Origin of the sequence: Paenibacillus sp. FSL H7-0943 (genome assembly GCF_037963265.1) — a bacterium.
GTDB lineage: Bacteria > Bacillota > Bacilli > Paenibacillales > Paenibacillaceae > Paenibacillus_AQ > Paenibacillus_AQ odorifer.
The window spans coordinates 230,687-288,357 of the sequence record NZ_CP150148.1 but is presented as its reverse complement, the minus strand read 5'-3'; the positions used below and the strand labels follow the sequence as shown (position 1 = coordinate 288,357).

44 protein-coding genes and 1 tRNA gene (1 of these 45 cut by a window edge) are annotated in these 57,671 nt (G+C 43.3%); 25 read left to right on the top strand and 20 right to left on the bottom strand.

All coding sequences use genetic code 11. The annotated features are described in order from the left end of the window. The first annotated feature begins 56 nt into the window (after positions 1-56). The 4 genes from NSQ55_RS01320 to NSQ55_RS01305 all read left to right on the top strand — a co-directional run bounded on the left by NSQ55_RS01320 (position 57) and on the right by NSQ55_RS01305 (position 4,631). Positions 57-1,649, top strand: coding sequence for a spore germination protein (locus NSQ55_RS01320; RefSeq protein WP_339170797.1), 1,593 nt, complete (start codon positions 57-59; stop codon positions 1,647-1,649). 48 nt (positions 1,650-1,697) lie between these two features. Beyond that, the gene (locus tag NSQ55_RS01315) at positions 1,698-2,810 is read left to right on the top strand and encodes an endospore germination permease (RefSeq protein WP_339170795.1); all 1,113 of its coding nucleotides are present in this window, start codon (positions 1,698-1,700) and stop codon (positions 2,808-2,810) included. Positions 2,811-2,860: 50 nt separating this feature from the next. Next, positions 2,861-4,060, top strand: a complete 1,200-nt coding sequence (locus NSQ55_RS01310; RefSeq protein ID WP_076282650.1) for a Ger(x)C family spore germination protein — start codon at positions 2,861-2,863, stop codon at positions 4,058-4,060. A gap of 340 nt (positions 4,061-4,400) precedes the next feature. Next, positions 4,401-4,631, top strand: a complete 231-nt coding sequence (locus NSQ55_RS01305; RefSeq protein WP_254847760.1) for a hypothetical protein — start codon at positions 4,401-4,403, stop codon at positions 4,629-4,631. 394 nt (positions 4,632-5,025) lie between these two features. Here NSQ55_RS01305 and NSQ55_RS01300 read toward each other — a convergent pair whose 3' ends face one another. The 4 genes from NSQ55_RS01300 to NSQ55_RS01285 all read right to left on the bottom strand — a co-directional run bounded on the left by NSQ55_RS01300 (position 5,026) and on the right by NSQ55_RS01285 (position 9,440). Continuing rightward, positions 5,026-6,057: a LacI family DNA-binding transcriptional regulator gene (locus tag NSQ55_RS01300; protein WP_248549181.1), complete on the bottom strand. Its 1,032-nt coding sequence runs from the start codon at positions 6,055-6,057 to the stop codon at positions 5,026-5,028. 164 nt (positions 6,058-6,221) lie between these two features. After that, complete coding sequence (locus tag NSQ55_RS01295) at positions 6,222-7,055, bottom strand: carbohydrate ABC transporter permease (protein WP_036687243.1); 834 nt, start codon at positions 7,053-7,055, stop codon at positions 6,222-6,224. Continuing rightward, a complete protein-coding gene (locus NSQ55_RS01290; protein ID WP_036687240.1) occupies positions 7,055-7,897 on the bottom strand; it encodes a sugar ABC transporter permease in 843 nt (280 codons plus the stop codon). Before NSQ55_RS01290 ends, NSQ55_RS01295 begins: the two co-directional genes overlap by 1 nt. Positions 7,898-8,057: 160 nt before the next feature. Continuing rightward, complete coding sequence (locus NSQ55_RS01285) at positions 8,058-9,440, bottom strand: ABC transporter substrate-binding protein (RefSeq protein WP_076186229.1); 1,383 nt, start codon at positions 9,438-9,440, stop codon at positions 8,058-8,060. Positions 9,441-9,773: 333 nt separating this feature from the next. On the opposite strand from NSQ55_RS01285, the gene NSQ55_RS01280 reads away from it, so the two are divergent. From NSQ55_RS01280 to NSQ55_RS01270, 3 genes are read left to right on the top strand one after another with little or no spacing between them, the layout of a single operon-like run. After that, a complete protein-coding gene (locus NSQ55_RS01280; protein ID WP_339170788.1) occupies positions 9,774-10,424 on the top strand; it encodes an N-formylglutamate amidohydrolase in 651 nt (216 codons plus the stop codon). Then, on the top strand, positions 10,390-11,538 hold the full coding sequence (locus tag NSQ55_RS01275) for a hypothetical protein (protein WP_339170786.1): 1,149 nt from the start codon (positions 10,390-10,392) through the stop codon (positions 11,536-11,538). Before NSQ55_RS01280 ends, NSQ55_RS01275 begins: the two co-directional genes overlap by 35 nt. Positions 11,539-11,552: 14 nt before the next feature. Continuing rightward, positions 11,553-12,902, top strand: a complete 1,350-nt coding sequence (locus NSQ55_RS01270) for a Mur ligase family protein (protein ID WP_339170784.1) — start codon at positions 11,553-11,555, stop codon at positions 12,900-12,902. Here the strand turns inward: NSQ55_RS01270 and NSQ55_RS01265 are convergent. Continuing rightward, positions 12,897-13,694 (bottom strand): hypothetical protein, encoded by a 798-nt coding sequence (locus NSQ55_RS01265; RefSeq protein ID WP_339170782.1) that lies wholly within the window; start codon positions 13,692-13,694, stop codon positions 12,897-12,899. The two genes, NSQ55_RS01270 and NSQ55_RS01265, sit on opposite strands and share 6 nt — an antisense overlap. A gap of 361 nt (positions 13,695-14,055) precedes the next feature. Here NSQ55_RS01265 and NSQ55_RS01260 point away from each other — a divergent pair, with 361 nt between their 5' ends. From NSQ55_RS01260 to NSQ55_RS01225, 8 genes are all read left to right on the top strand, one after another. Continuing rightward, positions 14,056-14,949, top strand: coding sequence for a sugar ABC transporter permease (locus NSQ55_RS01260; RefSeq protein ID WP_036687229.1), 894 nt, complete (start codon positions 14,056-14,058; stop codon positions 14,947-14,949). Beyond that, positions 14,946-15,824 (top strand): carbohydrate ABC transporter permease, encoded by an 879-nt coding sequence (locus tag NSQ55_RS01255; RefSeq protein WP_038568194.1) that lies wholly within the window; start codon positions 14,946-14,948, stop codon positions 15,822-15,824. Before NSQ55_RS01260 ends, NSQ55_RS01255 begins: the two co-directional genes overlap by 4 nt. 52 nt (positions 15,825-15,876) lie before the next feature. Then, on the top strand, positions 15,877-17,262 hold the full coding sequence (locus tag NSQ55_RS01250) for a sugar ABC transporter substrate-binding protein (RefSeq protein ID WP_076186240.1): 1,386 nt from the start codon (positions 15,877-15,879) through the stop codon (positions 17,260-17,262). A gap of 135 nt (positions 17,263-17,397) precedes the next feature. Next, the gene (locus NSQ55_RS01245) at positions 17,398-18,387 is read left to right on the top strand and encodes a LacI family DNA-binding transcriptional regulator (RefSeq protein ID WP_036687224.1); all 990 of its coding nucleotides are present in this window, start codon (positions 17,398-17,400) and stop codon (positions 18,385-18,387) included. Positions 18,388-18,417: 30 nt separating this feature from the next. Then, positions 18,418-19,413, top strand: coding sequence for a BadF/BadG/BcrA/BcrD ATPase family protein (locus tag NSQ55_RS01240; RefSeq protein ID WP_076303198.1), 996 nt, complete (start codon positions 18,418-18,420; stop codon positions 19,411-19,413). Positions 19,414-19,419: 6 nt separating this feature from the next. Beyond that, positions 19,420-20,730: a 6-phospho-beta-glucosidase gene (locus NSQ55_RS01235; RefSeq protein ID WP_076303199.1), complete on the top strand. Its 1,311-nt coding sequence runs from the start codon at positions 19,420-19,422 to the stop codon at positions 20,728-20,730. Between the two features lie 323 nt (positions 20,731-21,053). Next, on the top strand, positions 21,054-21,371 hold the full coding sequence (locus NSQ55_RS01230; RefSeq protein ID WP_036683594.1) for a transposase: 318 nt from the start codon (positions 21,054-21,056) through the stop codon (positions 21,369-21,371). Then, positions 21,320-22,246, top strand: coding sequence for an IS3 family transposase (locus NSQ55_RS01225; protein ID WP_143766647.1), 927 nt, complete (start codon positions 21,320-21,322; stop codon positions 22,244-22,246). Before NSQ55_RS01230 ends, NSQ55_RS01225 begins: the two co-directional genes overlap by 52 nt. 324 nt (positions 22,247-22,570) lie before the next feature. On the opposite strand, the gene NSQ55_RS01220 is transcribed toward NSQ55_RS01225, so the two are convergent. Then, positions 22,571-23,911 carry a PLP-dependent aminotransferase family protein gene (locus tag NSQ55_RS01220; protein WP_339170778.1) on the bottom strand — a complete coding sequence of 447 codons (1,341 nt, stop codon included), beginning with the start codon at positions 23,909-23,911 and terminating at the stop codon, positions 22,571-22,573. 142 nt (positions 23,912-24,053) lie between these two features. Between NSQ55_RS01220 and NSQ55_RS01215 the strand changes: the two genes are divergently transcribed. Next, complete coding sequence (locus NSQ55_RS01215) at positions 24,054-24,977, top strand: DMT family transporter (RefSeq protein WP_076206086.1); 924 nt, start codon at positions 24,054-24,056, stop codon at positions 24,975-24,977. Between the two features lie 96 nt (positions 24,978-25,073). Here NSQ55_RS01215 and NSQ55_RS01210 read toward each other — a convergent pair whose 3' ends face one another. Further along, a complete protein-coding gene (locus NSQ55_RS01210) occupies positions 25,074-25,721 on the bottom strand; it encodes a hypothetical protein (protein WP_339170775.1) in 648 nt (215 codons plus the stop codon). A 160-nt stretch (positions 25,722-25,881) separates the two neighbouring features. Between NSQ55_RS01210 and NSQ55_RS01205 the strand changes: the two genes are divergently transcribed. The 3 genes from NSQ55_RS01205 to NSQ55_RS01195 all read left to right on the top strand — a co-directional run bounded on the left by NSQ55_RS01205 (position 25,882) and on the right by NSQ55_RS01195 (position 29,444). Further along, positions 25,882-26,619, top strand: coding sequence for a response regulator transcription factor (locus NSQ55_RS01205; RefSeq protein ID WP_076126944.1), 738 nt, complete (start codon positions 25,882-25,884; stop codon positions 26,617-26,619). Then, complete coding sequence (locus tag NSQ55_RS01200; protein WP_076192593.1) at positions 26,597-27,949, top strand: HAMP domain-containing sensor histidine kinase; 1,353 nt, start codon at positions 26,597-26,599, stop codon at positions 27,947-27,949. The genes NSQ55_RS01205 and NSQ55_RS01200 overlap by 23 nt, the downstream gene beginning before the upstream one ends. 739 nt (positions 27,950-28,688) lie before the next feature. After that, positions 28,689-29,444: an SDR family oxidoreductase gene (locus NSQ55_RS01195; RefSeq protein WP_076187062.1), complete on the top strand. Its 756-nt coding sequence runs from the start codon at positions 28,689-28,691 to the stop codon at positions 29,442-29,444. Between the two features lie 99 nt (positions 29,445-29,543). On the opposite strand, the gene NSQ55_RS01190 is transcribed toward NSQ55_RS01195, so the two are convergent. From NSQ55_RS01190 to NSQ55_RS01165, 6 genes are all read right to left on the bottom strand, one after another. Beyond that, complete coding sequence (locus NSQ55_RS01190; RefSeq protein ID WP_339170772.1) at positions 29,544-33,851, bottom strand: glycosyl hydrolase; 4,308 nt, start codon at positions 33,849-33,851, stop codon at positions 29,544-29,546. Positions 33,852-34,247: 396 nt separating this feature from the next. Continuing rightward, positions 34,248-34,592, bottom strand: a complete 345-nt coding sequence (locus tag NSQ55_RS01185) for a hypothetical protein (RefSeq protein ID WP_076179139.1) — start codon at positions 34,590-34,592, stop codon at positions 34,248-34,250. Between the two features lie 216 nt (positions 34,593-34,808). Then, the gene (locus tag NSQ55_RS01180) at positions 34,809-35,909 is read right to left on the bottom strand and encodes a glycerol dehydrogenase (RefSeq protein WP_076101108.1); all 1,101 of its coding nucleotides are present in this window, start codon (positions 35,907-35,909) and stop codon (positions 34,809-34,811) included. A gap of 164 nt (positions 35,910-36,073) precedes the next feature. Continuing rightward, positions 36,074-37,468: an MATE family efflux transporter gene (locus NSQ55_RS01175; protein ID WP_076218289.1), complete on the bottom strand. Its 1,395-nt coding sequence runs from the start codon at positions 37,466-37,468 to the stop codon at positions 36,074-36,076. A gap of 118 nt (positions 37,469-37,586) precedes the next feature. Further along, positions 37,587-37,670 (bottom strand) — tRNA-Leu (locus tag NSQ55_RS01170). A gap of 227 nt (positions 37,671-37,897) precedes the next feature. Beyond that, positions 37,898-42,205, bottom strand: coding sequence for a bifunctional 2',3'-cyclic-nucleotide 2'-phosphodiesterase/3'-nucleotidase (locus NSQ55_RS01165; RefSeq protein WP_076187060.1), 4,308 nt, complete (start codon positions 42,203-42,205; stop codon positions 37,898-37,900). Positions 42,206-43,021: 816 nt separating this feature from the next. Between NSQ55_RS01165 and NSQ55_RS01160 the strand changes: the two genes are divergently transcribed. Beyond that, on the top strand, positions 43,022-43,459 hold the full coding sequence (locus NSQ55_RS01160) for a hypothetical protein (RefSeq protein WP_076126935.1): 438 nt from the start codon (positions 43,022-43,024) through the stop codon (positions 43,457-43,459). A 36-nt stretch (positions 43,460-43,495) separates the two neighbouring features. Here the strand turns inward: NSQ55_RS01160 and NSQ55_RS01155 are convergent, their stop codons facing one another. The 7 genes from NSQ55_RS01155 to NSQ55_RS01125 all read right to left on the bottom strand — a co-directional run bounded on the left by NSQ55_RS01155 (position 43,496) and on the right by NSQ55_RS01125 (position 52,412). Then, positions 43,496-44,410: a polysaccharide deacetylase family protein gene (locus NSQ55_RS01155; RefSeq protein ID WP_076187058.1), complete on the bottom strand. Its 915-nt coding sequence runs from the start codon at positions 44,408-44,410 to the stop codon at positions 43,496-43,498. After that, positions 44,382-45,704, bottom strand: a complete 1,323-nt coding sequence (locus tag NSQ55_RS01150) for an MFS transporter (RefSeq protein ID WP_076187056.1) — start codon at positions 45,702-45,704, stop codon at positions 44,382-44,384. The genes NSQ55_RS01155 and NSQ55_RS01150 overlap by 29 nt, the downstream gene beginning before the upstream one ends. Positions 45,705-45,857: 153 nt before the next feature. Continuing rightward, on the bottom strand, positions 45,858-46,391 hold the full coding sequence (locus tag NSQ55_RS01145) for a DUF1854 domain-containing protein (protein WP_051491493.1): 534 nt from the start codon (positions 46,389-46,391) through the stop codon (positions 45,858-45,860). After that, on the bottom strand, positions 46,384-48,579 hold the full coding sequence (locus tag NSQ55_RS01140; protein ID WP_339170765.1) for an ABC transporter ATP-binding protein: 2,196 nt from the start codon (positions 48,577-48,579) through the stop codon (positions 46,384-46,386). The genes NSQ55_RS01145 and NSQ55_RS01140 overlap by 8 nt, the downstream gene beginning before the upstream one ends. A gap of 158 nt (positions 48,580-48,737) precedes the next feature. After that, on the bottom strand, positions 48,738-51,119 hold the full coding sequence (locus NSQ55_RS01135) for a phosphoketolase family protein (RefSeq protein ID WP_175618986.1): 2,382 nt from the start codon (positions 51,117-51,119) through the stop codon (positions 48,738-48,740). A gap of 294 nt (positions 51,120-51,413) precedes the next feature. Beyond that, positions 51,414-52,136 carry a GntR family transcriptional regulator gene (locus NSQ55_RS01130; protein WP_076126926.1) on the bottom strand — a complete coding sequence of 241 codons (723 nt, stop codon included), beginning with the start codon at positions 52,134-52,136 and terminating at the stop codon, positions 51,414-51,416. Between the two features lie 87 nt (positions 52,137-52,223). After that, positions 52,224-52,412, bottom strand: coding sequence for a hypothetical protein (locus NSQ55_RS01125; RefSeq protein WP_036687195.1), 189 nt, complete (start codon positions 52,410-52,412; stop codon positions 52,224-52,226). A gap of 311 nt (positions 52,413-52,723) precedes the next feature. Here NSQ55_RS01125 and guaD point away from each other — a divergent pair, with 311 nt between their 5' ends. From guaD to NSQ55_RS01100, 5 genes are all read left to right on the top strand, one after another. After that, complete coding sequence (guaD, locus tag NSQ55_RS01120) at positions 52,724-54,088, top strand: guanine deaminase (protein WP_339170763.1); 1,365 nt, start codon at positions 52,724-52,726, stop codon at positions 54,086-54,088. A 38-nt stretch (positions 54,089-54,126) separates the two neighbouring features. Next, on the top strand, positions 54,127-55,479 hold the full coding sequence (locus NSQ55_RS01115; protein ID WP_076126923.1) for a solute carrier family 23 protein: 1,353 nt from the start codon (positions 54,127-54,129) through the stop codon (positions 55,477-55,479). Positions 55,480-55,807: 328 nt separating this feature from the next. Further along, positions 55,808-56,128, top strand: a complete 321-nt coding sequence (locus NSQ55_RS01110) for a metalloregulator ArsR/SmtB family transcription factor (protein WP_076126921.1) — start codon at positions 55,808-55,810, stop codon at positions 56,126-56,128. 94 nt (positions 56,129-56,222) lie between these two features. Further along, positions 56,223-57,302, top strand: coding sequence for a saccharopine dehydrogenase (locus NSQ55_RS01105; RefSeq protein WP_339170759.1), 1,080 nt, complete (start codon positions 56,223-56,225; stop codon positions 57,300-57,302). A gap of 269 nt (positions 57,303-57,571) precedes the next feature. Next, positions 57,572-57,671, top strand: partial view of a glycosyltransferase gene (locus NSQ55_RS01100; RefSeq protein WP_339174362.1) — the beginning only. Its footprint extends 1,052 nt past the window's final position; 100 of the gene's 1,152 nt are visible here — the first part of the coding sequence; it begins with the start codon at positions 57,572-57,574; the stop codon falls past the right edge of the window.

The window sequence follows — 57,671 nt, the reverse complement described above, 5'->3', positions numbered from 1 at the left end:
CACCTCATTCTGGTAATAGCTATATTTACAGCACCAGCGGAAGAGGGATAACAACTATGGGATTTCTGAACAGAACAATAACAAAAGTTTTTAAGAACCCTTCATTAGGGCACCCTAACCCCACTAAAGAATTACCCAAGGAACCTATTAAAGAAAAACTTCAAGATAATATTCAATATATAAAAACAACACTCGGCAATAGTACAGATCTCGTGATTAGAGAATTCTTTATTGGTTCCAAACACCAGATCAAAGCAGCTATTTTCTATACAGATGGATTGGCGGATAGTAAAGCTATTCAGGATTTCATTCTGGAATCACTAATCTTAGAACTTCCAGATCCAAGTCTTGATACACAAACAGCCAACTATCAATTATTAAAAGATCACATGCTCACTGTAGGGGATATTAAAGATGCGACGGAGTTCAATTCTTTATTCACCTCTCTATTATCCGGAGATGTGATCCTCTTACTTAATGGATATACCAAAGGGTTCACCATAGGCATGCGTGACTGGAAAGACCGTGGCGTAACGGAAAGTGCCACTGAAACGGTGATTCGTGGACCTAAGGAAGCCTTCACAGAAAGCTTACGTACGAATACCGCATTAATCCGGCGGAAAATAAAAGACCCCAATCTTTGGTTAGAAACACAGCAAATTGGACGTGTAACACAGACAGACGTAGCCCTCATGTATATCAATGGCATTGTTAGTGATGAGATTCTGCAAGAAGTACACTCACGTTTAGATCGGATCGACATTGACGGTATCCTGGAAAGTGGCTATATCGAAGAATTAATCGAGGATGAAACCTATACCCCATTTCCAACCATCCATCATACGGAACGCCCTGACGTTATAGCAGCTGCTCTTATGGAAGGAAAAGTAGCCATATTAGTAGATGGGACTCCTATAGTAATGACGGTGCCTACCTTATTTGTTTCCTTCATGCAGACGGCGGAAGATTATTATCAACGTGCCGATGTTAGCACCTTAGTACGAATGCTTCGATACTTCAGTATTTTCATTTCACTACTTGCCCCATCTTTGTATGTAGCTATTACTACCTTTCATCAGGAGATGCTGCCCACAACCCTGCTGATCAGTCTAGCCGCACAACGGGAGGGCGTGCCGCTTCCAGCATTTATTGAAGCACTCTTAATGGAGCTTGCCTTTGAGATTATACGAGAAGCGAGTGTACGAATGCCTCAAACCATAGCCCAATCTGTATCCATTGTAGGCACCCTAGTGATTGGGACTGCGGCAGTTGATGCCGGCATTGTTTCTGCTGCCATGCTTATTGTCGTCGCTATTACTGCTATCTCCAGCTTTGTGCTGCCATCCTTCGATCTTGCCCTGACCATCAGAATGCTCCGTTTCCCAATGATGTTCCTTGCTGCATCCTTTGGATTGTTTGGGATCATTATCGGCGTTATTGCGATAGTTCTTCACATGTGCAGCTTACGTTCCTTTGGAATTCCTTATTTGAGCCCGTTTACTCCCTATAATCTCGCCGATCAAAAGGACACCTTTTTCCGAATGCCGCATTGGGCTATGTTTACCCGCCCTAGACTTATCAATAAAAAAAATATCGTTCGGGAAAAGAGTACACCACCGGAGAAACCGGGAGATCTCACGGAGGAATAGCCCCTGAAACCTTGACCTATGAAGTGATAAATTGGAGTGAAGAAAGCCATGCTCGAAAAAGGTAAAATAAGTACTCGCCAGCTTACCATACTGGTTATGTTCCTTACGATCGGGGATTCCATTCTCGTAATCCCTCCCTCCACTTCACACTACGCCAGACAAAATGCCTGGATTTCCGCATTAATTGGTATGATCGTAGGTTTACTAGCCATCTATATGTACAGCAAGTTCGTAAAGTTGTACCCCAAACTAACGCTTATTGAGGCGATTCAAAAGGCTTTTGGAAAATGGATTGGGACTATTCTATCACTCTTGACCTTAATGTATTTTCTTATCGTCACCGTTGGAAGTATGCGAGAACTCAGTGAGTTCGTTACATCCGAAATATTACCGAGAACCCCTATTCCGGCTGTTTTAATCTTATTCATGGTGATCGTGATTATGGCTACACGACTAGGTATTGAAGTCATAGGACGAGCTGGAGAGATCTTTACACCTATGATTATTATCCTATTTCTGATTCTGACGGTCGCAATTATTCCTCAGATGGAGATTGTCAGATTACTGCCCATATTGGAGGATGGCATAAAACCAGTGTTGAGAGGGTCTATTTCCATTACGGCTTACACCTTTATAGAACCGGTTGTTTTTCTAATGTTTCTCCCTTATGTAAACCAACAACAAAAGATAACCAAAGGCTTACTACAAGGCTGTTTCTTAGGCGGTATTATTATCTTCCTGACGGTTACTATTTCCATATTAGTGCTAGGTCCAGATCTGACAACCAGGGATATCTATCCCAGTTATAACATTGCAAGGCGCATATCCGTTGGTGGTTTCTTCGAGCGGGTGGAAGCCATGATAGCACTACTTTGGATGTTAACCTTGTTTATAGAAGTTACCTTATACTTCTATGCTTTCGTTCTGGGGTTGTCTCAATTATTCAAACTAAAAGAGTACCGGGTGCTAACTCTACCCACAGGATTAATTTTGGTTACACTAGCACCTCTTATTGCGCCAAATTACACCTATTACAACAAAGTATTCGATAATTATTGGGTGTACTATGTTATAACCTTCGGGTTATTTCTACCTTTGGTGTTGTTAGGTGTGGGAATGTTTCGAAGGGCACTGAGCAAAGACTTAAAATCTCGAAGCTAAAGATGGGCTGGGAGACATGAATACCGAAAGATCTAACGGAGGATTAAACCATGAAACGAAGATCGCTTCTGATTTGTGTTCTTATTCTCATGCAAATATTTGTAACAGGTTGCTGGAGCCGCCGAGAATTAAATGATCTTGCGATTGCTGTAGGAATAGGGATCGATAAAATTGGAGATCAATATCAAGTTTCTGCACAAGTGGTCTTACCCAGTCAAATCGCTGGCTCCAAGGGAGGCTCTCCTCAAGCACCCGTCAACCTTTATAAAGCGACAGGAAATACTGTATATGAAGCCCTTAGAAAAATCACAACCGTTAGCCCACGTAAAATTTATATCTCTCATTTACGGATCCTAGTCCTTGGCGAGGATTTGGCTAAAGAGGGAATCAACGATGTTCTTGATTTCATGTCAAGAGACACTGATACGCGAAATGATTATTTTATAGTGGTGGCAAAGGATGCAAAGGCAGAAGATGCGTTGAAAATATTAACCAGTCTTGAAAAGATTCCTGCCGTGCGATTGTTTTCCAGTCTGGAAAGCTCGGAGAAAAATTGGGCACCTACATCTACTGTGACATTAGGAACCCTAATTACAGAACTTGTCAGTAAGGGTAAGAATCCAGTCTTAACAGGTGTTGTCATCGAGGGGAGTGTAGATGTAGGAGAAACTCCGAATAATGTTGAAACGGTAGACTCTCCAACAGAATTGAAATACTCCGGATTGGCCGTATTCAAGGAAGACAAATTAATTGGTTGGCTAAATCCTGAGGAATCAAAAGTGTATAACTATTTAACCAATAAAGTAGAGAGTACTGTTTTCTATATCCAATGTCCCGAAGGTAAAAAGGTTTCGCTTGATGTATTTGAAGCCCGTTCCAAAATGAAAGGCAGCATCCATAATGACAAACCAGAAATCAGTATTGAGCAACATATAGAATCAGATATAGGGGAGGTTCAGTGTAGAAATCTTGAACTGACAGACACAAAAACTATCACCGAATTAGAACAAATCGCCAATAAAAAAGTCCAGAATTTATTCAAAACTACTATTAAAAAGGTACAGAATGAATACAAAAGCGATATTTTTGGATTCGGTGAAATCATCCATCGTTCTAACCCGCAGGCGTGGAAGAAACTGCGAAACAATTGGGATGAGACCTTTGTTAACCTTCCAATAAGCGTAAAGATGGATATTAAGATTCGCCTGTTAGGGAAAGTGACTAACTCTTTCCTAGAAGAGACGAAGTGATGAATTGGAGTGAACAAAACCATGTCATCGCAAGGCGCATATCTATTGGCGGAATCTTTGAGCGGGTGGAAGCCCTGATAGCTCTGCAGTGGATGTTAACTTTCTTTATAAAAGTAACTTTGTATTTCTATGCTTTTATTCTTGATTTTGGTTGCACTAGCACCTCTTATAGCCCCAAATTACACTTATTACAGCGGAATTTTTAATAATTATTGGGTGTATTATGTTATAACCTTTGGGTTATTTCTACCCTTGGTTTTGCTAAGCGCAGTAATGTTCAGAAGAGCACTGAGCAAAGACTTAATATCTCGAAACTAGATGGTTTGGGAGGTTGTGAATATTGGGTATAGTAGTGATTCTCATAGTTGTAGCCGTTATAGCAGCCATTGAAGTTCCCCTGATGTGGAGGAAAAAATTAATCAAGGAGATGTGGGTTTTCTCATTTCTTCTGTTGCTGGGAACCTTCTTCAGTCTTATTAATGCGTTACATATTTCGGTCTCTAACCCATTGGGATGGATGATATTTATCTATAAACCCGTCTCCGATATGGTAAATGCCTGGTTATCCTAAAATGGGACTGAACCATTCCCTTGAGATGGCTTAGTCCCCATGATTAAACGACGTTGCCAAATCAGCAAGCGCCCTAAAGTTTGTTGCTAGCCGTTCACGCGCCAGCCAGTAATAGACTTCCTGGCCTCTCTTTTTATGGTCAACAATGCGGGCATCCCGTAGGATTTTGAGATGATGTGAAATCGCTGGCCTGCTTATTTCGAATTCACCTGCAATTTCCCCAACATTCAGCCGACCTTTATTCCCTAATAACGTAACAATCCGAATCCGAGTAGGATCACCAAATGCGGTGAGAAACCGTGTGATGCTGTTGATATCGTTAGGTTTAATCTCTTGCGGTTCTATCTCCCCACCCCGATTCGTAAATAAACTTAAACATACTCACTTGTTGAAACTACAATAAAGACCTTGTAGATTCTCTAACTATTAATTCTGCCGGGAAAATCTGATGCGCATGCTTAACCTTCTTATTGATGAGATCAAAAAGAATCTTAATCGTCGCTTCCGCAATCTCCACTACCGGCTGTTTGATGGTAGTAATAGAAGGATTATAATAGAAGGAAATATCCAATCCGTCATAACCAGCCACAGAGTAATCTTCCGGGACTTGCTTGCCCGCTTCAAATATTGCCTTACAGGCGCCGATAGCCATACTATCTGATAAGGTAAAAATAGCGGTGAACTCTTCACCTAACTCTAGCAATTCTTTTGTAACCGCATACCCATTTTCCATACTGTAACTGTCGATATCCTCTTTCATCCGCCGCACTAGCCGTTCATTATAAGTGATTCCATGATCGGCTAAAGCCTTTTTATAACCTTCATATCTTAACTTACCGATACTTACATCTTCTTCTGGTGCAGTAATGACCGCAATTTTCTCATGCCCCTGATTACATAAATAGTCGACAATTTTATAGCTCTCATTAAAGTCATCGACAGATACAGAAGAATAGTCGCTCAAATCAAACTCTTCCGTCATCCCAATCGTACTAAGGACAAATGGAACCGTTAATTGCTGTAATTTCTCTTGAGAGTGTGAGAATAAACCTCCTAAAAAGACAATTCCCTTCAGCCTTTTTTCTTTCTCCAGCTCAATCGCCACTTCGATCTCATCTTGATTCTCATCAACTCGTTGTAGGATGAAGGAGTATTTCTTGCGTTGAATCTCTTTTTCGAACACTTTGATCATCGGGCTAAAAAATGGATTGGATATCCCTTTAATCAATACTGCAATCGTTTTCGAATCAGAACGTTTTAAATTTCTTGCACTATTGTTCGGGACATAATGATTTTCTTTGATAACCCTCATAACCATCGCTTTTGTTTCTTCATTAATATCCGGATGATTGTTAATAGCCCTTGATACAGTAGTCACGCCAACACCGCATAATTTGGCGATGTCTATAATAGTCAGTCTCTCCATTTCTATCTATCCTTTACTTGTTAGTATCTATCAAACTCCTTAATCCTTATTCAACTTCATAGTCAAAATAAGAAAGCAGGGGATTCCTGATGGTCACCCATCAAGAAAAACACCCTACTCGCTTCTTACATGAATATTAATTTATTTAACGAGGTAGATCAAGCTTAACCCTTAACCGCACCTGCAACGACACCTTCGATGATGTACTTTTGACAAGTCAGGTAGAAAATGATGATTGGCACAATAGCTAAGACCAGCATCGCCATCATAGCTCCCATGTCAATCGATCCGTATCCACCTTTTAGGTACTGGATCGCAATAGGAATCGTTTTATATTCTGTACCAATCAGCAGGTCTGGCAATAGGAAGTCGTTCCATACCCACATTACATTAAGGATAGCTACAGTTACAGCAATAGGCTTCAGGATAGGCAATACCACTTTAAAGAAGGCCTGAGGTGGATTACAGCCATCAATCATTACCGCTTCTTCAACTTCAAGCGGGATAGACTTCACAAATCCGCTAAACATAAACACAGACAGCCCTGATCCAAACCCTAAATAGATTAAGATAATCCCTATCGGATTGTCGAGATGCAGCACGTTTGCGGTCTTAGTCATTGTGAACATAACCATTTGGAAAGGCACGATCATCGAGAATACAAACGCATAATACATCATGCCTGTGAATTTGGACTTCACCCGGGTAATGTACCATGCAGTCATGGAAGTAAATAACACGATCACAGCCACCGAGCATACCGTGATAAACAAGGACATTCCGAAGGCACTGAAGAAATCAATCTTTGCTACACCACTAGTATAGTTCTTTAAACCAACAAATGTAGTCTCATTAGGGAATAAGAACGGCGTATCACTAATGTAGAACTTACCCTTGAAGGAGTTCATCAGAACAATAAAAATAGGAGATAAGAACGCAATGGCCAAGACCAACAAAATGGTGAATATAGAGTAGTCTTTTGCTCTAGTCTTTTGCATTAGTTCTCAACCTCCTTTCTTCTAGTAATGACAAGTTGTATTAAGGCGATTAAGGCTACTAAAGCAAAGAATACGACGGCTTTCGCTTGACCGACACCTTCCCATCCTGATTTTCCGTAGAATGTATTATAGATGTCCAGTGCTAACATGGAGGTCTGCTTAGACGGAGCACCAGCGGTTAACGCTAAGTTCTGGTCAAACAATTTAAATGAATTGGATAAGGTTAAGAATAAACAAATAGTAATGGACGGCATTACGAGTGGAATAGTCACATTACGCAAAATCTTAGAACGTGAAGCTCCATCAATTCTTGCGGCTTCTACTATATCTTTAGGAACATTCTGAATACCTGCAACATAGATAATCATCATGTACCCTATCAATTGCCAATTCATAAGAACGATTAGTCCCCAAAATCCATACGTTGCATCAGAGGTCAAAGTGACACCAAATTTGTACAAAATCCCATTAAAAATCAACTGCCAGATGTATCCTAATACGATACCGCCTATCAAGTTAGGCATAAAGAAGATCGTTCTAAATACGTTGGTACCTTTTAGCTTTCTAGTTAACAACATCGCCAAGATGAAGGCGAACACATTAATAGTAAGAACAGATAAAACTGTGAATTTAACGGTGAAACCTAGTGCATTTAGAAACTCTTGATTCGAAAAAGCTTTAGCGTAATTGCCAAACCCTATCCATGTTGCATCATTGACTGTAGTAAACTCTGTAAAAGACAAATATATACCCAAAAGAAAAGGGATCACAAAGGCAATTCCAAAGGCTATTATGGTCGGTAATGCAAAAAGAGCAAAATATTTTTTTATCGATTTTTCCATGGAGTCTTCTCCTATCTCAGTATGGAAAATGATGAAACAGATGTAGCAAGATCCACTCCAATTGTTGCTTAGTGCCACTGAATCTCGAGGGAGCCCAGTGGCACTAAGCTTTTATCTGTATGACAACTGAGAGTTATTCAAGCATCTTTTCATGCATTTATTATTTTGCTTTTTCAGCCTTCCAAGTGTCCTTGAAGATGGTTACAACTTCATCCCAAGTTTTGTTTCCTTGAGCGTATTGCAAGAGCGCATCACCAAAGACGTTTTTGAATTCTTCACTTGGGAATGCTGCGAATGTCCAAGCTACAGAAGTAAGATCTTTTTCCATCCAAGCAGATACTTCTTTAGCAAGTGGATCTGCTGGTTTTTCGCTGTCTTCAAAGGTGTTGAATGGAGCGATGAAACCTAGATCGTTAGTCACATAAGCTTTACCTTTTTCACTGGAGAACAACCATTCCAAGAAAGCGATAGAAGCTTGTTGGTTCTCAGCAGATACTTTGCTGTTGATTGCGAAATAGTTTTCTGTACCTACAGCCAGACCTTGTTTTTCTTCGCCTTCCATACCTGTGTAAATAGGCAAGAATTTAATTTCTTCAGCTTTAACTACGTTACCGTCAACATCGTTGATTTGTGACCAAGCCCAGTTACCATTTTGAACCATAGCTGCGTTACCAAGTGCAAATTCAGCCATGGAGTCAGCTACGGATTTACTACCCAGCAAGGATTCTTTAGTTACAGAGTTCTTGATGTACAGATCGAAGATGTTTTTAAATTTATCGTTGTATTTGAATTCAACTTCTTTAGAAGCTAGACCCGCAAGAACGGTGTTGTCAAACTCAGTATTGTCTTTGAATTCATAATACAGCGGCAAGTTTGCAAGGTGAGTCTGCCATCTCCATTGCTCACCAGCAGCGAGGGAAGTGGAGGCGAATACACCTTTAATGCCCAGTTGGTCTTTTTTAGCCGTCATATCTTCTACTACTGCTTTCAAAGTGTCGAAGTTATTGATCTCAGTTGTGGAGGAGATCGATACCGCTTTATCAGCCAAAGCGAAGTATTTTTTCATAATTGCGTCGTTGTAGATGATGCCGTATCCTTCAACTACGTAAGGGATACCATACACGCCTTCACCTTCAGTTACAGCCAAGCTTTTGTCAGACAGATAGCTGTAAAGCTTAGTATCTTTCAAATCCAAGGTGTAATCTTTCCAGGATTGAAAACCAACAGGTCCGTTAATTTGGAAAATAGTTGGCGCTTCAGACTTGGAGATTTCGGATTTCAATTTAGTTTCGTAAGTACCCGCAGCAGCCGTTACGACTTTTACCTTAACTCCTGTTTCTGCTTCGTAATCCTTAGCGATCTTTTCATATATTTCTGCAATCTCAGGTTTGAAGTTCAAGAAATAAACTGACCCTTTTTTACCAGATGTAGCGTTTCCATCATTGGTTGCAGAATTATTTTCTTTATTCCCACATCCTGCCGCTAAGACAACAACCATAGACATTACTAACATGAGCCCTAAATATTTTTTGATATTCTTCATTCTTCTTCCCCCTCGTACTTTTTATTAGATTACTTCGCATGAAGACGTTCCGATGCTGTTAGCGAAAATTATGTCAGCGTTTTCATTTGCTTAAGTAATCCCCAGCTTCTTTTTTGGTATCCTTCTCGGTATCCTTATCGGTAACGTTTTCAATTGAAATATTAGCACACCATTTTGAACTTTTCAATAGCCAATCTTTTAGAATTATTTTATGGAAAAACTGCCCACGCCAAACCTTGCAAGCGTTATAATAGATTCATCCTTATTCATGAATGGTGAATGCTTAGGACATACTAATGGTTAAAGACCCATTAAATAACTATGAATAGGTGATTGCATATTTTATCTCTGATCGAACAGTATGAGCTACAATTCTCCAATAATAATTATTTTGGCGATATCGGGGTAGATCCCCCCTACTCGATTGTAGAAGGCTCCCTTCCTGTACTTGTCTCAGCTCCACATGCCATTAACCATTTTCGAGAACATGCTGTAAAACCAGCTGACATGTATACAGGCTCCCTTGCCCTCTTGTTACAAAAGCTCACTAATTGCTACTGTATTTATTCAAATAGCTTCTCCAAAGAAGACCCAAATTACATCTTAGGTGGAGAATATAAGGCTGCGCTACGAGCGCTTGTCAAAGAACATCGCATTCAGTTTGTGATCGATCTGCACGGAGCTTCCAAACTTCGAGAGTTTGATATTGACCTAGGGACACTGTACGGAACCTCTATACGAGAGAATAATTTAAATGACGTCATAGGCATCTTTAACAATAATGGTATTACCAATGTTCGACAAAATCATACATTTTCTGCATCCCATCCTGGAACGATTACTTCATATTGCGCTAAGGAATTGTTAGTTCAAAGTATTCAAATTGAAATTAATCGAAATTATCGTAACCCGAATGCGTTTGATTTATTCCAAAAAACCATTCATTCCCTTGAACAAATCATTAAACTATTGGGCGGTGTCTGACATTATTATCGAGCAAACCTTTACTATTCTAGACAAACAAAGCCTTCAACCTCGTGAAGAAATCACAATGAACTCCGAAGAGTTAAAGGAATTAGGTTTAGTCCAGCATATCTTCGTTGATCTTACAGCAGAGAATGGTGTCAAAGCCAGCTGTTTAATTTTATCGGCAGATGAGGTGCCAAGAGGTACAATCCAATTATCCAAGCGGGCAAAGGACAAGCTCGGGGACTGCCTGACTACAGGATTAACAATAACGAAGCCAGAATACGACACAGTTCTTCGGGGAATTCCTAAAGTGGACGAGATTGCCAAACCCTATGTAAAAGCCTGTCCAGCACTCGTCCGTAAATATACGAATCAAGTAGAACTTATCAATCCCAAAAATGGCTTCCGGGTAAACCTAACTTTACGAGAAGATAGCACAGCCAAACCGAATACCCTTTACTTCAACAGATACATTATGTTATTGCTTGAAACCCATTCCGAGGGGCATGACCCATTAATCATTACTCGCGCTAGGACGCGTTCTCAACCCAAGCCAGGCATACATAAACTTATAAATCAACTGATCCAACGACCCTTAAGTGCATTAGGGAACTTTTTTATTGGCAAAAGAGAGCTCACCCTCAGAGTGGGTCATCCTTACCCTTTTGATGAGCACCAGAATTTATGCAGAATTCATCCGAATGTTAGAAAACTGCTAGGCATGGAAGAAACAGATCAGATCGTGATCTCCTATAATTCCAAACAAATCACCATCCCCATCTTAGACATCGATACGGAGCATATTGCCCAGTCAGTCAAGCTTCATGCGGATAATGAGCAGCTTAAATTTATCGACAGCCACTTATTTATCGGGATCACCGCCTTATCGCGTAACGAGTTAGAAATCCCAAGCATCGGCACATCAGTTACCGTAAAAAGAAGTATGTACTCCTTATTCCTAAAGCACTTAAACAAACTGGTCTTACCTGTTATCGCTTTGTTGTTCACCATAGTACAGCTATATAAAGATTTGAACTGGAGCATCGCTCTGACCGTCATCATTTCTCTTGTGTTACTTCCGATTATCATCTACACAACACTATCTGAGGAACGCGCCAAAATTAATTAAATGGAGGGATTTCCGTGGAATTCACTTCACAATCCCAAGTAGAAGATATGATCTACAGCTCTTACCTAAGGGCCATTAACAACATTACAGAAACTTTGGATGAAGAAGTTAGAAAACCGGAGTTAACCAGAGCATTACTGGATGCAGTTGGAAGTCCCGATCGCAATCAAAAATACATACTGGTCACAGGCAGTAAAGGTAAGGGCTCCACCTCTAGATTTATTTCCTCTCTGTTAAGTCACTTGGGATATAAAGTGGGGTTATTCACCTCCCCTCACCTGGTAGATTTCAACGAAAGAATCCGGATCAATGGGCAGGCAATAGCCACAGAAGATTTTGTACGATTAGGTAATGTAATTCGCGGGGGCTTCCACCAGATCGAAGAGCAGCTTGCTGCTGATGAATATCAAGGTCCGGTTGGGGTTGCTTTGGCTATTGCGGCTTTGTACTTTAAGGAGAAGGGTACAGATATCAATGTGATTGAATGCGGTAGAGGAGGAAGGTTTGATGACACCAATGTCCTGAGCAATGACTGGGCTGTCATTACCCCGATTATGGAAGAGCATGTAGCCCATTTGGGACCTGATCTGAACAGCATTACACTGCACAAGCTGGGGATTGTCAAAAACAACACAACAAACGTCTATGTTAGCAAACAGAAATCCGACGTTCTTGCGATCATGAAGGACAACCTCTCCTCCAACCCTGTGCAATATTATGAAGAACAGTTTTTAGCTGAATCTATCACAACCACTTCTGTCGGAACTACTTTTGATGTCCGGACGAAGCCAGCCGTTTATCTAGCCTTGACCCTTCCGCTATTGGGACAGTTTCAAGCGGTCAATGCTGCCAGCGCAGTCGCACTTTGTGAAGAGATTACAGGGGGACCCCTTGATCAGGAGATCGTACATCACTGTTTTGAACAATTACAATGGCCGGGACGTTGTGAAGTTATCTGTCATGACCCACTGACGATTATTGACGGAGCTATTCATAGAGATTCTGCAAGCTATCTGGCTGAACTTATTCAATTAGTGAATCCTGAGCGCAGCCGTACCGTCACATCCATCATCGGTGTCCCTAAGGATAAAGATTACACAGGGGTCATCGAAGTCATGAGTACAGTCTCGGATCAACTAATCGTAACCAAACCCGATATAAGCCATCTAATTTTCCCTACGGATGCTCCGCTTATCGCTAAAAGTTTTCTCGAAAAAAGTTCCGAATTCCCTTATTTAGAGGACGCTCTCACGTATGTTAAAGAACAATCACCTTCCGAGATTATTGTAATCGTGGGTACGCAAACTCTAATCGGAAATGCCAAAAGATTATTCGGGCAATCGCTGCTGAATATCGGCTTATAACTGATTCATACGCTGAAGAATAACTTCCTTGTAAAGGTCTGAGAGGCCAGGTACTTCACTTGGATTTTGCTTGCAATATTCATCTAACATTACCTTATGATTGACTTCGATCACCAACAAGCCTTGATTTGTCTCTAAGATATCTACTGAGCAGAAATCAAGGCCCAGCGCTTTAGAGGTCCGGGAGGCAAGCTCCGCCAGCGCCTCTTGTTTGACCTGATCTTTCACCTCAATCGTAACAGCTCCGTTAATCAAATTGTGCTTCCACGAACGAACTCTTTTTTTGCCAAGGAATACACGCGCCTGATGATTAAAAGTTACAATTCTATACTCAATCTCCGCTTCATAATAAGGACCTATTGCCCCATTAAGCTGTAAAGAAAATAATAAATCCAGCTTTTCATGCAGATCGGCTATCTCATTGATTTTGTACACATGATTGCCCTGCGCCCCGTTATCCTGCTTCATAACTACCTCCCCATTGCACGCTTGGAAATAACGCTCAGCCAATGGATAAGGATTCAAATTGCTAAATTTGGAGTCTGGATGCGGCAAATAAATATGTTCTACGGCTGGGATATTCGCCTTATGCAAAACATCATAAGTTAGAGATTTACTCATGGCAATGATCGTAGAAGCACTGTTGTTTAGTCCGATCTCAGCGTCTACCATCACAAATGATTTCACTCCATCTGTCGCTCTATATACGAAATTCGGTGTAATTTCCTCAAAGCTAATCCCTGAGGCTGTAACAGAATGCTGGATCATTTTTAAGTAAGGTCTAGTCGTCATTCAGTTTCCTCATTTCTAACAAAATATGACCAAACCTAATCATAGCATGAGGAATATTAATAAAAAATAATAAAATTACGTTATAATAGTTAACACAATAATCTCCCGAATCTTATTTCAGGTCCCTTTTTCACAAAAATGACAGACTGTATGTTACGTTTAATGACTGACAGCGCTTTTATAGTTAAAATAAGTGTTGATTATTTAGTGATCATCCTCTATGATAAGCTTATTAAAGCGAATCAAAAAGTTAAAGCGGTTAAACTTTAATCTCTAGGTACCTAGTATTATTGCTAATTAATAGTGTTAGTATGATTAAAAGTTAAAGCGCTTATACTTTAAAACGAGAGGTTGGTGTGTCATGATCAATCGCGAGAACAGGCGGCAGACGTTCTACATGTATCTGTTCATTTCTCCTTGGATTATCGGCTTCCTAGTATTCGCCCTTTATCCTATCTTATCATCGCTTTACTTCAGCTTTACTGATTATGACATCATACACCCACCTAAATTTATCGGGCTCGCTAACTACACAGAGATGTTTCACAATGACCTGTTCTGGAAATCGGTGGTTGTCACGCTGAGATATACCTTCATCGGTGTACCTATCCAGCTTGCGCTCGGTCTTGGCTTTGCACTATTGCTTCACCAGACCATTCCTCTGCGCGGCTTTTTCAGAACAGCAATGTATTTTCCAAGCATGGTATCCGGCGTGGCCATGTCCCTGCTGTGGTACTGGATCTTCAACCCGCAGATCGGGCTCTTCAATTACATCCTTTCCTGGTTCGGCATTCATGGACCGGCTTGGCTGATGAACCCAGACACTGCACTATATGCCTTGATCATCATGACTTTCTGGACAGCAGGCTCAGGAATGATTTTATTCCTCGCAGGTCTGCAAGGCGTACCGGCTAGCTTGATCGAAGCCGCTAACCTTGACGGTGCCGGGCGCTTCAGAATCTTCCTGAACATTACCTTACCGATGATCTCTCCCGTGCTGCTCTTCCAACTGATTATGGGACTGATTGATTCCTTCCAAGTCTTTACCCAAGCTTTTGTCATGACTCAAGGGGGGCCGAATTACTCTACCTGGTTCTATGTCTATAATCTCTACACCAGCGCTTTCAAAGAATATCGTGCCGGTTATTCCTCAGCCTTGGCATGGGTGCTCCTTATCGTAGTTATGCTCTGCACCGCACTAATTATGAAATTGTCTAACCGTTATGTTCACTATGAAGGAGGCGGACGCAAATGAGTACAGTCAGAGCGCTAAGCCCCCGGACTAAAGGAACCAAACGCCGCCGGAAAGCGGAGCCTGTTAAGATTTTCAGCTTTATTACTCTAGTAGTTACAACATTTCTGATGCTGCTTCCTTTGTTCTTCATGGTCTCCACTTCACTTAAGTCCAAACGCGAGATGCTGAAGTTCCCACCCACCTTTCTTCCGGAGAGCTGGCAGTGGAGCAATTACACAGAAATATTTGATACCCTGCAGTTCGGTACTCTTTATAAAAACAGTCTGATTATCGCCGGCTTTAGTGTTGTGGGAACCTTGATTTCTTCGGCGCTGGTTGCCTATGGATTCGCCAGATTCAGAGGTACAGGTAATCAGGTGTGGTTCATCCTGCTGCTGAGCACCATGATGTTACCCTATCCGGCCATTATGATTCCGCAATTTGTACTCTTTTCGCAAATGAACTGGATAGATACCTTTTTACCCCTGATCGTGCCTGCTTTCTTCGGCTCAGCCTATAATATTTTTCTGCTGCGCCAATTCTTCTCCACATTGCCTGAAGAGCTGTTTGATGCCGGACGCATTGATGGCTGTGGTGAAATACGGATGTGGGCTACCATAGCAATCCCACTCTCCAAACCTGCACTTGCAACCGTAGCTATCTTTGCTTTTATCTACAACTGGAATGATCTGCTTACGCCAGTGCTTTACTTAAGCTCATCAGATAAGTTCACGCTACCCGTCGGGATGGCTTCTCTTACCTCATCGAGGTTCCGCATTCCACCTTGGCATCTGCTAATGGTTGCTTCAGTTCTAGCTATGGTCCCAATCGTTACGCTGTTTGCTGTAGCCCAGAAACAGTTCGTCGAAGGGATTGTACTTACAGGGATTAAGTAATAATCCGCCATAAGGCGGCCAAATATACTTGAAATCATGGAGGGTTTAGCTAATGAACAAGAACAGGAAAAGTATTGCGCTTTTACTTGCAGCAACCATGCTCGTTGTTCTAGCCTTATCAGGCTGTAGCGGCGGCAAATCGGCGGGTAACGCCCTATCTGGAGGAAACGGTGACTCTACTAATTCTGGAGGCAAAGCAGAAACGGTAACGATTACCCATTACACAATAGATTCAGAAGACCGCACATTTGTCGAAAAATTAATCCCTGATTTCGAGAAGCAGCATCCGAATATTAAAGTGAAAGTGGAAAAAGCGCCCTATGAGCAGTTCGACAGCAAGCTGCAAACGCTAATTGCCGGCGGCAAATCGCCCGACGTGACAAGTCACTGGGGGTATGGAGGTTTCGCAGAATACTACAATAAGGGTATGTTGTTCGATATGACCGACCTTATGAAAGAGGATGGTTTCAAGGCAGAGGATTATAGTATCCCAGAGAATCTAATGGGTATCTACAAGGTTAAAGATCACACTTACGGCATCCCGGTCAATATGTATGTCACCTTAATGCTCTATAACAAAGACATGTTTGATGCTGCCAAACTGACTTATCCAACAAGCGATTATGAAGATAAGAGCTGGACGTTTGAAAAAATGGTCGACGAAGCTAAACAAATGACGCTTGTATCCGATGATATCGCCAAAACTCAATATGGCGTAGACTTCACTTGGTCCGAACGCGATATGCGGCCGTTATATTTTGGAGCGGAGCCTTACTCAGAAGATACATGGACTAATGGCGGCGTGCCTTCCGAGACTTATTTTGACTCCCCTGAAGTGATCGCTGCCTACAACAAGCTATTTGATCTTGTCTTTAAGGATAAAGTCTCTCCTTCTTCCGAATGGAGCAAAAGTGTAGCTGGACAGAACGGCGACCCCTTTGTTGCTGGTAAAATCGGCATGTCTATCGGAGGCTCATGGAACCTTGCAGGTGCAAATGACTTCCCCTTCAAAATTGGCGTAGCCGCTGTACCATGGGGAGGAAACGAAAAGGTACGCAGCACCCTTTATGTCGATCCGCTGCTGATCTTGAAGGACTCCAAACATCCGAAGGAAGCTTTTGAATGGATCAAATACCTGATCACAAGCGAAGTGCAAGAGAAATCCATTGAGCTTAGTGGCGGTAACCCACCAGTCAACACCGAAGCTGCAGAAGCTTACTATAAACATTTTGAAGGTATCGATCCACAGGATATCAAAAATGTCTACGAGGGTGCTGTTAACTACGGCTTCGAATCCTATAACCACTTAATCACCAACTACTCGCAAATTAATGACATGTTCATTAATGAATTGCAGCCAGTAGAAACTGGACATAAGACGGTTGAAGAGGTGATGGCGACGATTCAGAAGAAGGTTACAGAGATCATTCAGCGATAACTGTTTGGCAGGTATACCGCCCCCTTTAGGGACGGTATACCTGCGTGAAATCATACGTTTAGCGGACAGTCTGCCAACCCTGTATACTGAAAGTAGAAAACAGGATCGGAAAATCTGCCGTGAGGAGAATTAAAGATGAAAGTTAGTATTTTTGATGTAGCCAAAAAATCCGGATTATCCGTTGTAACCGTATCCCGGGTGTTAAATGGGGCCGAATCGGTACGCGAGAATAATCGCCAAAAGGTGCTGGAGGCAATTAAAGAGCTGGATTACCGCCCTAATGCTGCGGCACGCAGTCTGGCAAGCGGTAAGACGGGAATTATCGGCATTATTGTCACTACCCTGCAAGATTCCTTTTTTGACGCAGTGGTCAAAGAGCTGAATGAAATATTAGCGATGCATGGTTATTTTTTAGCCATATCCATCTCAACAGGCATCGAATCGGATGATAGCCATTATTTAATTCAGGAGGATCGTGTAGACGGTTTAATTCTGCTCTCTCCGATGGAAGAGGACAATTATATTGTGGAGTTAAAACGGCGGGGTATTCCTTATGTGCTGATAGATAATCAGAAGCCCGAAAATGATACCTACTCCATCACGATCGACAACTTCAAGGGGGGATACGCAGCTACGCGTCATCTGCTGGAGCTGGGACACACTTCAATCGCTCATCTCTGCGGTCAGGAAATGTTCCGGAGTACGCGGGAGCGGCGCAGTGGATTTCTACAGGCGCTTCAGGAACAAGGACTGGCCCCCTTTGAGATCGTGCCTGGTGATTTCGATATTGGGATGGGATACGATACCTGCAAACGTTGGCTGAAGGAAGGAAAGCTGCCCACCGCCGTATTTGCCGGGGATGACAATATCGCGCTTGGAGTCATCAATGCCCTGATGGAAGCGGGCATTCAGGTACCCGAAGAGGTGGCAGTGGTCGGCTATGACGATCATTATATTGCTTCACAGCTTCATCCACATCTGACAACAATACGTCAGCCTGCAGACAAAATCGGGCTGGCAGCCGCGGATATGCTGCTCAAACGCATCTCCGGAAAGATGAAACGTGGAGCCGGGATGCGGATTGATCCTGAACTTATCGTACGTGAATCTACCGGAGCTGAGTAGATTAAATTTATACACTAGGAGTGACGACCATTGACTTACTACTTGGGGATCGATGGGGGAGGCACGAAAACCTATGCTCTGCTAAGCGATGAACATGGCAATGTTCTTGGCAAAGGCAAGAGTGGTAACGGCAACCACCAGACAGGCGCCCTTGAGGCCGCCAACAGTATTCAAGAGGCCACATTCGGGGCGCTGGCTGAAGCCGGACTCCGGTTGGAAGACATCCAGCATACCTATCTCGGACTTGCCGGTGCTGATCGCGAGGCCGACTATGCTATTCTCCATCCGATGATACGCCAGATAGGATTCACCAAATACACCATTAACTGTGACACTATGATCGGTCTACGCGCCGGAACGAATCGCCCATATGGTGTCGCGCTCATCTGCGGCACCGGCACCAATTCAGCAGGCAGAAACCTGCAGGGAGAGCATTATCAATGCGGCGGCTTTGACTATATGTATGGTGATTTTGGCGGGGGTGGCGCACTCAATATTGAGGTGTTTCGTTCCGTTATCCGAGCTTGGGACGGCCGGGAACAGCCCACCTTATTAACAGGCTTACTGCTAAAAATGCTAGGTTATGAGGAAGTTGGGCATATGTTTCACGATTTCCTTGATCATTGGAAAAAAGTCCCCGTAAATGTTGCCCGCCTGCTCTTTGAAGCAGCAGCTGAAGGAGATGCCGTAGCGCTGGAGATTTTACATCGGCAAGGGGTTGAACTGGGTAAGTCTGCGGCAGCTATCATTCACAAGCTAGGCATGGAGCAGGAGGCCTTCGATGTGGTGCTGGCAGGAAGTCTGCTAACCCGAGGGGATCGCGGTTGGATTCGCCAGCCTATCGAGAAAGCTGTACACGCTGCAGCCCCTCAGGCAACCGTGGTTACCCTTGCCACAGAGCCTGTAGTCGGTGCAGTATGGTCAGCTATGGATCAAGATGGGTTGACCATTAGTAGTGAAGTATATGAGAAAATGCGGAAATTTCAGGATTATGAATCGATCAAACAAACTACAAGACAGGAGTGATTAATCTTGGCAGCTAACCAAGGATTAAAGATTGCAGTTATCGGTGGAGGTTCTTCGTATACCCCAGAATTAGTAGAGGGATTCATTCTTCACTATAAAGAACTTCCCGTGCGCGAATTATGGCTTGTAGATATTGAGCCTGGTCTTCGCAAGCTGAATATTGTAGGTAATTTGGCAAAACGTATGGTGGAGAAATCAGGCCTTCCGATTGAGGTTCATCTGACAACAGACCGCCGTAAAGCGATCGAAGGCGCCGATTTCGTCAGCACCCAGATGCGTGTCGGCATGCTTGATGCCCGTGCTCGTGATGAGTCGATTCCGCTCAAATATGGCGTTATTGGCCAAGAAACAACAGGTCCTGGGGGAATGATGAAAGCACTGCGCACCATCCCTGTTATTCTGGATGTATGCCGTGATATCGAGGAACTGGCTCCCAACGCATGGCTGCTCAATTTCACTAACCCTGCTGGGATGGTCACCGAAGCCGTTCTGAAATATTCTAAGGTAAAAAGTATTGGCCTGTGCAACGCACCTATCGGCCTGATCAAGCAAGTCTCTGCCAAATATAATGTAGCAGCAGACCGTGTATATGCCGAATTTGTGGGCCTCAACCACTTGCACTGGATTACTCGTATCGATGTTGAAGGTGAAGACAAGCTGGACGATATGCTTGCAGATACAACCAGCTACAGCGCTAAGAACGTACCAGCAAGAGAATGGAACCCGGAATTCCTGCAATCCCTTCATGCACTGCCCTCATACTATTTAAAATATTTCTATATGACCGATGCCATGCTCGAAGAGCAGATAGAATCCCATAAACAAGGCATTAACCGTGCTGAAGTCGTTAAACGTGTAGAAGAAGAGCTCTTCGAGCTTTATGGCAATCTAGAGCTAAGCGAGAAGCCGAAGCAGCTGGAACAGCGCGGCGGTGCTTTTTACTCAGAAGCAGCTGTTAATCTCATGAGATCGCTCCATAACGGATCAAACGACATTCAGACCCTAAATGTCGCAAACCATGGCATATTGGACTTCCTGCCAGATGACGCCAGCATTGAAGTGAACTGCGTGGTCACTAAAAACGGCCCGCTACCACTGCCACTGACCAAAATTCCAACCATGGCTAAAGGACTCATTCATGCTGTCAAAACCTATGAACAGCTGGCGATTGACGCCGCTGTAACCGGAGACCGCGCCCTTGCCCTTCAGGCGCTCGCACATCACCCGCTTGTTCCGTCCGTGGACGTAGCGATTCGGATGCTGGACGAAATGCTGGAAGCTAATAAAGAATTCCTGCCGAACTTTTTTGCGAATTAATTCATACCTCCTATCGAGAAATAACTAAAAGAGACCGAACCCGGTCTCTTTTTTTGCGCTTGTTGCTGATACTCGCTACCGAAGCAAAAATGAATAAAGCATCTTGGTAATTTGCACTTAGCGAATTCGCTATCGGACACAGCTGACCTTAAAAGCGGCTTTTTCACATTTTTAGAGTGCTAGCGGACCCCATAGCCGTTATTAGCATGAAAACCACCCAATATAACCCCTTTCTAATTGAATAGCGCCTCTGGTGAAGCTAGAATAAAAAGTGGACAGTAGTTAACAGACTGGCGATAATGAGTCCACGGAGGTGTGTTCACATGGGAGAACATCGACAACGGTATAACGAAGAATTTAAAAAACAGACAGTGCAGTTCATTCAAGAGCAAACAAAGACAGTGGGCGACTTGGCGGAAGAGCTCAACATCCCAAAAAGTACCCTGCATCAATGGATGAGCCAGTATCGAGAACTAAAGAATGAACCGGCAGCTAGCGTGGATCGAGTACGGGAACTCGAGGCACAGTTGAAAGAAATGAGCCGTCAACTTCAAGAAAAAGATAACAAGATTGCCGATGTGGAAGAGGAATTAGCGATCGTAAAAAAAGCAGTGCACATCTTCAGCAAACCAAGGAACTGAGATTCCAGTTTATTGAAAAACATCGCTCCGAGTTTCTCTTGGAGAAGATGTGCATGACCCTACATGTGTCACGGAGCGGGTACTACAAGTGGCGGACAGAAAAAACCAGTACGCATATGCTTCGTAAGGCTGCGATAATGAAGCGAATTCAGTATCATTTTGCAGACCATCAAAAGCGGTATGGGAGTCCGAAGATCACCCGCCTGTTACATCAAGAAGGTTATACCGTTACCGAACGCACGGTGAGTGTGTACATGCGACATATGAAGCTTCGCTCCATTGTCTCCAAAACGTATCGCGTACAGACCACCGACTCCAATCATGACCATCCGATTGCCCCGAATACGCTGAACCAGCAATTTAAAATACTCAAACCCAATTCAGTATGGGTTACCGACATTACTTACATTCCTTGCCGGGGAGGGCGCTTGTACCTGGCAAGTGTGATGGACCTTTGCACGCGCGAAATCGTGGGGTGGCGCTTGGAGAACCATATGGAAACTAGCTTGATTTCGGGCGCTTTACAAGATGCTTACGAAGCTAAACAACCGGAAAAGGGTCTATTACATCACTCCGATAGAGGTTCTCAATATACTTCTCATGAATACACGAAGCAGTTGAAAGCGTATGGCATGGAGTCCAGCATGAGCCGCAGAGGTAACTGTTATGATAACGCCTGTATCGAGTCGTGGCACAGCATTTTGAAAAAGGAGCTCATTTATTGTAATCCGCGATTCAAAACTAAGGAGCAAGCCTACCAGACACTTTTTCAATATATTGAGTTTTACTATAACCGCAAGCGAATGCATGGCGCGCTGGGGTATCTTTCTCCAGTTCGTTTTGCTGAGCAATTGACTAGAATGTCTGTTGCGTGACTGTCCACTTTCTTGACAGAGGTCCATGGTGTCCGAAAACCTGCTTCAAAGGCTAAAAACTAGCAAATAACGTTATCTGGGTCCGCATGACTCGGCCGAAGATTGCACAGAAAATGTGTTCGGATATTTATAGAAGAACCAGAGATTACTGCGAGTTGTACCGATAATGAGATCTGCTGTCCATCAGTTCACTGCTGCCAGATTTGCCAACGACCCACAACGCAAAAAAACGATCCCTGTTACTGGAGGAACGCTTTTTTGTTTCTACTCCAATGGGCTCCCAGCATTTCCACCATTATCATCCACTCATTTATTGCTGCGCTCTCAGCGTATTTCTTGCATTACCTGTTCAATGCCAAAGCGAATATCCGGCTCTTTTACACTGGATACATTGAGCTTTAGAATCTTCTCTTTATTAAAAGAGGGCAGATACCCGCTGTCCGCCATTTCGATGCGAATGAACTTTTTTTGCAGACGTTTGATCATCTGTTCTGTCTTTACGCTGTCACTAAGCTTCAGATACGTATGCACGCCAAGCTGGCCGGTTGGATGGTAGGAATAATGCTGTGCTGTCGCTGTATCTAACTCTCTCATAATCGATTCATGGAGCAGCGTGGATCTTTTTTCGTAGCAGGAACGCATCTTTTTTCGGTGGCGCTCGAACATTCCGCTTTTCAGATACAACTCCAGGGCAGCCTGAGACAGCATAGAGCTATCTATATCCATCAGTCTTTTGAATCGGTTAAAAGAGTCACACAGGACCTCTGGCAGTACAGCGACACCGACACGCAGACCCGGAAATATAATTTTGGAAAAGCTTTTCAAATAGATCACATGGGAAGCATCGTCATAAGCGTAGATCGGATCCTCTTTTGCATCCTGCTCCAAGTCCGCCATGTAGTCATCCTCAACGATGTATACATCGTATTTAGCTGCTAGCTGAGCAATCGCCTTCTTCTGGGGACGGGTATAGGAGACGCCAAGCGGATTATGAAATCGCGGGACGGTATAAAAGAACTTGAACTGGCCTGTCTTAAATAACCGTTCTAATTCATTCAAGTCCACCCCAGCATCCGAACGCTTTATTCCCTCTGTCTCAATGCCATACGTCTTCAGATATTCCATAAAAAGCGGATAACCCGGCTGCTCAATCAGCACTCGCTGCCTGCCATTCGGAAAAGGAATTCGGGTCAATACGCCAAGCGCCTGCTGCACACCTGAGGTAATAAAAATCTGATCCGGATTGGCAAATACCTGATAAGAAGCCAGATGCCGCTGCATTTCACGAATAAGAGAAGGAAGCCCCTGCGGCGTTCCATAGATGAACAAGTCATTGCGGTACATATCAATCGCTTTATTAATACAATGTTGGAAATCCAGATACGGAAAAATATCCGGGTCGGGTGCAGACACCGTAAAATCGATCCAATGTGCACCTTCGTCTTTTCGCTGTCCGCTTCGTTTCATGACATAATAACCACTTTTTGAGGCGGCATAGATTAAATGTTTGTCCTGAAGATCCTGCAACGCGCGAATAACCGTACTTTTACTACATCCATAACGTAAGGACAACTCCCGGATAGACGGTAATTTATCTCCCTCACGATACGCATCCTCGGCAATTTGCGCTTCCAGCTCGTTGATTAACTCCGAATACTTATACATCCCTTCCACCTTCCTCCAAGCTTATTCTGTACCGGTACAGATGAATAATAATTACATTGTAGCACAGCTACTCTAGCCTTAGAATAAAGAGCAGAACAGGACCGGTACCTAAATGCGCGCAACACTTTGGAGGTCTTTACTAATGAATACATCTTCTACTCAAAAAGCGATAGCAGCAGCTGTCATGAATGCTATTATCGTCGGGTTTTCCTTTATATTTGTAAAAATGGCCCTAACCGTCTCGGATCCTTTTGATACGCTAGCTCATCGCTTCACGTTATCTTTCCTTGCCGCTTCTTTATTTACTTTTCCAGGGTGGGGGCGGGTGAAGTTTGGAATATCCAAGGCCGCAGTGATAATCCCACTGGCTTTAATGTATCCAGCGTTATATTTCACCCTTCAGGCGTATGGACTTTTGTATACAACTTCCGCTGTAGCGGGTATTATTCAGGCGACAATGCCCATCTTCACCATCCTTTTGGCGGCGATGTTCTTGAAGGAAACCACGAGCAGCTTCCAAAAGATCTCTACATTAATCTCAGTTGCAGGCATTATTCTTATCTTTGCCATTCCAGGTTTGAGTATCTCTTCTTCTAGTCTTTGGGGCGTCCTGCTCATCCTAATCTCAGCTTTATCCCTTGCCGGTTATAATGTTGCGGCTCGAAAGCTGACACGTACCTGGAGTCCCAAAGAACTTACCTATATGATTACTTTGTTCGGATTTATATTTTTTAATGGACTGTCGATCATTAAGCATGGTTCGGCAGGAACCTTGGATCAGTATTTCACACCTTTTCAAGAGCCCAAATTTATATTCTCCATGCTCTATCTCGGCGTACTCTCCTCCCTCGTGACCTCCTTCCTCTCCAACTATGCTTTATCACGGATGGAAGCTTCACGCGTGAGCATTTTCGGCAGTCTTTCAACAGTTGTCTCTATTCTCGGTGGTGTACTTCTGCTGAATGAGCAACTGGAATGGTACCATTGGACCGGTACAGTGATGATCATCGCCGGGGTGATCGGTGTGAACTGGCGGAAGCAAGTAAGGGCCAAAGGCAAAGCGTGAAGATTGATATGCATACAAAAAAGACACCCCGCGAGGTGTCTTTTATCTTTACCCTTTTCAGTATCTCTATTCTGTAGCAAGCCTCGCTAATCGCCGTTATTTGGCTGTTTCAAGCTCCTTGATCTTCTCTTTATATTGATCCAACAGATTAGCTAAAGCTTCCTTGATCACAGTCGCATCTTTGGATTTAGCGGCACTATTCAGATCATCTTGGGCTTTGAAAAAAGCTTTATCCGCGTCGCTAAGATCTGGAATGGAAATAGCAATTGAAGTCGCGTCTACAGCTTTCATTGAAGTAGTGATATTGCTATCTACCTGCATATCATCGACTACAGGTACTACTTCAAGGTTACGACCAGCTTCAATATATCCTGCAGGTAGAGCTTCGGTGGATAGTATTTCTTTAGATAATTGAACTCCCTCCACCAGTTCCGCAGGCACAAGCTCGGCAAGTGCGGTTACACTAAATCCAGCAACCTTATAATACTGATCCAAGGTGTTCTTCCAATCTTCTTGGGTATTAGGTGCGTAGGTCTTAGCCAACTCTAGGGGATCTACCCAATCAATAGTGGTTACTTTAGTGGCAATTGTTCCTTTAGAGGCAGCAGTAACCACGGCTGCAGCCGTTGTTTTCGTGTTTCCGTCTTGCGCTCCACTTGCTGCGTTCGTTGCAGACGGTGCAGCAACGGCGGACACTAGCAGGGCGGACAGCGCTAACTTTTTAAATAACATCTGTTGATTCATAAATACAACACTCCTCGTCGATTCGAATGATCTTACAAGACCAAGCTTACATAATGGGTGTGGCAGAACATTGGTTAATTTGTGGAAAAACGATGGCAGCCGACCCTACCCACCTCTGGATTGATATACTTGTAGGAGAATAATCTGGAGGTAACCCGAAATGAATAATCCATATCTCATTGCCGTAGTCGACGATGATGAACATATACGCAATCTTGTTGAAGCTTATTTACAAAAAGAAAACTACCACACCATCGGCCTTGGCAGCGCTGAGGAAGCATGGACCTTGTGGCAGACTAGCCCCCCGGATATGTGGGTACTCGACGTTATGCTCCCCGGCATGGATGGTTATGAGTTCTGTAAAAGGATTCGTAACGAAGCCGAAGTACCGATCATTATGATCTCCGCAAGAGATAATGAAGTGGATAAAATATTAGGATTGGAGCTTGGCAGTGACGATTATCTAGTCAAGCCGTTCAGCCCTCGTGAATTAGTCGCCCGGATCAAACGGCAGCTTCAACGCTGGTACAAAATGAGTAATCAGGCCGAAAAATTGAATAGTCAGACCACTTCCACCCGTCTTGAAATCGACCAGCTTCTACTATTGCCGGAAGAAAGACGTGTATTCTGGTGTGGTGAAGAGGTAGACTTGACCAGCAAGGAATTCACCATGCTAAAAGTATTCGCTGATGCCCCTAACCGGGCATTTACAAGAGATGAGCTGCTGAGCTATGTGTGGGGAGACGACTATTTTGGAAGTGATCGCGCCGTGGATCATCTCATTAAACGGATGCGCAAAAAACTGGAGCATTTGCCCATTGAGGCTGTATGGGGACACGGATACCGCATGAGAACAGATGGGGGTGAGCATACGAATGAAACTAGCACATCAGATTAATTTAGCCTTTAGTATTGCATTGGTATTGCTACTATCTATTACTGCAGTCGTGATCCATTTTGTACTACTCAACCATTTTGTCGGAACACAAAAAGAGGATTTAAGAACCATTGGTGCGGCGATGTCAGTTACATTGACTGAAGAAAGTAAATACATCGGGGAGATTGGCACTCAGCTGGAAGCTCTGCCGGTGACCTTACCTTCTCTAAGCACTGCAGGCGTCGAAGCCATTCTTAGCGATGAGACAGGAAAAGTCTTGTCCACATCATCAGAGATGAGTTCAATTGCAATAAACTATGATGCCAAGAGTGTCACAGGCCAAGCCACTGAGCTCCAGAACATTTGGAATGGAACAGATACACGGTATATTACTGAGGTGAAGGCTACACCTATAGGCACGCTAACTCTACTAACCCCTATGAGCGCAGTCACTGCTATTGAACAAGCTTTGCTCAAAAGACTGCTGATCGTTTTCAGCGCAGCGGGAGCATTTATGTTCCTATTTGGCCTATTTATCACCAAGAAGCTGATTCAACCTCTAATGAGGCTGCAACAAGAACTCCGCAAAGTCAAAGAACGGCACTTCTCAGATGTTAAATTAATTAAAGCTGGTGGAGAGCTTGGATCTGTCGCTCAATCGGTATATGACATGGCAGATGAATTAAATCGTTTCAACCATGTGCAGAAACAATTTTTCCAGAATGCGTCTCATGAATTAAAAACTCCCTTAATGTCCATTTCCGGCTACGCTGAAGGGATTAAGGATGGTGTTTTTGAAGGTGAGAATGTAGTAAAAGGGCTAGACATTATCATGAGCGAAAGCAGCCGCTTGAAGAAGCTCGTGTCCGAAATGACTTTACTTGCGAAGCTGGACAGCGAGGAAGATATATTCAAGCCTACGGTTATTTGTTTAAAAGATCTACTGACAGAAACCATCGAACGAATGAACCCTCTATTAATGAAAAAAGAATTAACCCTCCATATCTCCCACGATCATCAAGATTCTCTTACGATCCGTGCGGATAGGGATAAGCTGCTACAGGCGCTTCTTAATGTAGTTTCCAATGCAGCACGTTATGCTAATCAACATATCTATATCCATGTTTCAGTCAAGGAGGGCCGGGCTCTGTTATCCGTAAGTGACGATGGCCCTGGAATTTCGGACGATCTGCTTCCTTATCTCTTCCATCGTTTTGTAAAAGGAAAAGACGGAGAATCCGGACTTGGACTGGCTATTTCCCGCGCAATCATCGAGCGTTGTGGAGGTCAGATCAGCGCAGGCAACCGAAGAAATGGCGGTGCGGTAATCTCGATGGGGTTTCCTTTATAAATATCCATAAGAGGCTGTCTCAAAAGTAGTGAATTCTACTTGGGGGCAGCTTCTTTTTTATGGAATAGAAAAGTAATGGATTTCACTGTGCTATATGACTATATACCACGCGTAGTGTTCTCTGATATTGCGTTGGGTGGTTGGACGGTGGGCGGTTGGGCGGTGAGCGGTGGGTGTAGGCAGTGGGCGGTGGGCGACTTGCTAGGTGAGTTTTTCATACGGCTTGCGGTAGGGTTTAAACTAATTAGGGAAGAACTCCCTGAAAATAGCCGATATTCACTCTAAATGCACGAAATCAGGGAATTCCTCCCTAATAATTAGGGGGATTTCTTAATTAGTTACTAAATCGGCCGAAAACCAGGTAAGTTTTCCCTAATTATAAGTCTGATGAACAGAAATCTCTGAATTTCAGGGAGAAATTCCCTAATTACTCTATAAATACTTCACTTATTGCATCACTTGCAGCATCACTTGGTGCGACACATGAATCATCAATTGCTCATCACTTGGTGCGCCGCTTAATTCAATCGCTCAACAAGTACATAAGAGCTGGAATAGGCCTCATCAGATGCTGTATTATTCATCATCACCCTCTATATTCATCTTGGTAAATGATGCCGTTTCTACTTCATGGTAAATATAGCTACTATTTTGGGTAATATATAGTCGAAGTAACAATTACACCTTACCTCTGATAAGAGTTAGATACTACATTTTTTCACAAAAAGGAGATACCAACATGAGCAGACTTACAGGAAAAGTAGCTATTATTACTGGTGGAGCAGGCGGTATTGGTAAAGGGATGGCCTTGGCTTTTGTAAAAGAAGGCGCTAAGGTAGCTATTATTGACCTCAATGAAGAAACCGGCAAAGAAACAATTAAAGAATTACAAGAATATCAACCTGAATCTATCTTTATTCAAGCGAACCTCAAGGAACACGATAAAATAGCTCACCTTGTTAAACAAGTAGCTGATAAATTCGGAAAAATAGATATTTTAGTAAACAATGCCCACGCATCCAGAATGAAATCTATCGAAGAAACTACACAGGCTGATTTCGATTTATCTTTTGATACAGGCTTCTATCCAACCTTCTATTTCATGCAAGCAGCACTACCGTATTTAAAAGAAGCACAAGGTAAAATTATTAATTTTGCATCGGGCGCTGGCCTCAACGGGGATACCAATCAAGGAACATATGCTGCCGCAAAAGAAGCCATCCGTGGAATTACCCGGGTAGCCGCTAATGAATTTGGTCCATTTGGAATCAACGTAAACATCATTGCTCCAATTGCTAATTCCCCTGGCATGATTGAATGGGCAGAAGCAAACCCTGAGTATTACCAAAACATGATTTCCAAAATCCCTTTGAGAAGATTGGGTGAACTGGAAAGTGATATCGGGCGTGTTGCGGTATTCCTAGCGAGTGAAGATTCCGATTATATTACGGGCCAGACTATCATGGTAGATGGCGGGTCTATTAAGCTTCGTTAATTTCAAGCAGATACTCGACTTAAAATGAATAAATTTGATGCTAAATAAATAAGCCGGAAGTGAACATCGTAAAATGTTCGCTTCCAGCTTTACTACTTTCTATTTAATCGTGATTTCGTCCACATATACGGTAGCACTACCTACTGGATCAGTTGCTGTGGTCATGACTTGAACGCCAATCGCTTGGGTCAAATTACGATCCGCTACCTTGCTGATATCCAGTGTTATTGTAGTAAATCCATTGGCATCTACTGGTGTAGCCGTAGAAGCAGTCCATGTTCCCCAGCTTGAGCCACTTTGGGTGAACAGCTGAGCCATTACACCGCTAACATCGCTTGCATCAATAGGTACAACCTTGATTTTAAGCGTAATTGTTGATGCATTCGCTAAGTTGGTAACCACCATACGACGCAGCTGGAATTGCCCTCCATTCAATGTTAAGTCCGCTTGCATCGAATGAGTTCCCTCAGCATACACAGCATTGCTCACCGATAGATTCTGAGCCAGCGCTGTATTATATTTATTATTTTCATCCACATTGATGCTGAAGCCTTGCAGTGTATTGTCCTCGAAGCCATAGACGACAGCTTCAGGTGCGGTACCATTCTTCAGGGTCCGAACATCATCCAGATACAGCGTAGAAGTTCCCGTACCACTGAATCCCTCGAGCTTGATACCTATGGCCTTTACACTATTAAGATCTGCAATACCTGCCAAGTTGAGCGAAATCGTAGTAAATCCGCTCGAATCTACTTTCACAGCTCCACTGTCAGCCCAAGACCAGGTTGATCCCGTCTTAATATACAAACGTGCATCCGCTGTTCCGTTCGACAGTTTAATTTGTGCGCTTAATTTATCAACCGCGCTCAGATCCAGACTGCCATTTTTGCTGAGCTCAAAAGCTCCATCTGAATCAAGTGAGAACAAGGTGCTTAACGAATGAGTTCCCTCAGCAGCCTCATCAGTCGAGATTACCGCCGCGCTTGCACTCGCATTATTTTGCTCTACTGTCCAGTCCTGAGTATCTTTTTCGAAACCATACAACAGCTTCGCCTGTTCTGGCGTGCTGCCAGGGCCTTCGCCCCCATTAGGAACGCCACCCGTTCCATCATTAAACGCTGCAATATCGTCGAAGTACAGCGTACCAGACGTACTTGCTACTATGTCCTTTTTATTTACGTAGATAGACACTGCCCGAATGTCCTTAAGGTTCTCTTTAGTGATTACTTTACCGGCATTTCCTGTATCCCATGGCGCTGGAGCGAACTGGCTGAATGGAATTTCCACCAAGCCAGGTGTCGTACCTGCCAGTGAAGGATAAGCTTCAAAAGAAATGCCGCTTGCATTGACCTGAATAACAAGCTTGTGGTCGCTGCCATCAGGTGCAATCCAGAGCTTCAATTTGTTGGCGTCCGACCAGTCGGCATTATTCATGTTTTTGGTACGACCTGTATAACCTTGGCCATCCACATTATAATCGAATCTCAGGCCATACTTGCCATCATTTTTATGGTCCGCATCAAGTGAGATCGTATTTAGATCACCCGCAGGACTTAATGCCGCACGAAGTAATTCATCATTCCCTTTGTAATTCTCAAAAGTATCTACAATGAATGGGTCCCCATTCCCCTCTACGTCACTTACAAAGATTTGGATCGTTTGTGAAAGTACAGAACCATCCTTTGCATAGGACTTAACAGTAAGCATCACGCCAGTTTCGTCGAAGGCTACACCTGGTGTCCAATCTGCCAAGTAATAGAAACCTTCTGCGTCAGCTGCCATGCTGTACTCTGTTGTGTCATCCCCAATCAGGTAGGTTACTTTATCCACGTCCTGATTCAACACACGAACACGAAGGGTCGATGCTTTTGTCGTGGGCACTGTTTGGTTTGCCGTTGGTGAGGCAATGTGTAAAAAAGGTTGCTCGGTTTCTGTAGTTACCTGTTTCGAATACGCATCCGCAATAGCCACTTCATGGCTGAAGCTTGTATACGGATCATTATAATAGTCTACAAAATCAGGGAGCAGTTCATGATCCCCTAGCCCGTTTGGAGCATTTCTATAAGGGACAAAGATAGAATCTGTATTGAAATTCGCCCAAGTCTGCATGTACGCCATCCGTTTAGCATCCGGATCAGACTGCAGTGCAGCGATTAGCTTGGTAAAGAATTTCAGGTCCTTCGTTCCAGTTGGCTTCACACCCGAATAACCGAACTCAGTAAATGCTGCGATTTTCCCCTTATCATCCGCCAGCTTCGAGATCAGCTTAGCATCCTTCACGACTGAATCAAACCAACCCTCAGTGGTTCCGTCATAATAATTATCGAAGCCAAGGATATCGACATAGTCATCTCCCGGATACGTCTCAAGGAATGTCGCATCTGTGCCGTTAAATGGACTTCCCGGTGAGAACGCATATAAGAAGTTATGCACATCTTTTTTGTCCCTTAAGTATTCAACGGTATAACGATAAATTTCAGCATACTGCTCCTTCGTACGGTAAGGCGCACCCCACCAGAACCAGCCACCATTTTGCTCGTGGAATGGACGGAAAATGACTGGAATAGCTTTACCATCATCATCTTTTAAGTTATTTGCAAAGTCCGCAATCATATCCAGGAATGCATTAAATTCCGCATGTTTGTCACCGCCGGGTAATATATGCGTAAGCACATTCCCTTTGGTGTCATAAAAGTCCTTTCCTGTGACGAAGTTCGGCATATGCGAGCTTAATGTAAGCACGCCGCCTTTTTCATAAGCAGATTTCATCACGCCGATTAATTTATCACGATTCTCCAGCTGGGTTGCGCCTAGATCGCCTGGTTTCTCAAAACCTTCAAGACTAAGCGTATCCCAGCCGAACAGCCCCGGAAGGTCGCCTACTGCATTCTCGACCTCAGACTGCGTTCCGTCCTTTTCAGTAATAGAAAGTCCTTCTGTAGTAGCATGCTGATGTCCAAACAAGATCTCACTGCCGCGGATATCCTGTAAATAGGCGAATAGCGATCTAGTCTCACTACTTGCACCAACATCCGCTAAATTCTCGATACGTCCCACAGGACCCGTCGGGTCTGTCGGTGTCGGTGTTGCTGTTGCTGTCGGTGTCGCTGTTGGTGTCGGTGTTTCCGTTGGTATTGGTGTCGCTGTAGGTGCCGCGGTTGGATTAGTCGGACCTACCGGCGTTGTTGATGAGCCTGATGCCGAGGTAGGCGCTGGGGTAGTCGTTGCTACAGGACCTTGATTGCCTTTGATAATGACAATTGTGCCAGGAGCAATGGGTTTACCGTTCAACGTTACTCCTGTTGCTTTAACGTCCGCTTTTGCAATGTCGCCCTGACCGGAAAGGGTGGTTCCAGTCGCTTTGACAGCTACGTTTAGATTAGCAATCGATGCGCCTTCACCTAGGATCAGCCCCACAGTGCTATTTAGAATTCCCGTGGTGATCATCGTCCCAGTTCCAAACTCCAGTCTTGCTAGACTATCTACCGTTAGCTGAGAAATTTGGGTTGTACCACTCGTGAGGACACGAACCTCACCCTCTTTACGATTTATATTTACTTTGCCTAATGAGCTATTCTTAATAAGAATGGAGTTTATCCCGCCACCTGCAATAAATGTGGTGCCCGTAACCTTAATACCCTCAAGGGTCACTTCGCCGTTACCGATCCCAGCAGTTAGATACAGGTTTCCGTTTATCGTTGCATTTTTTAACACAACACCATCCTGATTAACGACTACATTCCCAGAAACTATTCCTCCTTCAAAGCTTCCAGATTGCGAGTAATAACTCTTCACTATTTTATTAATTAACGTTATAACTTCGGCACGGGTGATCCTTCCAAGCGGCTTAAAGGTTCCATCCTCATACCCTGTAATCAAACCTGAGAGCGCATGAACTGCATCCTTAGCATAAGCCTGAATCTGAGCGGAATCACTAAATCCACTCATCGATGAAGCGCTTTCAGTAGCTTGAAGAGTAAATATCCGAGCCAACATCGTCACCGCATCCTGACGCGTTATATAATCAGTAGCTTGTGCTTTATTCTCTGAGTATCCTTCATAATACCCAGCATATCGTGCCAACGAAAGCTGATCTGCATACCAATCGGTCGCTTTTACATCGGAAAAAGATTGATCTGACTTCATATAGAAACCAAATACCTTATTCAAGATCGTAGCAAACTCAGCTCTTGTAATTCCTTCATTGGGATGAAAAGAACCATCCTGATACCCGTTTAATACGCCATTTTCTACCCACTTCGCAATATTTTGTTGTGCCCAGTGACCCTGTGTATCACCGAATCCCACAGTCGATGGCGCTGCTGCTGCAGAAATTACAGAGGGGAAAGGAGACATTATCATTGCACAGGCAAGTATACTCCCCAGCCACTTTTTCGCTTTTTTCATTCCTAATTCTCCTTCGAAAATGAATGGATTTGATAATAAGAATAGCCAACCAGCTGTTATGAACCCAATAACTATCTGTCCTTATAGAAGACAATTACAGACCTACTCGCTAACTATTCACCTCCACATATTCAGCTTCGTTATTAATAACAAACACTAACAAAATATTTTAATTTCGTTAGATATTTCGGTATATGCAAGATTATAGCGGTTACATTGGCATAAAACAATCTAAATATTCCCTTTTGTTATAATTATTTTATTATTTACGTTAGTATTAATGTTAGTTATTCCGAAAATAAATAACAAAATTCAATTTAATATAACAAAAACAGACACCCCGCAGGAGTGCCTCCCAATAATCATATAGATGAGATCCGATTCATTTATCATGTTTTATTGGTGGCACGGAAACACAGTTGTACCTTCCCGCACCTCTTTCGTCAGATCGTCCATAGTGACAAGATTACGTGTAGTTCCGAGAACGATAATGACATAATACGATTGCCCACTTGAATCCTCGAGCACTACCTGATAACCCGACCCTCCAAATAAGGGTTTGCAAATCGTTGCAACTCTCAGCGACGCACTTTCCGTGTACTCTTTGCGCACATAATCCATTCCAAGGCTTCCTGCTGCCTGCTTGTTCTGACGCTCCGAATTTCCGTGAATTACTGCTATTATTACCGCTCCAATAATTATGATAATAAGGACTAGATAACCTAAATGTTTTTTTCTCATCTTTCCTCCTTATTACATAGAGTGATATTGGCACAGCAACGGGGCGATTAGCAATAATCTCGTTTCCGTAGGCACCCTATCCCGTGATTAAGTATGCCGAAGCCGATACCTATAAGCATAATTTTACCCCTACTCTACTTCAACAGCTTAACCTATATAAAAACAAAAGGCACCCCCAAGGGCGCCTTCATTATCACTACATATTAGTTGTGCTAGTTATTTATAAGACTCTGCCAGCGAGTTCGCCACCACTATCGCATTGTACACATCTTCCGGAGTAACCGGGAACGGCATATTGCCCATTGTGTCTCCTTCTGCACAAGCAGCTTCAGCAACTTGGCGCCATTCGGATTCGATAAATTCCGTGCACCCCAGATCGGCGAGGGTTAGCGGAAGATCTACATCCTTGATAAGCTTAATGACAGTTTCCAGCTCCTCATTTGATGCATTTTCCAGTACTAACTGGGCTAAAAGACCAAACGTAACCTTTTCACCATGCTGAGCTTTGTGTAGTGAAGGAACGGCTGTCATCCCATTATGGATAGCATGCGCGGCAGCCAGACCACCAGATTCAGCACCCACACCACTTAGATAAATTGTCGCTTCAATGGTCTCCTCCACCGCGCGTGTATAGAGCTTCTGATCAACCGCACGTTTGGCTTTTACCGCATTCTTAAGTAGAGCTTCATAACAAAGTCTTGATATACCTAGACCCGTTGTAGAAGGTTTCATGAGTACGAGATTGTCGCCATTAGAGGCATAACAAGCACGGGCTTCAAAATAAGTAGCCAGTGCGTCGCCAATTCCAGCTGCGAAAAAACGGGAAGGCGCTGAAGCTAAAATCGCTGTATCCGCCAAGACCACATCCGGATTACTTGGGAGGAATAAGTATTGATCAAATGAACCATCTTTATTATAAATGACAGCCAGCGCTGTACATGGTGCATCAGTAGATGCAATCGTCGGAAAAATAACTACAGGCAGCTTCTCATAATACGCAGTAGCTTTGGCAGTGTCCAGTGTTTTACCTCCACCGATACCGACGATGATATTCGCCCCAGCTTTACGGGCAAGTTCCCGATTACGATTAATCTCTTCCTGAGTACATTCATAATTGAATTTTTCAAAAGTAGCCTTATTCCCCGCACCTTCGATGGAACTCCCCGCCTCTTTCTTAGCACGTTCCAAAATGAACTCATCACAGATCACATAGGCATGATCGCCAAACGCCTTAATATACTCATTCAGATCTGACAGTAAGTTATGGCCGGAGATAAATTTCTTGGGTGAAGTAACGGATCTAACGAAATGTGACATTGTGCAAGACTCCTTGTTGTGTGTTTTAGTAAGCATAAAGACGCAATTCCTACATATTATTACCCCGCTACCCAAGAAATACTCAAGCTGCATTCTCCCAAGGCACTCATCAGAGCATACAAAAAAGACACCCCTCAGGGCGTCCTTTGATTTTTTTATATCTATTATATAACACGATGCTGAACCCATTTCTTGCCCATAAATCGCCGCAGGAAAATCAAACCTCTGATCCCCCACTCACAATTCATCGCCAGCCAAACGCCGAGTATACCAAAGTTCAGAACAATACCTAAGATGTATCCGAGCACTACACGGAACAGCCACATCGTAAGCATCGAAACCATAGAGGTGAATTTGGAATCCCCTGCCGCTCTAAGCGCCGAAGGCGTAATAAAGCTTATAGACCATAACGGAATTTGCGCAATCGTATTGATGAGCACAATCAGGAAGATATCACCCACAATCTCAGCAGGAGGATGGAACATAGACACTAATGGATTGAAAAAAGGCATAATCAGCAACCCCATCACCACCAGGGAAAGAGAAGAGGCGACAAGGAATGATTTAATAAATTTTCGAGCATCCTTAACATTATTGCTTCCCATACATTGTCCCACCACTGTAATAATCGTCAAGGACAACGCATTCCCCGGGATTTGCATAATCCCTGCAAAGGAGGAGGCAATCGCATTAGTCGCAAGTGCATACGTACCCAGACTAACGATGAAAATCTGAGTCAGAATTTTACCACCATTAAAGAACATCTGCTCTGCCGCAAACGGCATCCCGATGAACATTATTTTTTTCAGCATAGACAGCTTAACCGCTACAAGATCGCGAATACGGATATGCAGATCGTTGTCCAATCGGAATAGATAATAAAGTGCGCAGAACGCCCCCAGGTATCTAGCTATATTTATAGAAATGGTCATCCCCAGAACACCCATATGCAACAGGTTAATAAAGACGAGATTCAATAAGACATAAGTTAAATTCATAATTAGCGAAAGTACAAGCGAGGCCCTCGTTCTACCAATTCCACGAAGAGCACCACATACCGCTTCCACAACAGCTATACCAAGATAAGAGATACAGCTCCCGATTAAATATATTCGGGCGTTCTCCATAACCTCCGGTGAGGCCGCTCCAAATAGTAAATTCAACAGCGGATTGTGAAAAAGAATTCCGAACATCCCAATAGCAAATGCCATCAGCGAAACAGATGACGTAGCACCTGCCGTAGCTTTTGACACCATGAGGTCATTGCCGCTCCCTTTATACTGCGCAACAACAACCGTCCCACCTGTTGAGACGGCAATAAACACACTAATGAGAAAAATATTAAGAGAATCTATCATATTGACCGCACTGATAGCTGCCACACCAGACGAGCTTATCATAGCTGTATTCACTAGATTAAGACCCACCACAAAGGCCTGATCCACTAGGATAGGGATGAATAAAGCAATCATCTGACGATAATCTATCGACTCCCCAGAGAAATACTTTTCTAGAAACCGCACACTTTGCTTCGTATTTACACCTACATTAGGCTCCATCTTTGCTTCACTTCTTTTACATAGAGTTTGTCAAATTGAATTATGCGTATAAATAGAAAAAGGCTCTTCAGGTTGAAGAGCGATTCAAAAGTATTGCCTGTTTATATGCACTTAGGTATGCGGTCGAGAGGACTCGAACCTCCACGGGGGTTAGCCCACACGGACCTGAACCGTGCGCGTCTGCCAATTCCGCCACGACCGCACAAGATATAAAAAAATACAGTGCAGAATATAAGTTAACATGATTTCACAGAAAGAGCAACAACAAATTTAACAAGTAAAAGCGCCTTCGGTGTCCTTGTAAGGGCAGTAAGCGTTTAAGGGAAGACTATAAGAGTATTGGTGTCACTTATACTTTCTTATATTTAAAAAAAGTGTATCGATGCCCTCAAGAGGATCATCGATACACTTTTAGTTAGAACAATAGAATTATGATGCTTGTCCAAGCATGCGATAGATGATAACCGCTGCTTGAGCGCGATTAGCTATACCCTTAGGTGCAAATTTCCCACCATCAACACCGTTGACGATTCCCAATTGAGTTAGCTGTGCGATAGCCTCTTGTGCATAAGGAGCAATACTGGATTTGTCTGCAAACTTACCCAATGCTGCATTTTTATCAATCGGCTGTAGTTTGTCTTTCAGTGCGTTAGCAACCATAATGGCCATCTCTTCACGAGTCACTTCACGACCCGGTTCAAATTTGCCATTTCCAGAGCCTTGTACAAGTCCAGCCTTCACCGCAAGGGCGATAGAATCCGTGTACCAAACTCCTTGTTTAACATCATTGAACGAACTGGTTGTTGCTGAACCCGTAAGATTCAGTGCGCGTACCAGCATCGTAACGAACTCTGCTCTAGTCACTGTTTTGGTTGGCGCAAAAGTATTTGCATCCAGACCTTTCAGAATGCCCTTAGCAGCCAATGCTTCAATAGCTTCTTGCGCCCAAGCTACCTTGCCCAGATCCTTGAAGTTTGCTGCTGGCGCAGTAGTTGGTGCAGGTGTTGCCGTTGGTGCTGTTGATGGTGCTGGTGTTGCTGTTGGTTTCGCGGTTGGAGTAGGCGTTGGAGTTACACCGGTAGAACCGCCTCCACTGCCACTGCCTGATCCCGAATCAGCCTTTAATTTATTAATAATACGACCTTCAATGGCTGCTTTAATCTCTTTGCCATTAAACGTTTTTACAATGTAGTCGTAGAACACGTCCAAATCAATAGGTCCAGCCAATGAATCACTAGCTTGAGTCAGAACCTTGTAGTTATCTCCACCCGCAGCCATAAAGTTATTTACTACTGCTGTATATTTCTGCGTAGGATTAATTGGTGTTCCATCAGTTAGTGTGAGGCTCGCAATACGATCGGCTACTGGCAGATACATATTCGCTGTATATTTCAGTCCGGAAATTTGCAGCGTTTTGATATCTGGTGTTCCATCAGCTTTTACATTCCATTGCTGTTGCAGCAATGTTTTGATTTGCGCTCCGGTTAGTGTCAGCTTCACAAGCGTGTTGCCGAATGGCTGAATTTTAGCCAGATCGCCGAAGGTTACAGGACCTTTCGGAAGGTCCGCACGGATACCGCCTGGATTCATAAAGGCGAAATCGGCAGCTTTTGCACCATCGCCGAAGTCAGCATTACGCATAGAGTCAGCAATCAGATTACCAAGTGCAGCCTCATTATTGTAAGCATCGGTACGAGTGATAGTTCCGTCCGTTGTACCCACTGGTTGAGTGAGCTCAGGATGCTTCTCAAGGTAAGCATTAACCAGTGCCACACTTTCCGGATCTGGTGTTACCCCATCATGGAAGGTGGAAGTTACCACAGCAGACTTGTCCTTCACATCACCTGTTTTAGGATCAATGATCAACTTGATATCCTCAAATGCTGTACCGTAAGAATAAGCTTGTACAATCAGCTTGCCGTTTACTGTTCCATTTGCAAGTGCATGGTTATCACCAGCAACGATAACATCAACAGGGGATTCCGCAGGAAGCGCATTGGCTAGATCAGCCGCTTCACCTGTAGTCACACCATCTTTGGTTGTTGCAGGATCATGTGCAAGCACGATAATCGTCTCAACACCTTTAGATTGAAGCTCCTTAGCGTATTTCTCAACAGCCGCCACTTCCTCTTCAGGCGTGAGGAAATGCACGCCAGCCGTACCGGAAGGTGCCACCTTACTTGGTGTGGATTTCGTTACAAGACCAATAAAGCCGATCTTCACACCGCCTACTTCTTTGATTACATAAGGATTAATAATTGGCTCGCCAGTTTTGGCATCCACTGCATTCGCATTAACATAATCAAAGTTTGTACCCTTGTGGGTAACGTTGCTATCCTTAGGGTCCACTCCGCCGTTCAATTGTGTCATCAGTGCATCGACACCTTGGTCAAATTCATGGTTTCCTAGGGAGCCCACATCAAATCTCATCAAGTTCATCCACTCAATCGTCGGCTCATCGCGCTCAAGTGAAGATACTGGAGCAGATGCACCTACGGAATCTCCGTTATGGAAGAGTAGAGAATTATCGTATTTAGCCTGTGCTTCTTTCAGATAAGTCGCAAGAATAGCGGCTGTTCCCACGTTCTTATTGTTTACGACAGACACCGTATCCAGTTGACCGTGGAAATCATTAATTCCAAGAAGGTGAACTTCTACGTCCTTAGCTGGTAGAGCCAATTCATAAATACTAAATCCCTTAATATCTTTTTCACCAGTGTCCTTAATGTTGGCCGGCATAACTTTCGCCGCTTCTGGTGACGAAGTAAACGTGAGATTTACGTCATCCGAAAGTGGAGCCAAAGACCAGTTGCCATCCGCAGAAGGATCTATTGTACCTACTTCTTTGATGTAGTCCATAAGGATCTGGCGATTCTCATCTTGGGAATCGACTAGAATCTCCGAACCCTTCACACCTGGGAAATTCCCTCCGCCACTTGCACGGTAGTTGTTAGTTACAACAATAAAGTCTTGGTTAGGATCCAACGTTTTTCCTTTATACGTAATTTGCTTCACACGACTCGATGAAGCATCGTTAATCACACCGGTAGGACTATATTTTGCAGGTTTGGTTACATCAATTGTGTACTTAATGCCATCAATAACATCGAAGTTATAAACAGCAAACTCCCCATTCAGCAAGCTTTGTGGAGCTGTGATGTCTTCTTTGATGGTATTAAACGCACCCGCACTCATTTCAACCCATTCCTTAACAACAGAACCTTTAACTTTAATAGCTTTCAGCGTGTTGTCATACAAATACAAGTCACTTGCACTACGAATAGTCAGTGGACCTTTCTCAATACTCGTGTACTCTGAAGGACCGTTACGCCCAGCCTTGAAAGGAGCACCTACACTGAGAATCGGAAGATTTTTATACTGTGGAAGATTGGTATCAATATACTTCTCCACATACCATTTCTGGGCATTGGTAACAATCTGCACGGTAGGGTCGTCCTGAACCATTGCAAAATAGCTGTTCATCGGAGCGGTAGTAACACCTAGCTCTTGACCTGTATAGTCAATAGTAGCTTGGTGATCTGCTGCAACAGCAGCATCAACAGCAGCATCCGGTATAGCATTGGCTATGGAGCGGGTTGAGGCAATGGATTTATCTTTATCCACTTCCCATTTTCCGCCTACTTCCACCAATTTGAGATCAATCAGGCCCAAGTAACCCCCACCATAACCCGCTTGCACGGCTGGAGTCCCGTTAATGTGGCCGTAAACATTATCAACAACAGATTGAGCGTTATTATACGCCTGCCCTGTTAATGGATCCTTGAAAGAATTGTCAAGGGATTTATTATCAACTGTTGGGAACACCTTGTGAGTGTGTGAGAAAGTAATCGCATCAATGCCGTCAACCTTACTTAAAAGATTGATAGCATTCTCTGCACCAGTACCTGCAACTGCAGTTGCATCGAAGCCGGTATGTGCCATTGCTACGATTACATCGACACCCTCACTCTTCATGATAGGAACATATTTTTCTGCTGTTTCAGCAATGTCCTTAGCAATGACTTTGCCTTCCAGATTAACCTTGTCCCATTCCATAATCTGCGGGGTCACAAGACCAAGCACACCGACTTTAATATCCCGGAGCTGGTTATCGCTGTCCACTATTTTTTTATCAAGAATGACATAAGGTTCAAAAGCATTTACGTCATTATCTGGATTACCATCTTTATCATCAATATATATATTGGCATTTACATAGGGGAAGTCCGCACCACTCAATGGGTTATTAGCACTGCCCTTAATAGTCCGATTTAAGAATTCCAGCCCATAATTGAATTCATGATTACCAAAAGTCGCAACATCATATTCCATAATATTCATAGCCGCAATCATAGGGTGTAGCTTAGTCTCTGATTCTACTAAATTACTTTCATTCGCGATGTAAGTACCCAATGGCGTACCTTGAATCAAGTCCCCATTGTCGAGCAGAAGATTATTATCAGGATATTCGCTCCTAGCATAAGTAACCAACGTAGCTGTCCGATCGAGTCCTACAGTTGTAGAAGCCGCATTCTTAAAATAGTCCCAGCCGTAGACATTGGTGTGCACGTCCGTCGTGCTCATCAGCCGGAGTTTGGCTGTGGCTGCGGATGCTGCTTCAGCTTTATCTGTACCCCAAGCTGCACCCAAACCAATACCTCCAAACACCTGCAAAGAAAGCACTGCAGTTGCTAATACAGAAGCAATCGGCTTATTCCATCGTGTCTTCCATCCCATAATAATATTAGTCCTCCCTATCATTTTCACATAATTTCTGTGATATTATATCACACAAACATAACCAATTATCATATAATTGTAAAAATAATATAAAACAATGTTAAATATAATAACATAAGAAGAAAGACCTAGACTCATGAATCCGTTTTTATAGGTCAAGAGTCAATAGATGCAAAAAGAACACATCTTCACCAGATGTGTCCTAAAAACAATCCTATATAAAGTCTAGAAAAGTCGAATCTATGTCCGGCACTACTTTTTACCCATTCATAGCAGTAATCCCAAAACAGATTGCAGTTATTAAAGATAAGGGTGTCATCACAAGTTTTTCTTTCATGCTCCTCGACAATAAGTTCATTATAGTATTAAGCATTAAATAGACGGCAAAAAAATAACATACCCTTCTATCAAAAGGTAATCCAATAGAGATCACATTCCCTGCCTGCAATAAGTACAGGATGGCAACTAGCTGTATCACTACTGAAACTCCACACGCGACTCTCATTTGTGGAGGCATAATTCTATGTCTTCCTCCCATTGCAAATTCCCCATAAGGCAATCCCAGAGACAGCAGTATATAAAGAATCACTGCTCCCAAAAAAGTAATACTCCCAATCCATGCTGATATCAAGTTTTCACCCCTCCATAATTTATTTATCGCACATTAAATTGTATGAGTGTAATGAATTATTATGGGCATCAACACAAGTGGCAGCTCTTTCACCCAAATATTTTTTTATGATGAACTAGCACAAGCAACACAAAAATATCTGAGTAATATAGAAGTAAATAGACCAATGAGGTGATCCACAAATGGCAAATACAACGAAGATTCGCAAACGTGCTGAACAGCTGAAAGGTAGACCCGTGTGCATTACGTTACATGATGGACGTACGTATATAGGATGGATAACCGGCCTCGATAAGAATGGACTGACCCTTTCCAAACCACGTAAAAACAAACACAGAAAATCAAAAAAACACTCTTCTTCCCGCTCCCGGAAAGCAAACGTATCAGGACTAATGCCCTTATTCGGCTCACTTTTCGGAATGGGTGGAGGCGCTCTAGGCTCCGCAGGAGCAGGGGCTGCCAGTTCTGGAGGCGGTGGTTTTGGCGGATTTGGCGGGTTCGGGGGAATCGGCAACTTTATTGGAATGGTACAAAAAACTATGCCGGTTATGAAGATGGGCTACAATATGATTAAATCTATTTCCCCCTTCCTTAACGGGCTAAAAGGATTAATGGGATAATCAAAAGACACCCCTCAAGGTGTCTTTTATTTTTGCTCATAATCTTATCAGGTTCTTTAACAATTTGCCTGCAGATCTTAACCGTGGACGTTTTAAATGCTCCTGTACATAACGATAATTCGTCAATTCAACCTTAGCATCACTGAGGGCATAGGTAAAATCATCATCAAAGGGCAACTTATACTCCCAAACTCGCTTACTCCAGTGCGGAATATTTGCTTGCATCCATGGATCGTCTATCCCGGGATGAATATAGGTCTCACTAACGCCATCCGGCAGCGAATACAGCTTAGCAATAATAGATCTTTTAAAACTTTCATACGTCTCGCCTTCCTCTACACCAAAAGGATGCGATAGCAAATAGTCGGGAATCGGCACCCCAAACGTATCCGCCAGCCCTGCTCCAAGGGCAACTGGTCGTTCAATATTTTTCAGCGATGCCAAAAGCGGATCCTCAGCATGGATGTATCTGAAGAATCGTGAGGGCAATCCCCAGCGCGAAATTTTCCACAACGTCTGCGGAAGCAAGCTGCGTCCTGTTTCCATTCCGTATAAACTACCCATGTGGTTGTCTACATGGCTAATCACTATTCCCGACTGTTTCACTCGCTCGTACTGCGCATCTATCTCCTTTAGTACGGCTTTTGTCTGCGCTCCCTGTTCGAACTCTTTTACCGTCCTATATTGATGTCCGCTCTCGTCGTGAAGAGAAGCCTCCCCCGTCAGGCTCGCCCAGCGCAAAGCCTCAAATTCACTAGTCATCGTCAAGTGAAGTCCCACATTCCGTTGTTGCCTGCGACTACACCATGCAGCTGCCTCCTCAAAGCCAGGGGCCACCGCCATAATCGTTGCTGAGGATACCTTTTCCTCTTCCAGCAGATGTTTTATCGCCTGATTCATGGGGGGACTTTGCCCAAAATCATCACAATTGATGATTAATTTTTTGTTCATAGTCAGCCTCACCTCTCAAAGAGTCCATAAATGTAAATTTCATTGTGAAGGATATGACAACAGCTATGGCCAAAAGACATAATGGCACCACACTTATTAAATACCTAAATGTCGCTTCAGGATTGGACCCTGGGTCATCGCCGCCTTGATAGCCAAAGATCATACCTACAATGAAAAAAGCTAACGCAGAGATTAACCCGCTTGAACGAGTGATGAATCCGCTTACAGCCGTGTAGATTCCTTCTCTTCTCAGACCTGTTTTTTCCGCATCCTCATCAATAATCTTGCCACCTACTATTGCTGGGGTCACTAGAAATCCGGCTAATCCGAAACCGACAACTACGCCAGCAGCCACGCCACTTAAGAGGTCATAACCAAACCATAACGGAATTACCGATAACGCATATAAGATCAGTGATAACCGCCACGCCTTAACCCCGTCCATCTTACGAATCATCCAGTACCACACGAATACTAATGGAATGACCGAAACAAAAACAGCTGCGAGTAAAATCGATACCTGAGCCTCGGAGATATGAAGTACATATTTTGCATAAAAAGGGATCATCGAGCTTACAAGTCCATTCACCGTTTGGGCAAAAGAGTTCGAAACATTAAACACCCAAAACTTTTTATTCCGAATGGTCTCCCGAAAAGCCGGAATCAACTTCAAGGGTTCCTGCTCTGTGAGCTCCTTCTTTTCTTGGACATTCATCATACATAAAAACATAAACACTCCAAAGAGACAGGCATACACTATAGCCATATTAGAGAAACCAATAGCTGCAAAAATAATTGGGGTTAAGGCAGTACCGATTAACAAAGCTACAACTTGATAGCCTTGCTGAATCGCAGAGGCTTTTGCCCGAATACGGTCTCCACGGAAGAGCTCCGGGAGTAACGCTCCATAATTCACCCACAACACAGTGGCGACAGCCTCATAGAAAATAAGTGTGACTAGAAACCAAGTGAACAATCCATTTTCAGATAATCCGCCGGGAGGGGAGAAAACCAGTACAAATGCCAGCATGAATAACGGAATTGAGCCAAACACCCATGGTCTGCGTCGACCCAAACGAGTATCTGTGCGATCTGACCAATAGCCGAATAACGGATTGTTTACCGCATCCCAGATCAGAAAGATGGTTCTGGCTAATGTAGCAAGTCCAATGCCCAATCCTAATTTTTCAACATAAAAGTAACTGTAAAATGAACTAAATGCCTGACTGGGAACCATCATCGCAAACATCCCTAAAGCAAAGGTGTACGGCGAATTGATCCATTTATGCTTCACTCACATACCTCCCCTATGGTAAAGATCCGGTTGTAATATATTACCATACCGAAGAGAGAACGCCATCAAATTTTTCCTTAGCAGAAACTACGGATAAAAAAAGAGGCCCCGCAGACCATCAACAAATGGCTGCGGAGCTTTTTCATAACTAGACTATAAAACATCCTTCAGCTTGCTCCGGCTCTGAACATCCAGGGCTAGATAATCACGGATTTCGCATCTTTTTCCATTGATATCCGTAAGAATGATTCGTTTATGACTTGGATACTGCATATGCTCGTGCAGGTTCCGCATAACGATCCGGGTCTGGCCCAGATTCGTTTGCAGCTCCCAAATCCACATATCCGCTTTTTGCTTAATAGAATCAATGCGGGTTACAACCGGGAGAAAATACCGCAGCCGGAGCTCTGTATCCACTTCCACCCGACTTTCTTCATCGAGCTGATCAATGTCACGAATGACCCCGATTTCCTCACTCTTGGAGTTACGGACGGAAATATACTCCGTGGTGTATTGAAAAGGAAATATTCGAAAAAGAATTAATTCCTCATATACCTGACCCTCCACCACTCCTTGAAACACGCCACCTTGACTGCGGCTAAAAGAGATTGCACCCGGTTCAAGAATGTTAATCTCATAGGGATCTTTAGGATTCAATTCCCCGTTAACAAGATTCGGATCACTCATGCATCTCAACCCCCTTAATCTGCGACATTTCCTTCTGTGCCTCAACTAGCTTGAAGTAAGCACCTTCTGCAGCAAGCAATTCCTCATGTGTACCCACTTCAATGATCTTCCCGCGTTCAAGCACTACAAGACGGTTCGCATTTCTTAGCGTGGATAATCGATGGGCAATCGCGAATGTCGTTCTGCCTTTTACCAGTCGCGAGATCGCTTCTTGAATTTGCCGCTCGGTCACTGTATCTACAGAAGCTGTTGCTTCATCTAGGATTAGAATTCGCGGATCGTGAATTATTGCTCGGGCAATAGACACTCGCTGCTTCTCTCCACCGGACAATTTATGGCCACGTTCCCCAACTCTTGTATCATAGCCATCTGGCAATTGAACGATAAAATCATGGGCGTTGGCAATTTTTGCAGCCCGCATGATTTCTAATTCCGTAGCGTCCGGTTTAGAATAGGCAATATTCTCAGCAATCGTTCCGTCGAATAGAAACGTCTCCTGCAGCACTACACCGATCTGACTACGCAGATCTGACTGGCTGATATTTCGGATGTCCACACCATCGATGGTAATGGTTCCCTCATCTGTGTCATAGAAGCGACAGATCATATTAATGAACGTCGACTTACCGGCACCTGAATGTCCGACCAGACCAATCATCTCGCCCGCACCCACTTTTAAATCCACGTTCTTGAGCACAGGATGATGTTTTTCGTATCCATAAGTAACCCGCTTAAACTCAACCTCACCGTTTACGCGGCCGATGGCTGCTGGATTCACAGTATCAGGCACATCTGACGGTGTATCCATAATTTCAAAGACCCGATCTGCTGCTGAAATCGCATGGCTGGCCCAGTTGATCATTTGGCTCACCCACTGCAAAGGTCCGAGAAGCATCCCAAGGTAGGTCACCAAAGCGATTAGCGTACCGATGGATAATTGGCCCTGTAGCACCGTTTTCCCGCCATAAAACCAAATTAATAACGTACCCACACCAGCAACCAACGCAAAAGCAGGAAACATCCCCTGCCATAAGCCTTCGATCCGAATATTATGCCGAACCAGCTCCTTATTGGCGACTGTATAACGTGACATCTCTGTTGTTTCCTGACCGAATGCTTTGACTACACGAATTCCCTGCAAAGAATCGCCAACCAAAGCGTTTAATCTAAAAATAGATCTCCACTGCTGGTACCAACGTCTGCCAATCATCGGCCATAACACGGTCGACAGCACCACCATAAGCGGCATAGGCAGCATAGCAAGCAGCGTTAGCTTCCAATCCATACTGAACATAATAGTGAAAATAGCGATTACCCGCAGCGATTCACCCGAGACCCAGATTACACCGTCAGTCATAAATTGCCGCATCGCCTCTGAATCATTATTCACCCGTCCAATAAATTGCGAAGATTGTCTTCGGTCGAAAAAAGATAAAGATAATTTCATCAAGGAATGATACACATCATGACGAAGATCACCCATGATTTTGGAACCAATCCATACCCCTATAAGTCCACGTAGCGTCTGCATTAAAGTAATTACTAAGGATGTGGCTGCTAGCCCGATCACAATCCATAGAAGCGTTGAGCCCATATCCTTTTCTGTCAACACATTATCAACGATCATCTTCGTCAAAAATGGTGGAACAAGCTCTACCAATGTAGTAAAAATCAACATAATCGCCGCGGCGATCATTTGGATCTTATAAGGCTTAGCGTAGCTCAGCATCCGAAATAGAACCTTGCCGTTACTCTTGCACACCGGACAAGCTTGCGAATCCTCCGGCAGTGGATTGCGGCATTTTGGACAATTCCTTGGAAACTCTTTTTCAGAAGCGGTTGGCCGTTCCTCGCCTTTAGCTACAGCGCCAATTAATTTAGAAGCAAAACCAAATATAGAGGTAAGTGATGCTGTATAACGTATAAGTATAATAGGCCCCTCTTGGGCATCCACAAGCAACGATCCGCCGCCTACCCCGCCTACTACCCGGGCATCAGTAATATTCGAGACTAGAAGCTTTGAGACCAGTTTCCCGTCCGTCCCCCAAACGGAAACCTCCTTCTCAGTCAATACAAGCCACTGCTCACCGAATTGCCCATCTTTCATTAAATCAGATACAGAGTGAAATAAAGGTTGTTCTGTAAGCTGTATTTCTATAGACTTGGGAAGTTTATCAATAGATGTCATACATTTCTCCCCTTTCTTTACCCACCTATTTACTCACATATATTTACAGTGGTAAAGATGAAAAAATGATTATAATTGTTTTGTATGGTTACTTGAACAAATAAAAAGACACCTCTAAAGGTGTCTTTTTGTATTACTTCCTATGGTTGGCTATACGCTTATTTCAAAGCTTTCCATACCCAGTTCTCTACTTCTGGCAAATCAATACCCTCTTCACGAATGAATTGGTGATGTTTCTTAACGATAGCATCCATTTCATCTGCGATCGCTTTATAGTCGTTAGCATTAGGTAAGCTCAGAACAGCTTCCTTCGCCAAGTCAAAGCGGTCCATTTGATTCAATACGCGCATATCGAATGGTGTTGTGATATCGCCATTCTCGCGGTATCCGTGTACGTGCAGGTTATGGTTATGGCGATCAAAGAACAAGTCTTTAATCAGACCTTCATATCCGTGGAAAGCAAAGATAACTGGTTTATCTTTTGTGAAAAATTGATCAAACTCTTCGTCAGATAAGCCACGCGGATCTAATTTTTGACTTCTCAGTTTCAACAAGTCTACCACATTGATATATCTAATCTTAAGGTTCGGCAGTTTTTCATGCAGGATAGAGATGGCAGCCAAGCTTTCGATAGTTGGTTCTGTACCTGCAGAAGCAAAGACAACATCAGGCTCTCCACCTTGATCGGTGCTTGCCCAGTCAATAATCTTCAGTCCTTTATCCACCAGCTCTTGTGCTTCATCCGCACTGAACCATTGTGGACGAGGATGTTTGGAAGAAACAATCAAGTTAATTTTTTGACGGTCATTTAAGACGGTGTCAAAGACAGCCAGCAAGGAGTTGGCATCAGCCGGCAAATACTCACGGATAAATTCTGGTTTTTTATCAGCCAAGTGACCTAGCAAACCTGGATCTTGGTGAGTGTAACCATTGTGGTCTTGTTGGAATACAGTTGAAGTTGCTACCACATTCAATGATGGAATATCCGCACGCCAGCTTTGATCTGTTGCTTTACGCAGCCATTTGAAATGTTGAGTAATCATCGAATCCACGACACGCAAGAAAGCTTCATAGCTTGCAAAGAAACCATGGCGACCTGTCAATACGTAACCTTCAAGCAAACCTTCTGCCTGATGTTCAGACAATTGGGAATCGATAACACGGCCATAAGAAGCTAGGAATTCATCATTCGGCTCAATCACTTGATCCAACCATTGACGTTTCGTCACTTCAAAGACAGGTCCCAGACGATTGGACATTGTTTCATCCGGTCCGAAAATTCTGAAATTGCGGTTCTCTTCGTTCAGAGAGATAACATCTTTCATGTATTTACCCAGAACGGCCATATCTTGTGCTATTACTTCACCTGGTTTGGAATTATCAAGTGCGAACTTACGGAAATTCGGTAAGTTTAGATCTTTAATTTGGTTGCCAGCATTAGTAACTGGGTTCATTCCCATACGTCTGTCGCCAGTTGGCAGAATCTCAGCAAGTTCAGCGTTCAGACGACCATTGTCATCAAATAATTCTTCTGGTCTATAGCTGTTCATCCACTCCAATAACGCTGGAGCATGCTTCATATTCTTTTGATCCACTGGAATCGGCACCTGATGGGCACGGAAAGAGTTCTCATTCGGAACACCATCCCATTGCTTTGGACCCGTCCAGCCCTTAGGAGAACGGAAGACCAACATTGGCCAAACCGGACGCGTAAGGTCATTGTTGTCACGTGCATTCTTTTGAATCGCTTCAATTCTTTCAACGATGGTATCAAGCACCTTAGCCATTTCCGGATGCATTAGATCAGGATTTTCGCCTTCAACGAAGAACGGTTCCCAACCCATACCTTTAAAGTATGCAGTAATTTCTTCTTTGGATTGACGAGACAGAATCGTTGGGTTACTGATTTTGAAACCATTTAAGTGCAAGATCGGCAGAACTGCACCATCAGTAACTGGATTGATGAACCGGTTGGAGAACCATGAAGCCGCTAATGGGCCAGTTTCAGCCTCTCCATCACCAATAACAACAGCGGAGATCAAATCTGGATTATCCAGAATTGCACCTACACCATGGGATAGAGAATAACCTAATTCGCCACCTTCGTGGATCGATCCAGGTGTTTCAGGGGCAGCATGGGAAGCAACTCCACCTGGGAAAGAGAATTGTTTGAACAATTTCTTCAGGCCTGGGATATCTTGTGTGATTTCCGGATAAATTTCAGTATAGCTACCATCGAGATAGGAGTTCGAAACCATGACCTGACCGCCATGACCAGGGCCCTCGATATAGAACATATTCAAATCATATTTAGTAATGACCCGATTCAAATGGGCATAAATAAAGTTCTGGCCAGGAATAGTTCCCCAGTGTCCAATGGGCTTAATCTTTACGTCTGCTTCTTTCAGCGGTTCTCTTAACAACGGATTATCTTTCAAATACAGTTGACCTACAGAGATGTAGTTAGTTGCGCGCCAGTATGCATCAAGCTTCTCTAAATAAGTTTTTGATGAGTAATCAACATCCATGGATAATACCATTTCTTCCACTCCCCAAAATTTTTTCTGTGTCTACATTGCCGTAATTTCTTCCACAAGTACATCATACCGCCGCGAAAAATTAATTCAACCTTTTCAACAAATGATACGGTCCAATTTTGTGAAAATATGAACATAGTATGAAAAACGGTGTCAATTGTCAGTAAAAATAAGTCAATATTAATATATATGTAAAAATATGGGCTGGAGTTTGCGGGGGATATTTACTACTTGTCCTTCATCTATTTTGCGCAAAATAAAAAAAATAAGACCGAGAAAAATTCCCCAGTCTTACTTTTAATGAACGGACACAAAGGTATTAAATTTTAAGTATTTATAGTGGAAGCGCATATGGGAGAATTCAAATGGCGTGCCATTATCTAAAAAGAAAATCCCTTCCATAATGCTTACTGGCTCATTTGCCTGCAAATGCAGCAGCTCTTGATCCGTAGCCTCAGAGGGTTCTGCGGATATCGATAAAAAGGATTTGGTTACCGCCAGATTTCGTGAATCCTCCAAATAATTAAAGATAGATCCTTCAATAATGGTCTGATTTAAATTCTGTACAATTTTGATTGGGATATAACCTGTTTCAATCATAAAGGGTTCATCATCAAAAAGACGTAAGCGAATGATTTTGTAAACAAAATCATGAGGGCCTAAAAACAGATCCCGCTGTAGTTCTTCCGTTGGTGGAATGACCTCAAATTTCAAAACTTTAATCTTTGGCTTCTTCCCATTCATTTGAAAATTGTCGGTGACACCTAAATTAGAGCCTTCGTAGTTAAAAATAGATTCATTTTTTATGTATAAAGGATTTATAAATGTCCCTGAGCCACGCTTTTTAAAAATAATGCCGGCATTTGCCATTTTAGTCAGAGCACTTTTAATAGAACTACGACTCACTTGATAAGTTTCACTAAGCGTTCGTTCATCCGGTAATTTCATATCGGGAAACTGCCCAGCAAAAATTTTCATTTTTAAGTCATCAATAATTTGTTTGTAGACAAACTGTGTCATGAAGTACTCCTTTTCAGGTCGATACAAGTTTTATTTCAATCTTTACTATAACATAATAACCAGACGTTTATAATCTATCCGGCCAGCTTATTTACGTCGGCGATTAGTCATGCGATTGTACATCACTAAACCCGCAATGACCATGCCCAGCGTCCCCATACTACTTGCTGATTCAGCCTGCATACCAAACAAAATACATAGGTTAGTGACCAAGCTTTTTGTAAGTACAGCAACAATAATTAACATCAACGGGCGCCAAATGTTGTATCTTCTCATCCAGGCAACACTCCTAATCCAATTTTCTCAAACTATTGATCGATTTCATCTATTATATCACAAGATAGTAACCGCATTCATTTCCTATAACCGTAAAGGAATCGAAGCACACCTGCATTTTTTACTTCCCTCTATCTTTTTCTGTATTCTAGCCTAGCGAACGTGACGTCTATGTGTCATATTCGCTTTCAATTCCTCAGCTCCTCCTATCCGTCAATTACGCCTTTATTCGACTTTTGGTCTGGACTTATCCTTTTTCACGGATTATAATAACGAATGCACACCAAAAGACGAACATTAAGGCGGAAATCATGAGAAATTATATGCAAATATTCCTAGGCACTTCATTTTCTAGCCTATCCCCAAAAGAAATTCAAATTTTAAAGGATCATCTCTTCTGTATCAATTCGGATGGGATGATAGAAATGATCGTTGCACCGGAGCACGCCGACTATCAACCCTTGCTTGATGCTTATCAAGGTCAGGACAATTTTCATGTATTAGCCGAAGGCCAGTATTTTTTGCCCGGCTTTATCGATCTGCATGTCCACGCGCCACAATGGGCTCAATCTGGAACTGCATTAGATATCCCGCTCTATGATTGGCTAAATACTTATACCTTCCCACTGGAGTCTAAATTCTCAGATCTGACTTTTGCAAAAAAAGTCTACGATGACGTGGTTGGCACTTTGCTCGCAAACGGAACAACTACAGCACTTTATTTTGCAACGGTGCATAAAGAGGCCAGTCTATTATTGGCTAAAATATGTGCGGAAAAAGGGCAACGTGGACTCGTTGGAAAAGTGGTTATGGACGATCCACAGGGAAATCCTGAGAATTATCGTGACTCCGACACCCACACCGCACTAGTGGATACGGAAGAATTTATACTAGCTGTACAAGAACTCGCTAAATCTACTAAACAAGGCGTTTATCCAGTAGTGACACCAAGGTTCATTCCAAGCTGCACTAATGAGGCTTTACAAGGCTTGGGAGAACTTGCCGCTAAATATGATACGTATGTGCAATCGCACTGCAGTGAAAGTGATTGGGCGCACGGTTATGTGCAAGAACGATTCCAAAAGAACGATGCTTTTGCCTTGCATGATTTTGGTCTGCTCAGTGATAAATCTGTCATGGCTCATTGTAATTTTTTAGATGAAGATGATGTGAATTTGTTTGCAGAGACAGGAACAGCTATTGCGCATTGTCCGATATCCAACGCGTATTTTGCCAATAGTGTCATTCCGATCGCTGACTTCCATGCCAAAGGCGTTGAGATTGGTTTAGGCTCTGATATTTCCGGAGGTTTTTCACCTAGTCTCTTCGATAACATTAGACAAGCCGTAATGTCTTCAAGAATGCTGGAGGATGGTGTGAATCCCTCACTTTCTGCACAAAACCGCGGAGTACCGGGATCACGAATTACGATCCATGAATCCTTTTATCTTGCTACCGCTGGCGGCGGAGAAAGCTTAAGCTTACCTATCGGCCGGTTACTAGAAGGTTATGCATGGGATGTTCAAATAATCGATACGAAAGTACCCTCGGCGAAATTGCCCGTCTTTGATGAGAGTGAAGATTTGCAAGATATTTTTCAAAAGATAATGTACCTGGCTAGACCTGAAAATATCCGTGAAGTCTGGGTACAGGGTGAAAAAGTTCATTCGCGTTAAAGATTAATTAAACTAGAAAACTTAAGGTGGGCATCGGAGTGAAAACACAAGTAAACGTACAAGAGCAAGCACATTTGGAATCACAGCTACTAACTGTCCTACCCGATGAAAAAGTTTCATTTAGTAAATCCGTCATTCTCGGCTTTCAACATGTATTGGCTATGGATGTCTATGTAGTGCCATTCCTTATTGCGATGTTAATCGGCTTACAGCCCAATCAGTCCAGCGCGTTAATCCAATCCACCTTTATTGCCGCAGGACTTGCAACGATTGTGCAAACCTATTTCTGTATGAAGCTGCCTATCGCTCAAGGTCCTTCTTATGTTCCGCTGGGTGCGATCGTCAGTATTTATGCAGCTAGTGGTGGCGGAGAGCTCGGTTGGAGCTCCGTGTTAGGTGCCAGCTTAATCGGGGCTATCCTGGTTATTATTTTGGGTTATGCGGGGATTTTTAATAAAATCGTTAAAAACTTTATTCCGCCTATCGTAGGTGGCACAATCATTTTCATTGTAGGTCTATCTTTATTGCCTGTTGCGATCAGAGATAATATCTACGGAGCCTCCGGCGCTTCAATTAATCAAAATGTATTATTAGCCCTTATTTCAGGTGCTACACTGCTTATTTTTGTGGTTCTCGGTACTTTGTTCCGTAATAAAGGATCTGTCTTCCGAATTCTTTCCGTAATGATGGCGTTAGTAGTCGGATGTATTTCCGCTAATATTATGGGCGTTTTAGATTTCTCAGCGATAAGTAGTGCCAAGTGGTTTAGCATGCCGCGGATCGCTTTTGTTGATTTCGGCTTTTCCTTCAACTTTTCAGCTATTATCACCATGGTTATTATTTATATCGTGCTGCTGGCTGAAACAACAGGCACATGGTTTGCGGTCAGCAATGTAATCAATAAACCTTTGACAGACAAAAATATTAACCGCGGCGTAATTGGAGAAGGAATTGGCTGTCTTATTGCTTCTGTGCTCGGTTCGACTCCTGTTACAGGTTATTCAACTAATGCAGGGATCATCTCCATTACAGGTGTTGCCAGCCGCCGGGTTTTTCTCGCTGTAGGAGGATGGTTTGTCCTCTTTGGTTGTTCCGGTAAACTCGCCGCTTTGATCTCTTCCATTCCATCCGCTGTAATCGGCGGCGTCTTCGCCATCATCTGCGGCATCATCGCAATTAATGGTGTGCAAGTAATGAAAAATGTAACCATCGGCGAAAAAGAAATGTACATTATTGCCTTACCAATGATCATCACCTTGGCTTTGGTACTCATTCCTGGTGACTACTTGAACTCTTTGCCTACATTCGTACAGTATTTATTAGGCTCACCTATCCTAGCTGCTTCATTGGCAGCAATATTATTGAATAAATTATTACCTAGTGGAAAATAGAACATAAAAAGGAGCAGCCTCTTATTGATCCTTTTTTATCCCCGCGAATAAGCCGAGCTTTGTATGCTACCTTCTGGAATTCCTTAAACAAAAGACACCCATCGAGGTGTCTTTTGTTTAAGGACATGATTACTTTTTACTTGAGTTCATCCATAAAACCGCCTTACCATATGACCTCACAATTTTAATACAAATATCCATATGTCCCTTGATTATATTTAATAAACTAGGATTCCTCCAAAATAACGGAGATTATCAACGCATTGAATTATTCCCTGAAATATATTATGATACGTTTAAACAATTAAACATTATAACGGAGGGAGTTATGAACGAATCTAATAGTAATCAGAAGGCGATTCATATTTTCGAGAATTTAAGCCCCTATTTCCAAGGCTTGGGAGATCCTATTCGTCAGCAAATCATTGCATTGCTGATCGACAAAGAGAGTATGAATGTGAGCCAAATTGCAGAGCATATCCCCATGTCCCGGCCTACAGTCTCTCATCATCTGAAAATATTACGGCAAGCAGGGCTGCTTAAGGTTCAGAAGAAGGGCACGGAAATGTTCTACAGACTTGAGTTTGACGAAGCGATAGCGCTTATGAAACAACTTGTCCATTTCGTTGAAGAGGAATGCCAGTGCTAATGCCATTAACCTGACTAGCACTTGTCATTCCTATTTTTTTAAGCGATATGTTAAATAACTTAAACATATAAACATTTAAACGGAGGTTGCAGATATGCATAGGAAAAAGGTACTTATTGTAGGAGGATACGGTGCCGTCGGCAGACAAATTGCTCAAATATTACACGATCGACATCCCGATCTCGAGATTATATTGGGAGGAAGGTCACCGCAAAAAGCAGCACCTTTTGAGTCCACACGGGTACAAACAGTCATAGTTGATAATAATGCGGATGATCCACTGCTTTATGTAGGCGATAATGTATCGCTAATCATCAACTCCGTCAACGATCTGCAGGATCGGCTACTTATGTCTGCAGTTAGAAGAAAAATCCCACTGATCGATCTTACTCGCTGGACAGAGATATTCCAACAATCAATCACAAAGTTAGAAAAAGCAGACCTCTATGCTCCTATCGTGCTTTCTTCGGGATGGATGGCGGGAACTGCTTCGCTGTTCGCCATGCTGCACTCGGCCACACTTCAAAACGTCGCCGTTGATATTCACGCGTTGTACTCTCTACGTGACAAAGCAGGACCCGACTCCGCGGCGTACATGGATCGTATGACCATTCCATTCCATATTACAGAACGGGGGGGAAAACGTCTTGTATTTCCAATGACTGACCCCATCAAAGTCCAATTTCCAGATGGATATACAGCAAAATGCTATCGGCTTGACACCCCAGATCATGTCACCTTGCCAACAGCTGAGCATATCGACTCCGCCAGCTTCCGCATCTCCTTCGACAGCAAAGCCTCCACCTCCATCCTTGTCGGACTAGTTAACAGCGGAATATGGAAGATGATCAGCGGAGACCGATTCCGTTCGCTTAGACGAAGACTGCTCTACAATCCTGGTACTGGCAGTGCACATCATATCCTTATTCATCTAAAGGGTCTGGATCATAATGGGCACTGGGTTGAACGGACAATAGCGATTTCTGACCCGCTTGGTCAGACTCATCTTACCGCTTTGGGAGCTGCTGTCCAAGCAGAAAAGCTATTGCGGATATCAAAGGAAGAACCATTGGTCCCAGGCATTTATTATCCAGAAGATCTACCTGATGAACGGATGGACATCTCTGAAATCACCAACTTTTTTAAACAATATGGGGTTCTTATATCTCACTAATAGCACTTCACATATACCGAGCATTCTGTCTACTACAATTAAGCGCACAGACAGTAAAGAACCCGCTAATATAGCGGGTTCTTTACAATAGAGATGAGACGGAGCTAGGTAAGTTCACAAAAATATAAAATCTTTGATTCGTGCTAAACCCTGTCCCCTGCCTATTTCCACCCTTAAAGGCGTTTGACTAGACCAGGCTAAAGTCCCTGAATATATTGTTATTATTTATCCTATTCAAGGGCTTTTATTAAATGGTGGGGGTGATCATTCTGGCTATTCGTTACAGCATCATAATTCCAACCTATAACCGACTTCAGCAGCTGCTACTTACACTCACTTCATTCGAGACACAGACCTATCCGAAGGATC

Bases quoted from the DNA above. Each gene is read 5' to 3' on its own strand.
- NSQ55_RS01320 (WP_339170797.1), top strand. From the start codon at position 57: ATGGGATTTCTGAACAGAACAATAACAAAAGTTTTTAAGAACCCTTCA.
- NSQ55_RS01315 (WP_339170795.1), top strand. From the start codon at position 1,698: ATGCTCGAAAAAGGTAAAATAAGTACTCGCCAGCTTACCATACTGGTT.
- NSQ55_RS01310 (WP_076282650.1), top strand. From the start codon at position 2,861: ATGAAACGAAGATCGCTTCTGATTTGTGTTCTTATTCTCATGCAAATA.
- NSQ55_RS01300 (WP_248549181.1), bottom strand. From the start codon at position 6,057: ATGGAGAGACTGACTATTATAGACATCGCCAAATTATGCGGTGTTGGC.
- NSQ55_RS01295 (WP_036687243.1), bottom strand. From the start codon at position 7,055: ATGCAAAAGACTAGAGCAAAAGACTACTCTATATTCACCATTTTGTTG.
- NSQ55_RS01290 (WP_036687240.1), bottom strand. From the start codon at position 7,897: ATGGAAAAATCGATAAAAAAATATTTTGCTCTTTTTGCATTACCGACC.
- NSQ55_RS01285 (WP_076186229.1), bottom strand. From the start codon at position 9,440: ATGAAGAATATCAAAAAATATTTAGGGCTCATGTTAGTAATGTCTATG.
- NSQ55_RS01265 (WP_339170782.1), bottom strand. From the start codon at position 13,694: ATGACGACTAGACCTTACTTAAAAATGATCCAGCATTCTGTTACAGCC.
- NSQ55_RS01260 (WP_036687229.1), top strand. From the start codon at position 14,056: ATGATCAATCGCGAGAACAGGCGGCAGACGTTCTACATGTATCTGTTC.
- NSQ55_RS01255 (WP_038568194.1), top strand. From the start codon at position 14,946: ATGAGTACAGTCAGAGCGCTAAGCCCCCGGACTAAAGGAACCAAACGC.
- NSQ55_RS01250 (WP_076186240.1), top strand. From the start codon at position 15,877: ATGAACAAGAACAGGAAAAGTATTGCGCTTTTACTTGCAGCAACCATG.
- NSQ55_RS01245 (WP_036687224.1), top strand. From the start codon at position 17,398: ATGAAAGTTAGTATTTTTGATGTAGCCAAAAAATCCGGATTATCCGTT.
- NSQ55_RS01230 (WP_036683594.1), top strand. From the start codon at position 21,054: ATGGGAGAACATCGACAACGGTATAACGAAGAATTTAAAAAACAGACA.
- NSQ55_RS01220 (WP_339170778.1), bottom strand. From the start codon at position 23,911: ATGTATAAGTATTCGGAGTTAATCAACGAGCTGGAAGCGCAAATTGCC.
- NSQ55_RS01215 (WP_076206086.1), top strand. From the start codon at position 24,054: ATGAATACATCTTCTACTCAAAAAGCGATAGCAGCAGCTGTCATGAAT.
- NSQ55_RS01210 (WP_339170775.1), bottom strand. From the start codon at position 25,721: ATGAATCAACAGATGTTATTTAAAAAGTTAGCGCTGTCCGCCCTGCTA.
- NSQ55_RS01205 (WP_076126944.1), top strand. From the start codon at position 25,882: ATGAATAATCCATATCTCATTGCCGTAGTCGACGATGATGAACATATA.
- NSQ55_RS01200 (WP_076192593.1), top strand. From the start codon at position 26,597: ATGAAACTAGCACATCAGATTAATTTAGCCTTTAGTATTGCATTGGTA.
- NSQ55_RS01195 (WP_076187062.1), top strand. From the start codon at position 28,689: ATGAGCAGACTTACAGGAAAAGTAGCTATTATTACTGGTGGAGCAGGC.
- NSQ55_RS01190 (WP_339170772.1), bottom strand. From the start codon at position 33,851: ATGAAAAAAGCGAAAAAGTGGCTGGGGAGTATACTTGCCTGTGCAATG.
- NSQ55_RS01185 (WP_076179139.1), bottom strand. From the start codon at position 34,592: ATGAGAAAAAAACATTTAGGTTATCTAGTCCTTATTATCATAATTATT.
- NSQ55_RS01180 (WP_076101108.1), bottom strand. From the start codon at position 35,909: ATGTCACATTTCGTTAGATCCGTTACTTCACCCAAGAAATTTATCTCC.
- NSQ55_RS01175 (WP_076218289.1), bottom strand. From the start codon at position 37,468: ATGGAGCCTAATGTAGGTGTAAATACGAAGCAAAGTGTGCGGTTTCTA.
- NSQ55_RS01165 (WP_076187060.1), bottom strand. From the start codon at position 42,205: ATGGGATGGAAGACACGATGGAATAAGCCGATTGCTTCTGTATTAGCA.
- NSQ55_RS01160 (WP_076126935.1), top strand. From the start codon at position 43,022: ATGGCAAATACAACGAAGATTCGCAAACGTGCTGAACAGCTGAAAGGT.
- NSQ55_RS01155 (WP_076187058.1), bottom strand. From the start codon at position 44,410: ATGAACAAAAAATTAATCATCAATTGTGATGATTTTGGGCAAAGTCCC.
- NSQ55_RS01145 (WP_051491493.1), bottom strand. From the start codon at position 46,391: ATGAGTGATCCGAATCTTGTTAACGGGGAATTGAATCCTAAAGATCCC.
- NSQ55_RS01140 (WP_339170765.1), bottom strand. From the start codon at position 48,579: ATGACATCTATTGATAAACTTCCCAAGTCTATAGAAATACAGCTTACA.
- NSQ55_RS01135 (WP_175618986.1), bottom strand. From the start codon at position 51,119: ATGGTATTATCCATGGATGTTGATTACTCATCAAAAACTTATTTAGAG.
- NSQ55_RS01130 (WP_076126926.1), bottom strand. From the start codon at position 52,136: ATGACACAGTTTGTCTACAAACAAATTATTGATGACTTAAAAATGAAA.
- NSQ55_RS01125 (WP_036687195.1), bottom strand. From the start codon at position 52,412: ATGAGAAGATACAACATTTGGCGCCCGTTGATGTTAATTATTGTTGCT.
- guaD (WP_339170763.1), top strand. From the start codon at position 52,724: ATGAGAAATTATATGCAAATATTCCTAGGCACTTCATTTTCTAGCCTA.
- NSQ55_RS01110 (WP_076126921.1), top strand. From the start codon at position 55,808: ATGAACGAATCTAATAGTAATCAGAAGGCGATTCATATTTTCGAGAAT.
- NSQ55_RS01105 (WP_339170759.1), top strand. From the start codon at position 56,223: ATGCATAGGAAAAAGGTACTTATTGTAGGAGGATACGGTGCCGTCGGC.